This is a genomic window from Streptomyces sp. NPDC046931, assembly GCF_040644655.1.
Classification (GTDB): domain Bacteria; phylum Actinomycetota; class Actinomycetes; order Streptomycetales; family Streptomycetaceae; genus Streptomyces.
This window is the reverse complement of sequence record NZ_JBEYWX010000019.1, coordinates 112494-160211: the sequence shown is the minus strand read 5'-3', so window position 1 is coordinate 160211 and position 47718 is coordinate 112494. Positions and strand designations below refer to the sequence as shown.

Here is a 47718-nt window from a genome sequence, read left to right as displayed (position 1 = left end):
GAGGTGATCGACACCGCGGGTATGGACGCGGAGTACTGGTTCACCAACCTGCGCCAGACGGTCCGTTTCGACCGTGCGCTGGAGACGCTGCTGCGCGACGGGCACCGGGTCTTCGTCGAGACCAGCCCCCACCCCGTCCTGCTCGGAGCGGTGACGCAGAACGCCGACCACCAGGGCGTGAGCGGCCTGGTCTCGGTCGGCACCCTGCGCCGTAATGAGGGTGAAGAGGCTCAGTTGCTGCGGAACGCGGCGGAGGTGTTCGTCGCCGGTGTCGATGTCGACTGGTCGGCGTGGACGCGGGGTGGGCGTCTGGTCGACCTGCCGACCTACGCCTTCCAGCACCGGCGTTTCTGGCAGACCCCGGCCACCGGCGCGCACGTCGGCTCCGTCGGACTCGACGCCGTACGGCACCCCTTGCTGGGTGCCGCCGTGAGCCTGGCCGGTGGTGACGACGTGGTGCTGACCGGGCGGATCTCCCGGACCACCCACCCGTGGCTGGCCGACCACGCCGTCTTCGGCACCGTCATCCTTCCCGGCACCGCCTTCGTCGAGCTGGCCCTGCGGGCCGGCGAGGAGGTCGGCTGCCCCGGCGTGCGCGACCTGACCCTGCACGCGCCGCTGTCCCTGCCCGAGCACGGTGAGGTCGACCTCCAGGTGCAGGTGGGCGCCGCCGGCGCCACGGGCCGGCCGGTGGACATCCACTCCCGGCGGCACGGCACCCAGGAGTGGACCCACCATGCGAGCGGCCGGCTCGTCGACCGGGCCGAGGCGGTGCCGGAGCACACGGGGGAGCTGTACGGGACGGCCTGGCCGCCCGCCGAGGCGCGTCCGCTCGACGCGGTCGCGCACTACGACACCCTGGCCGAGGCCGGGCTGGAGTACGGCCCGGCGTTCCAGGGCCTGTCCGACGTATGGCGGTCCGGTGACGGGGTGCTCGCGCGGGTCGGCCTGCCCGGGCGGCAGGCGGAGGACGCCCCGGCGTTCGCCCTGCACCCCGCCCTGCTGGACGCGGCGCTCCAGGCGGCCGCGGCGGACGGCGAGGTGCGCGCGGCCGGACCGACGCGGCTGCCGTTCTCCTTCGGTGCCGTCACCGTGTACCGCCGTGGCGCGAGCGGCCTGCGGGTCCGGGTCACGCCGACCGGGCCGGACACCTTCACCGTGGAGGCCGCCGATCCGACCGGTACACCGGTCGCCCGCGTCGACTCCCTGCTGGTCCGCCCGGTGACCGCCGAGGACCTCGCCACCCCGGACACCCATCTGCGCACACTGCTGTCGGTGGAGTGGGCCGAGGACGACCGGCCCGAGGCCGCCGAGCACGACACGGCGGCTCCGGAGCCCACGCTGCTGAAGGTCACCGGCACCGACGCCGGTGATCCGCCGGCCCGTACCCGTGGCGTGCTCCACGAGACGCTGCGCGCGGTGCAGGAGTGGCTGGCGCGGGACCTGCCCGCCGGGGCGCGGCTGGTGGTCGTGACCCGCCGGGCCGTGCTCACGGGTGCGGAGAGGGACGGCACGCCGGTCGACCTCGCCCACGCCTCCGTGTGGGGGCTGCTGCGGTCGGCCCGCGCGGAGAACCCGGGACGCGTCGTCCTGGTCGACGCCGACACCGACGACCTCGACGACGAGGTGCTGGCGGACGCCGTCCGGTCCGGGCGTCCTGAGCTGGCGATCCGCGCCGGACGCACCTACGTTCCCGCGCTGCGCCGCCAGGCGTCGGAACCGGCAGGCGACCCCCTCGACGCGCTGGGCACGGGCACCGTGCTGATCACCGGCGGGACGAGCGGTCTCGGCGCCCAGGTGGCCCGGCACGCCGCCCGGCGCGGCGCCCGCCATCTGCTGCTGCTGTCCCGGCGCGGCCCGGACGCCGAGGGAGCCTCGGCCCTGCGCCAGGAAGTCGCCGCCGCCGGGGCCCGGGTGACCGTCCTGGCCTGCGACGTGGCCGACCGCGCGCAGCTGGAGCGGGCACTGCGGGCGGTGCCGGAGGAGCACCCGCTGACCGCCGTCATCCACTCGGCCGGCGTCCTCCACGACGGTGTGATCGAGTCGGTCGACGCCGACGGACTGGACGCGGTGCTGCGGCCCAAGGCCGACGCGGCCTGGCATCTGCACGAGCTGACGGCCGGCGCGGATCTGTCCGCTTTCGTGGTCTTCTCCTCCGTCGCGGGCGTCCTCGGCGGGGCCGGGCAGGGCACTTATGCCGCCGCCAACGCGTTCCTCGACGCCCTGATGCAGCACCGGCGGAGCACCGGACGGGCCGGCCTGTCGATGGCCTGGGGTCTGTGGGCCGAGGCCACCGGGATGACCGGGCACCTCGCTGAGGCGGACCTGGAGCGGATCAACCGCGGCGGCATCACGGCGCTCGGCACCGACGAGGGGCTCGCCCTGCTGGACGCCGCGCTGACCCGGCACACGACCGACGGGGAGGGCGGCCACGCCGTCCTGGTGGCCGCCGCCCTCAACCCGCCCGTCCTGCGCACCACCGAACCGGCTCTGCTGCCCCCGCTGCTGGCCGGTTTGTTCCCGCCCCGCCGCCGGGTCGCCGCACGCGGTTCCGTGACACGCCCCGGAGCCGGGATGCCGGCGGTGCCGGACTCCCGGGAGGCGGTCGTGGAGCGGCTGCGCCACCGGTTCGCCCGCACGATGGGCTTCGGCAGCGACGAACTCGACACCGCCGCACCCCTGGTGGGACAGGGCCTGGACTCCGTGATGGCGATGCAGATCCGCAGCCTCGTCGAGGCGGACTTCGGCCACACCCTGCCGATCGCGGCGATGTTCAACGGCGCCACGATCGAGACCATCGCCGACACCCTCCTCGCCGCGACGGCCGGCACCGCCGGCACCGGTGCGGGCCCGGCGGCGGAGGCGGCGGACACCGCCGTCGTCGCGGACGTCGAGCACTACCCCGCCACCCGGGACGTCGTACGCCTGCTGCGCGCAGAGCAGCACGGCACGCCGAGCGTCACCCACCACATCGGGCTCGCGGTACGGCTAGCGCACCCCACTACCCCCGACCGCCTCACCGAGGCGCTCGCCCGGCTCGCCGGCCGGCACGCCGCGCTGCGCACCGCGATCGTCGCGGACGCCGACGGCGGGCAGCGGCTGGAGGTCCGCCGCGACCCGGCCGGGGACCTGCTGAGCTGGTCGGAGGTGGCCGACGGCACCGACGTGGACGAACGGCTGTGCGCCCTGATGGAGCCGCCCTTCGACGTGGCCCGTTCGCCGCTGTGGCGGTTCGAGCTGCTGGCCCACCCGTCGGGCGACCAGGTGCTTGTCTTCGGCGCGCACCACGCCGTCTCGGACCTGGCCTCGCTGATGCTGGTCGCCCACGAACTCGGCGCCGAACTCGGCGGCCAGGCGTCGCCGGCGGTCGTCACCAACCGCGACATCGACCTGCTGCTGCGCGCCCAGGCGCGCGGCCCCGCCGGACCGGCCGGTTCCGGGACCGACGGCCCGTCGGCCGTGAGCGACTGGCGCGCGGACTTCGCCGGGGCCCGGCGGCTCGACCTGGAACTGGCCCGTCCGCGTCCCGCCGAGCGGTCCTTCCGGTCGGCCATGCACCTCGCGGACCTGCCGCCCGAGCTCGCGCGGCGAGTGGTGGAACGGGCCACCCAGCTGGGCGTCACCCCCGCCGCGTTCTGGCTCGGCACGCTGACGGTGCACCTCTCCCGTCTGCGTGGACGCGAGCGGTTCGTGCTGGCGGTGCCGGTGGACACCCGTATGCACGTGGGCGCGCTCGACGCCGTCGGGTACTTCGGCCTGCCCATCCCGTTCGCCGCCGAGGTCACGGCCGGCGACACCGGCGCAGAGGTGCTGCTGCGCACGGACCGCAGGCTGAGCCGGGTGCTGGAGCGGGGCGTCAGCTTCTTCGACGCCATGCCGGCCCTGGTCGAGGAGGGGCTGTACCGCAAGGACGCGCCCCTGGTCGAGGTGTACTTCAACTACATGCCGCCGCAGGCCGGCGCGGCGGAGGGACTGAGCATCGTGCCGGCGGGCACCGGCTGGTCCGACCTGGACCTGATGGTCACGGTGATGCCGGGCCTGGGGAAGGTCGGGCTCGAGTACAACGCCGACGTCCTGGACGAGGAGAGCTGCGCGGCCCTCGCGAGCGGCCTGCTCGCCCTCGCGGCCGACCTCGCCGAGGACCCGGAGGCCACGGTGGCCGCGAGGGCGGAGGGTGCCGACGGCACGGTGGCTGACGGCGCCACGGTGGCTGAAGGTGCCACGGTGGCCGAGAACGCGGCGGTGGCCGAGGACGCGGCGGTGGCCGAGGACGCGGCGGTGGCCCCGGCGCCCTCCGCCGCCGACCGGGCCGAACCGGCCGGCCGGATCGCCGTCGCCGCCACCTTCGCCCTCGGCAACCTCCCCGCCCTGCTCGAGGTCGCCGTGGAGGACGCCGACATCGACGGCGGCCCCTTCGAGGTCGTCGAGGCCCCCTACCACCAGGTCCTGGCGAGCCTGCACGACCCGGGCAGCGTCCTCGCCCGGCCGGGGACTGCGGCCGCCCTCGTCCTGCTCCGCCCCGGCGACCTCACCCGCTTCGCCCCCGCCGACGACGACCTGCTCACCCAGCTCGCCGAGGAGTACCCGGCCACGCTGCGCGCCCTCGCCGAACGCACCCGCACCCCGCTCGTGGTGGCCTTCCTCCCCGAACGGTCGCGGGACGAGCAACTGCGCGCCTGGGAGCGGCAGGTGACGGAACAACTCATGGACCAGCCCGGCATCGCCGTGCTGTCCGCCGAGTCCTGGTCCGCCGAGTACCCGGCCGACGGGCTCGACGACATCTTCGACCCGCACACCGACGACATGGCCCACCTGCCCTTCCAGGAGGAGTTCCAGGCGGTCGTCGCGCTGCGCCTGGCCGACGTGGTGTGGAAGATCCGCCGCAAGGCGCCGAAGGTCATCGTCGTCGACGGCGACGAGACGCTGTGGAGCGGCATCGCCGGTGAGGCCGGCCCGGAGAACGTCGACCTGACCGGCCCTCGGGCGCTGCTCGCCCGGCGGCTGGTGCAGTGGCGGTCCGCCGGTGTGCTGCTCGCCCTGGTCTCCAACAACGACGAGGAGACCGTGCACCGCGTCCTCGACCGGCCGGACAGCCTGCTGCATCGCGAGCACTTCGCGGCGATCTCCGCCGCCTGGGAGCCGAAGTGGACCCGGATCATGCGGATCGCCGAGGACCTGAGCCTGGGCCTGGACAGCTTCCTGTTCCTCGACGACAACCCGGTGGAGATCGCCGGGGTGCGCGCCCAGCTGCCCGAGGTGCTGTGCCTGACCTGCCCGCCCGCGGGTGAACTCGCCGATTTCGTCACCGGGTTGTGGCCGATGGTGCCGCGCGCGGCGACCACCGAGGACGCCGCCCGGGCCGACTTCTACCAGCAGGAACAGGTACGGGACGCGGCCCGGGCGCGGATGGGCTTCGAGGAGTTCCTGGAGAATCTCCGGCTCGAACTCGACATCGAGCCGGTGTCCGCCGCGACGGCCGAACGCACCGTCCAGCTGAGCCGGCGCACCAACCAGTTCAATCTGCGGCCCCGCCCACTGGACGACGGCGCGTTGCGGCAACTCCAGCAGGACGGCGAGGTGTGGACCGCGACCGCGCGCGACCGGTTCGGCGCCTACGGGCAGATCGGCGTGCTCGCCGTCCGCCGGGACGGGGACGCGCTGGAGGTCGTCGCCTGGATGATGAGCTGCCGGGTGCTGGGCCGGGGGGTGGAGGACCGGCTGCTGGCCTGGCTCGCCGACCGGGCGGACGCCCTCGGGTGCACGACGGTGCGCCTCGTCGCCGAGAACACGCCACGCAACATTCCGGCGCGGCGTCTGGTCTCCCGCCTGGGCGGCGGCGAGGTCGACGCGCCGCGGCTGGAGACGGACGTGGCACCGGCGCAACTCCGGGAGTTCCGTTCCTGGGACCTCGGATCGGAAACCGCAGCGGAGGTCAGCAATGCCTGAGGCGGGCAGCGGCACCAGCCGCAACCGCAGTGTCAACCGCCGGCCCGACGAGGAGGTGATCGAGCGGCGCGCGGCAGGGCGTAACCAGGCGGCCGACCTGCTGGCCCGCTTCCGCAAGGCGGCGGCCGGGCCCGCCGCCCCCGCCGGGGGGCAGGCGCCGGGCGGGACGCGGCCCCGCGGCGCCGACCAGCTCGCCACCGCCATCGCCGGCCTGGCCGCCCGCTTCCTGCCGGGCGGTGCGGCCGATGTCGACACGGACCTGTTTGACGCCGGTCTGTCCTCCGTCGACGCGGTCGAGCTCGTCGCGCTCATGGCGCGGGAGCTGGACGTGAGGATGAGCCTGGACGACGTCTTCGCCGACGCCCGGCCCCGGCGCCTGGCGCGGCGCGGAACGGAGGCCGGTGACGCCGCCGAGACCGGCGGCGTGACCGCCCCCGCGCCGGCGGTGCTGCCCGAGGCCCTCCCGGCCGCCGCTCCGGCGGGGGCCTCGGCGGCGGGGGACGAGGACCTGGAGATGATCCTCTCCGACCTCGCGCTCGCCGACCGGCTGCCGTTCAGCCGGCAGGCCGAACGGACCGAGCCGCGCACCATCCTGCTCACCGGGGCCACCGGGTTCCTCGGCAGCCATCTGCTGCTGGATCTGCTGCGCCGGGGTGACGCCGAGGTGGTGTGCCTGGTGCGTGCCGACGACGACGAGGCCGCCGAGCGGCGCCTGGGCGAGGCCCTGGCGAGCTTCGAGCAGCCGTGGTCCTTCGAGGTGCGGCGCCGGGTCACGGTGCTCGCGGCGGACCTGCGCCGGCCACGGCTGGGGCTGTCCGAGGAGCGCTGGGAGAAGCTGGCCCACGAGGTCGACTCGATCGTCAACGTGGCCGCCGCCGTGGACTTCCTGCGCGGCTACCCCTCGCTGCGGCAGACCAACGTCGTCGGCCCGCTGCACCTGGCCGAGCTGGCCATGGCCGGCAGGCCCAAGCCCGTGCACCACATCTCGTCCGTCGCGGTCTTCAACGAGGTCGGCATCGCCACCATGGGCGAGGACGACCCCGTCGCGCACGTCGACCAGCTGTTCGCCGGCTACGACAAGTCGAAGTGGGCGGCGGAGGCGGTCCTGCGGCGGGCCCGCGAGCACGGACTGACCGTCACCTTCCTGCGCCCGGGCGCGATCGGCGGCCACACCCGTACCGGGGTGTACAACCCGCGCGACCTGAGCACCGGTCTGATAGGGGCGATCTCCCGCTTCCGCACCGTACCGGCGTTCCGGTTCATGAACCTGGCGCCGGTGGACTGGATCAGCAAGGTCGCGGCGGCGATCGTCTTCGACCCGAAGGCATGGGGCCGCAACTACAACCTCACCGGCCGTGCCGAGACCCTGACGGAGCTGGTCAAGGACATGAAGCTGGCCGGGATGAACGTCCGGGCCACCGGCTGGCAGGAGTGGCGCGACGACCTGCTGCGTCGGCAGGAGACCGACCCGGTGCCCGAACTGGACTTCCTGGTGCGGATCCTGAGCAGCCCGACGGCCGTCAAGCTGTTCGAGGCGCTCATGTTCGGGCCCGCGGCTGGCATGGACCGCACCGAGGAGTTCCTGGCCCGGCACCGCCTGCCGCTGCCCGAACGCTACGGCGGCGAGGCCCAGTTGAAGGCGTTCGAGCGGATGGCGCGGGACGGGGTGGCCCGGCTGCCCAGCCGCGAGGACCCGCCGTACCTGTCGTTCCGGGAACGGATGAAGGGCCACGTCGGCCCGGTCGGCGCGGAGCCCGACACGGTGTGCCGGATGGCGTTCACCCTGTCCATCGCGAGCATGTACCAGGTCGTACGCCATCGCAGGGTCCACGTCCGCGGCGAGGTCCTGTGCGAGCGGCTGCACCCGCGGCCGCTGACCGTGCTGGACGGCGAGATCTGGGTCCGCCCCGACGAGGGCATTCCGCACCGGCACGGCAGCGACCACCCGCTGCTGCGCTACCGCCTGGTCCTTCAGGACCGGGACGGCGGCCGCTGGTGGCTGGAGGGCTGGAAGACGGCCCGTGCCCGGCACGACTTCTGGAAGCAGACCCGCACCCTGGACATCACCGTCGGCCGCGAGGGCGAACCGGCGAGCTTCGCCGGTGTGGTCCAGGTGCCCGGCAAGAGCTATGTGCCCGACCAGATCGACGGCATCCGCGTCGACCCCCGCCTGTCGTCGCAGGAGCAGCGGCTGGCCAAGCTGACCTGGCTGTCGTGGTTCTTCGTCCAGGTCGGCATGGGGCTGGTCGAGCCGTCGATGCGCGCCGCGGCCGAGCTGCTGGACCTGCGCCGGGACGCCATCGACCGGGACAAGGACAAGCTGCGGCGCAAGTTCAGGAAGCTGATGATCGAAAGGGAGCAGATCCGATGACGCCGAGGCCTCTCCATCATGCGCTGGCCGCCAGGGTCGAGGACATTCCGTTCACCGCTTCCGACGGCACCCGGCTCGCACTGACCCGGGTGGCGGCCGACGACGGCGCCGACCGGCCTGCGGTGCTGATCCTGCACGGCCTGACCGCGTCCTCGGACATGTTCGTGCTGCCCGAGACCCGCAACCTGGTCGACGTCCTGCTGGACGCGGGCTACGAGCCCTGGCTCCTCGACTGGCGCGGCAGCTGCCGGCTGCCGTACAACGAGGGCCGCACCCGCTACACCTTCGACGACGTCGCCCTGTACGACATCCCCGAGGCCGTCTCCCTGATCCGGCAGCGCACCGACGGCCGCCCGCTGCTGGTCGTCGCGCACTGCATCGGCGCGCTGTGCCTCTCGCTCAGCATGACGGCCGGACTGGTGCCCGGGCTGGCCGGGGTCGTCGCGCAGGGTGTGTTCCTCACCCCGAAGATGTCCTGGAAGACCCGGGCACGCCTGCACTTCGGCGGGGAGCTGCTGCGCTCCCGCTTCGTCAACATCCCCACCGACATCAAGAAGGTGGGGCTGTGGTCGAAGTACTCCCTGATCTTCGCGGAGGTGTCGCTGGGCGCCGAGTGCAAGGACCCCAACTGCCAGATCCTGCACAACGACTCCTGGGGCGTGGGCGGTTCGCTGTTCGTGCACGACAACCTCGACACCCGCACCCATGACCGCCTCGCCGACCTGTACGGCACCGTGCCGATGTGGATCCTGCCGCACCTGCGCTCCATCGAACTGGCGCACAGCGTCATGCGGTACGACGACACCGACGGCCGTTACGCGGTGCTGCCGAAGAACGCACTGGACGCGGCGGACCGTATCGAGGCGCCCCTGATGCTGCTGTCCGGGGACGACAACCGCTTCTGGTACGACTCCAACAAGCTCTGCCACGAGATCCTCACCAGCCGGCACCCGCAGCTGGACGTGCGCTATGTGGAGGTGCCCGGCTACGGCCACCTCGACGCGTTCATCGGCCGCAGCGCGGCCCTCGACGTGTTCGGGCACATCGTGGACTTCCTCGACGAGTGCCGGCCGGCCACCGAGCGACCCGCGCCCGTCGCACCGGTCGGGGAAGTGCGATGACGGCGGGCGACACCCGCCCGGGTGGCACGCCGCCGCCCGGGCTCGGCCTGGTGCTGCCCGTCATCGTCGTCGCCGTCTTCACGGTCCCGCTGTCGGTGTCGGGGACCGCCGTGTCCCTGGGCGACATCGCCGACGACCTGGGGCCGTCGTCGCTGGGGGAGCAGTGGGCCCTCAACGGGTTCACGCTGACCTTCGCCTGCTCGACGCTGGTGTGGGGCTCGCTCGCGGACATCATGGGCCGGTGGCGGTCCCTCATGGCCGGACTGGTGACCTTCGGCGCCGGCTCGGTCGTCAGCCTGGTCGCGGGGAACTACCCGGTGCTGGACTCGGCCCGGCTGCTGGCCGGTGCGGGTGCGGGCGCGGTGTTCTCGGTGGGCACGGCGATGCTGTCGTCGGTCCACACCGGCGAGCACCGCACCCGCGCCTTCGCCCTGCTGGGCTCGGTGGCCGGTCTGTCCCTCGCCTTCGGTCCCATCCTGTGCGGCCTGCTCACCGAGGCGGGCGGCTGGCGCCTCGTGTACGGCTTCCAGCTGTGCTGTCTGGCCGTCGCCTGCGCCGGCATGCCCCTGATCCGCCGGGCCACCGCGCACGAGCGGCGGCGCGCGGTCCGTATCGACACCGCGGGCGGACTGCTGTTCTGCGGGGCGACGACCCTGCTGCTCGGTGGCATGGCGCTCGGCTCGCAGACCGGCTGGACATCGCTACCGTTCCTGCTGTGCACTGCCTCCGGCCTCGGCTGCTACGGGCTCTTCGCCCGCACCGAGGCGAGGGCGCCGAGCCCCCTTCTGAGCCCGCGGACCCTGCGCGACCGGCGCTTCATCAGCATGGCGCTGGTCGTGGCGGTCTCGTCGTTCACCTTCACCAACGCGGTCGCCTACCTTCCCGTGTTCTTCCAGGGCGCGCACGGCTCCTCACCGGGTGCCAGCGGTGCGTTCCTGATGTTCCTGACCGTGCCCGTCCTCGTCGCCCCGCTGATCGCCGGCCGGCTGGTGGCCGGCGGGACGTCCGCCGACAGGATCCTCGTCTGGAGCATGGCTCTGATGGTCGCGGGCCTAGTGGTGACGGGCGTGCTCGCCCTGCAGGGCCTGGCTTGGATGGCGGTTCCCATGGCGGTCGTCGGGGTCGGGTTCGGTCTTCAGGCCGGCCTGGTCGATGGTGAGGCGCTGGCGCGGCTCCCGGAGAACGAGGCGGGCATGGGGGCCGGCTGGATCAACACCGTCCGGCTCGGCAGCGAGGCCGTCGGCGTGTCCCTGTTCGGTTCGCTGTTCGCGAGTTTCGTCGGCGACACCACGCACGGCTCCCCTCGGGGCTTCGCCGCGATCACCATCGGTTCCACGGCCCTCGCGGCACTGGTCGGCGCGGCGTCGATTGCCCTCATGCGCCGGGACCGGCTCGCCCCGAAGCCCGCGCACGAGACGACGCCACCACCGACGCGGGACACCGGCATCCTCTAGGCCGAGCGTCTCTACGCGCCGCTGCCGCCGAGCTTGACGGGCATGCGGCCGGCCGAAGTGTGCGGCCTCCTCTGGGTGGACATCGGCATGGAGGGGCGCACACTGACCATCCACGGAGGGGCGCACACTGACCATCGCAACGCCCGCACGCTCGCCCGCGACCATGCCCACCTGCTGGGCAGGCCAGAGCCGTGCGCGTCAACCACACCTACGGCCGCGGCGGCGCCCTGGCCTACCTCGCCGCCTACGACGGACTGCCCGCTCGGCGTCCCGCCGTACGCAGCGGGCGCCGCTGCGCGAAAAGGCATTCCGTCTACAGCCGACGGCCAAAAGGAATGGCAAGGAGATCCCACTCCCTGCCACTCTCAACTTATAGCGCACCGGGGGGCTTGCGGCAAGATCCGGGTTGTACCGCAGAATCAGCGGCCGAAATCCAGAGTCTGCGGAAAAGGGAGTCGCGAAGTGCGTGTGTTGTTGACGACGTGGGGTTCGCGCGGAGATGTCGAACCGCTGGCGGGACTGGCGGTGGGGTTGCGCGAACTCGGCGCGCAGGTGCGGGTGTGCGCGCCGCCGGACGAGGAGTTCGCGGCCCTGCTGGCGCGTGTCGGCGTGCCGCTGGTGCCGCTCGGACCGACGGTGCGCTCGGTGGTCGCCGGAACGAGGCCACCGACGGCGGAAGACGCATTCCGGCTCGCTCCCGAGCTGGTCGCAGCGCGGTTCGACACGCTCACAGCAGCGGCGGAGGGATGTGACGCGCTGCTCGCGACCGGCCTGATGCCGGCCGGCGCAAGGGACGTGGCCGAGAAACTGGGCATCCGCTATGTGTACGCGTGCTTCCACATCTTCGGTCTTCCGTCGCGGCACTTCCGTCCTGGGGCCCGGCCAGGCAGGCAGTCTCCGCAGGACGAATCCGACAACCGGGTGCTGTGGGAGCAGGACGCCCAGAGGGTGAACGCGTTGTACGGCGAGGCGCTCAACAGCCATCGGGCCGCGATCGGCCTGCCGCCGGTGGACAACGTCCGCGACTACGTCTTCACCGGCCGGCCGTGGCTGGCGGCAGACGCGACGCTGTGCCCGTCGCAGGGCATGACGGACCTCGACATCGTGCAGACCGGAGCGTGGGTCCTGCCCGACGAACGTCCGCTCCCAGAAGGACTGGAGGCATTCCTCGACGCCGGCGAACCGCCGGTGTACGTCGGCTTCGGCAGCATGGCCGCGCACGCCCCGAAGGACATCGCCCGGGTGGCCATTGAAGCCGGCCGCGCGCACGGCCGCCGCGTACTCCTCGCCCGCGGATGGGCCGACCTGGCCCCGATCGACGACGTCGATGACTGCTTCGTCGTCGGAGAGGTCAACCAGCAGGCACTGTTCCGCCGGGTGGCCGCCGTCGTGCACCACGGCGGCGCGGGCACCACGACCACGGCGGCCCGGGCCGGGGCGCCTCAACTGGTGGTCCCCCGGATCGCGGACCAGCCGTACTGGGCCGACCGAGTGGCCAAGCTGGGCATCGGCTCGGCTCACCTCGGTCCCACGCCGACCTTCGAATCCCTTTCCGCCGCGCTCACAACGGCCCTGACGCCCGAGACCCACGCACGAGCGAGGGCCGTGGCCGGCACAATCCGCACCGACGGGGCGACGGTGGCCGCGAAACTGCTACTCGACGCGGTCGACCAGGAAAGGCCGCCCGTGTCCGAGTGAGACGCGCGGAATCGTCGAGCCAGGGCAGGGCAACGGCGAGCCCGACCCGAGCTTGCAGCCCTCTGGAACCTGGCGGGAGCGCGTGAAGCGCCGGAGGCGGTGGCCGGCTCCGAAGGAGGGCTGTGCCGGGGGAGAGGCGGCCCGGCCGGTGTTCCCCCAGGGATGGCTCCAGCGCAAGGGCACACCAGCCGGTACGGCTACCTCTTCATCTGCGAGAGACAGAGGGTCAGCATCGTTACCTGACGCCGTGTCTCCGTGTACTTGTCCTGACCGGGCTCGCACTCTCCCTTGATGTCGCCGGTGCACTCGACGCGGTAGGCGGCCGTGCTGTCCGAGCAGCCCACCACCTCGAGTTCCTCGCTGCCGCTGCCCTTCTCCCGGCGAAGGTCGACCACCGTGCGCAGCTTGCCGCTGGACGCCGTGCGCTCGAACGCGTCCCTCGGCGCGGTCTCCACAGTGAACGAGAGCAGCTGCTCCGCCTCGGCCGACGTCAGCTCGGCCACCTCCGCTGTGAAGGCCTCCCGAGCGGCGGCGGCGTCGGACACGTACTGCTCGTCGAGACGGACCGTGAGCCGCTCGCGACCGGAGCCGGGGGAGACCAGCAACTGAAGCTCACCCCGGTAACCCAGCCTGTCCTGCGCCACCTTCGACAAGCGCCGGTAGTTGAAGAAGTAGGTGCCGACGCGCACCACATCGCCGTAGCGGCCGAGCAGTTCCAGGCGCGGTACGTGGCTGCCGCAGGGGCACGCGCCCTCCACCGCGCGTCCCAGGTCACCGATCTCGTAGCGCTCCAGCCGCTGCCCGGCACGCGCTCGCGAGGTGAACACCAGTCGGCCGGGCTCGCCCGGCACCACGGGACGGTCCTCGTGCGGGTCGAGGATCTCCAGCGTGTGCAGGTCGGTCAGCACATGATGAACCGCCCCCTGGGATGCGGCGCACTGATAGCCCAGCGGGCCCAGATCGGTGCTGCCGTACGCGGCCGAACGGATCACCTCGACGCCGAACTCCTCCGTCAGCACCCGGTGCTGCTCAGCCGTGAAGTGCTCGCCGCCGTAGAAGACCGTGCGAATGCCGCCGTAGGCACGCAGCCGGTCCGCCTCCGCGTGGAAGAGCTGCCACAGATAGGAGGGCATGCCGAACACGGTGTCCGCCTGGTGGGTGATCAGCGCTTCGGCGACCATGGCGTGGTCGGGCCCGGCGGCCATGGGTATCTGTGTGGCGTTCAGGCGTTCCAGGATGGAGAAGAAGCTGATGAAGCTGCCGTACATCCCTCCGCAGTAGAACAGGTTGGCCGCCCGGTCCCGGCCGGGATCGAACCCGGCGGCGAGCAGTCCGTCGGCGGCGGTGCGCATCTGGTTGTCGTAGTCGTCGCAGGTGAACACCGACAGGGCGGGAGCGCCCGTCGAGCCGCCACTGCGGAAGTACAGGTGCGCGTACTCGGGGGCGAGCGACGCGAGCGCCCGCTGGACGCCCTCCTTGCCCAGCAGCGGCCCGTCCGGCGGCGGCAGCACTACCGGTGGGGCCACGAGGTCCTCCAGGCAGGGCACCGTGCGGAACGACGCATCGGACGCGCGTACGCTCACCCGCCGGCTGTAACGCTGCAACGCGTAGACACCGTCGTGCGGTTCGCCCTGGTAACCCTCCAGCATGGAGCCGACCGGAGTGACACGGGTGACGCCCGCGGCGAACAGTGCCCGCGACAGCTCGGCCACGTCCGCCGGCCCGCCGCCGATCGCCGCGGTCTGCAGATAGCGGCGCATCGGCCGCAGTGTCGCGACGACCGCGTGCCGGGACAGCGGCTTCACCCAGACGCTGCGATGCAGGGGCGAGGCGCCGAGGGCCGGACGGGTGTCGGCCAGCACCCTCCAGGAGCCGTCGCCGGCGGTGATCACCCGGGTCAGGCCGAGGTGCTGTTCGAGCCGGGCGAGCTGTTCCACGGTCGTGATCTCGGCCTGCTCGGCCGCGTCGGGCAGCGGGGGCCGCCGTGTGTCGGAGATCTTCGCCAGCCGCTCGGCGAACCGTCCGGCGAACGCGAAAACCTCCTCCTCGTCCCCGGTGTCGAGATAGACCACCTGCGGACTGGAGCACGCCTGCTGCTCGAAGCGGCAGACGTCCTCGGCGAGCGCGTCGAGCGTGTCGACGTCGGCCGCGGCATCGCGGGTCAGATAGGCGAAGGAGATCCGGTGCCCCCACTCGACGAGCCGGCAGCCGGGCGGTGCCAGGTCGCTCACCGACCGCACGGCGTCCTCGCCGCCCCACACGGCGATCGCGTCGGCCTGCCCGCACAGCGCCTCGACCCACTCACGGCGCGAGGACGGGAAGTGCAGGGCCACCACCCGTTCGGTGATCAGACCGGTCGGATCGGCGGTGCCGAGCGCGGCGAGCAGCTCGATGGCCAGCGGGCTGTCGGCGCTGCTGGTCTTGAGCACGTTGAGGTTCCCCGCCAGCAGGCCCTCGACGACGCTCAGCGGCGCCACGGTGGCCGCATTGCCGGGGGCTATGTGCACCAGCAGCCCGACCGGGGCCCAGGCCTCGTACACCGTCTCACGGGCGTCCGGCCGCGTCAGCCGCTCCGGGCGCAGGCCGCCCAGCTCCCGTCGGAGCTTGCGCTCCAGGGCCTGCCGGGTGAGTGCCGCGGCCAGCTCGGCGAGGACCGGTCCGGCCTCATCCGCATGCAGGTGGCGCGCCAGCCGGACGTGCAAGGGAGAGCCGGAATCGGCCAGCTCGGCGCTCACCGCGGCGCAGGCGCCGATCACCACCTCCGTGGGCAGCGGACGCGCCAGGACGCGTCCGGTCAGCTCCGGCAGCGCGGCGAGCCTTCGTCCGGCCTCGGTGTCGTCGATGAACTTCCCCTGCCAGAGGTGAGGTGCGGAAGTGGTCACGACATTCCCTTCAGGAGTTCGGCGGCGGCGACCGCGCAGCTACGGTTACGGCTCACTCCGGCCCTGCCGTGCACGGTGAACCAGTCGCTGGACAGCGGGCAGCCGCATTCCTCACCGGGGTGCAGGGAGGCCAGATCGCCCATCACGACGCTGTGCGCCGGCACGGAGGTGATGTACGGGCTGACCAGGTGCAGGAAGCCCCGCTCCCCGTACGGCAGCGGACGCAGCGTCGCCGTGTCGCGGACCGCGGCGCGTGACCACACCGGCACGTGCAGACGGTGGTGTGCGCACTCGACGTATGGCACGCAGTGCTCGACGGAGCCGAACGTGTCGCGAATGCGGTCCCCGGGGATGCCGAGGAGTTCGGTGACCTCGGCGTAGAACTCCTCCTTGCCGATCTGCCGGTCCGCATGGCCCTTCCAGCCGCCGCCCAGCACCACCAACGACCCCTCGGGCAGCCGCAGGGGCGGCAGACCCATGGCGCTCATCCGCTCGAGGGTGAAGTGCAGGAAGGCCGGGAAGCCCAGGATGCGCACGGGAGCGTCGTCCTCGGCGTAGCGCTGGAGCGCCGCGATACAGCCGTGCACGTCGAACTCGTGACCGGTGCCGGTGTGGCGAAGCGCGTGCGCGATCTGCCGGGCCGGGGCGAAGTCGCACAGGTAGCTGTCGGTGAAGGAGGTGCCCAGCTTCAGTGACGGCGCGGGTTCGTAGCTGTACAGCAGATAGTTGACCGGCTGGTCGGGGGTGATCCAGCCGTAGTGATCGAAGATCCGGGCCACCATGCGCTGCGCCGAGCGGATGGTCCACTCGTCGAAGAACATCTGCGACTTCTGGCCGGTGGTGCCCGAGGAGGTCAGATGCAGGAAGACCTCGTCGCGGGGGATCGACAGCACCTCATGGCGCTTGAAGAAGGCGGCGGGCACCAGCGGGCTGCGCACCCGCTCGCCGACCGTCCGTGCGGGGAGCTCCGGTGGGTCCTGGAGCAGGGCGGCGAAGAACGGGGAGCGTTGCGCGTGCCAGGTGTTGGCCTCGGCCATGGCGGAGGTGAACAACTCGTCGGCCTCCGGACCGGTGGCGTACGGCGGCGCGAGGTCGCACAACCGCTGTACGTGGCTCAGTTCCGCCGGGTCGGGGACCTCGACGCGAGCGAGATGGGGGTTCATCGGGACACCTCGTGAAGGGGCAGGTAGGTGGAGGTCCAGGCGCTCAGATAGGCGCTGAGGTACGGCTGGAGCAGCGCGCTGACGGCCGTCGTCCTGAAGTCGATCTGACGGCTGGTCCGGGACAGCACCACGTAGTCGTGGAAGCGGCCGCCGATGCGGCGCATCGCCGGGTACACCGCGCTCGGCACGAACCCCGAGCAAAGGAAGACCTCCAGGGCCTCCGTGTCGGCCAGCGGCAGCAGTGTCTCGGCATAGTCCGCGCCCGCCCGGGTGACCGCCGTCATCAGCGCCTCCAGCGCGCCGGTCACGGCCACCGGATGCGGATGCACCGCGACCAGGGCGCAGTTGCCCGCCACCGGGTCCAGGTCGGCGTACGCCTCGAAGCCGCCGTCGGCTGCGACCAGCACCGCGTTCGGCGTGTGCAGGGGGAAGAAGCGGTCTCCCGCGTCGGGGAAGTGCTCCAGGAAGCGACGGCGAACGAAGGCCGGAGCCGCGATCAGCTCGATCGGCCCGGCACCCGTGACGGCGCGTGTCGCGGGACGGGTGGGGACCCGTCCGGTCCCCGCGTAGTCGATGCCGATGCCGGAGGAGGCCGCGGACAGCAGCGCCGCGAGAGGTTCCGGTACGCGCTCGACCTGGGCACGGCGCTCCAGCACGCCGTCGGCGTAGCGGGCGAACAGGGCCAGACTCTCGCATCCCTCGACCTCGACCGCGTTGGGCATCAGCCCGAGCGGCCTGAAACCGTTGCGGACCACGACGTGCTGCGGGCCCTCGGTGACGACACGGACCGTCGCATATACCGAGTCGAGCCGGCCGGTGCCGAACGCCTCGCCGCAGACCGCCCCCGTCAGCCGGGAGGCCAGTCCTCCGCCGCGGTGACCGGAGTGGACGGCGAGGCCGACGAGCTTGCCGATACGGCTGCCTGCGTCGGTCTGCACGACGGCGGAGCCGACCACATCGCCCAGGTCCGTGCGGGCGGTGAGCCAGTGCGCGGTGCCGTCGATGATCAGCCGGCGCATGACAGCCGGGTCGCTGCCGAGTGGCACCGGGTAGCCGTGCCCGTACACGTCGAAGTACAACTGCCGGAGGTCGGCGATGTCGTGGACCGTGGCGGGCGTGAGGACGACGGTCACGGCGCATCTCCCGACAACACTGCCGGCCGCACGAGCTGGGTGGGCTCCTTCGGTTCGGCGTCGTCCGCGCGGCCGCCCAGCCACCACAGGCCCACCGTGACCGGGAGCAGACCGGCACCCTGCACCAGACACAGCGTGCGGGCCGTCAGATGGTCGCCGAGGGCGCCGAAGACGAGAGAGGAGACGGGAAAGGTGGCGCCGAGCAGCGCTTGCATCACCGCGAAGAAGCCCGCCTTGTCCTCGGTGGGCACCCGCCGCTGGAACAACGCCACGAACCGGACGCCGATCACGCCGACGCACCAGCCGACGACGGCCAGCGAGCCGACCGCCACCATGTGCCCTGTCAACAGGCCCGGCAGGGCGAGCGCGGCAGCGATGGCGGCCAGGCACGCGCTGCCCACGGTGATCGGACGACCCGGAAGGCGCCCACCGGTGAACGACCCGACGAGCGTTCCGGCGCCCAGTGCGGCCTCCAGCAGAGCGACGGTCGAGCCGGTGGAGTGCAGGACGCCCCGGGTGTACAGGGGCATGACGACGTAGACGGCGGTGGTGAAGACATTGGCTGCGGCGAAGCAGACCAGGACGCGGCGGACGAACGGCAGACCGGCCAGAATCCGGCGCAGCGTCCGCGGTTGGGGTGTGCTTTCGCTCCCCGGTCCCTGCACTACCAGCGTGGCGTGCGGGAATCGGGCTGAGACGATCAGCAGAGCCGCCAGCAGATAGGCACCGGCGCATCCGGCCACCACGCCCGCCAGCCCGCCTGTGTCGACCACCAGGGGGCCGAGCAGCCCTCCGGCGAGCCCGGCCAGCGACTGGGTGGACAGTTCGAATCCGGTGGCCGCCTCGATATCGGCGTCGTCGACCAGCTCGGGCACCGAGGTCGTCAGGCAGGGGTCGAAGACAGCCTGGCAGGTCGCCAGCGCCAGCCCGCCCGCGTAGGCCGCGGCCATGGGCAGCGCGACCGTGTACGCCCACACAGCCGTGGCCGCGGCGACGAGGCCCGCGGCGGCCGTGGCCGCGGCCAGCACCGTGCGGTGGGCGCGGCGCTCGATGATGCGCGCCACGACAGGGGCGAGTACGACCGCAGGCAGGGTGCTAACCGTCAGGAACAGGCCCGATTCCAGTCCCCGGTGGTCGCCGCCCGCAAAGCCGACGAGCCACCAGACCGCACCGACCTGGAACATCCTGCCCGCCGCCTGGCTGAGGACCTGCCCCACCCAGACCCTGCCGAAGGACGGATTGCGCAGCACCACGGGCAGACGCCGTGCGTGCGAAACGGGTGCGCTCATGAGTGCGGCCGTTCGTCGACCACACGAATCAGCTTGCCGGTACGGTTGTTGACCGCCAGGTCGCGGAGCCGTACCCACTCGACCGCCAGGGGGTTGACGTGCCCCGCGGTAGTGGCGTTCGCGTAGAGGGGACGCTGCTCCAGAACCGCCTTGGTGATGGACTCGCCCAAGGCGGCGTGGCGGCCGGCCGGTTCGCCCGTCGCCAGACGCAGTGCCAGGCCGTCACGGCCGTCCTGACGGCGCACCACGAGTTGCAGACCGCTGACCTCGCCGGTCGCGTCCGTCGCCGTGACGATGTCGTGCACGTCCTGCGTGTACAACGAGACGGGGCCGACGCGAACACCCTCCTCGGCCCGGCCCAGGATACGGAACACCCCCGCGTCCCGGTCCACCCATGCGGCACGGTCGCCGGCCGGATAGCGCAGCACGGGCATCAGCCGTCTGCGGAGGTCGGTCACGACCAGCCGTCCCGGGGCGCCTTCGGCCTCGACCGGCAGGTCGGCCTCGTCGAGGATCTCGACCAGCGTGTACGGGGTGAAGGCGCGGTGGACTCTGGGATCACTGCCCGGCACGGCCTCGCCGAGCAGTCCGGCGTCCACACTCGCGTAGCCCAGCGACCGCGCGTCGGCGTGAGGGAACGCGGCTTCGAGAAGAGGAAGTTGGTCGGCGAACAGGCACTCACCGCCGAAGAAGAGGAGTTCCACGTCCGGCAGCGTGCGACCGGCCGCGGTGAGGCGCTCGGCGAGAGAGCACAGCGTGGTCGGCGTGCCGGCGACGACCTGCGCCCCGAACTCCTCCAAGGTGGCCGCGGTGGATTCCCAGGGCGCCGCGCCACCGAGGGGAAGCCGTACATTGGCCACCGGAGAGCGGTGCAGCGAATCGAGAAGGAAGTTGAAACTGGCGTAGAGGTCACCGGCATAGAACAGGTCGGCCACCCGGTGGCCCGGACGCAGCCCTGCGGTGACGAGCCCGGCACCGAACGCGGCGGTGAATTCCCGCCATTCCGTGCGGGTGTAGTAGGAGAACTTCGGGGAGCCTGTCGTACCGCCGCTGCGGAAGACGACCGCTTCGTCCAGCGGCGCGGTCAGCAGCCTGTTGTGCCGGGGCGAGTTGGCTCGCCAGAAGTCCGCCTGCGGCACCACCGGAAGTTCCGTGAGGTGCGTCACTCGGTCGGGAAGCCGAGCGTAAAGCTCCTGGTAGAAGGGCGAGTTGTGGCGCGCGAAGCGTATCAGCTCCGCGAGAGGTTGAACGGGCATCAATTCCTGCTCGATGGCGGTGCTCGGCGAACCCGTCGACAACCGCAAAGTCCGACGCGGTTCGGCGGAAGCGGATGTGCGGAAGTGGTTTCACTCCGAAACGATGGAGAACCTGTCACTGATGGTGTGGTTCAGCGGAGCGCCCAGGGGAATTCAAGGCGCTGCACACTATGAGGGTATCTCACCATTCGAAACGCGCTTGCGTCAACTCGCCCAGCTGCTAGTGGCCTTGGACTCGTGCGCACGGAGACGGGGATCGGTGGTGGCCGGTTCCATCCGCGATCGAGACGGTCGTCACAGAAGGCGGCTGGTTCATAAGGAAAAGTTGAGCGTTCCCAAAATAGAGTTTATGGAACCTGCGGTAAGCGCTTCGGCTTTCTCGGTTGGCCGAATCCGAGGGCTCCGGCGCGCCGTGGCGACCTGGTCCGTAAGGGACTGCCCGTGGAACCGCTCGGAGGTGCAGGCCCGGTCTTGATCGTCGCGTTGCCGTACGGCCAGAAGCATGCCGACGTCGACCATCTCGTGCCTCCCGTGCGCGCGCCGGTGCACCGGCGCCGGGAGCCGAAGTACTGAACGCCTTGACCACTCCGATGCCCGGATCACCACGGTCCCGCGCCTGCATGGGTGGGCCCGGAGGGGGGTGCGACCGGCCCGGCCATCGTCTGACGAGCCCGGCGCCGGATCGGCGACCGCCGGGGCTCGCGCAGGTACGGTTGGCGCGGCTGCCACGGCGGACCCCATGGAAGTCATCGTTCCGGAGGCGGAGGAGCCGTGGCAGACGTGTCCTGGCCGCCGTCCTCGCCCTCTCGGCCGCGGGGTTGAGCCGGATCCTCGACCGGCTCGTCGTCCCCGGCAGGGGCGCACAGGTTGGCAGTGTGGGGCCGACCGTGCGGCCAGAGGAGGCGTGTACCCGGCCACGACCGGCCTCTGTCCGGCGGCGGCCCACGCGCGGTGTGCCCGGGCGAGATGGCGGTGGCCAGCAATCGATCGGGGGCCCATTCGTCGATCGGGGCCCATTCGTCGGCACGGCCGACTTGGCAGTCGCCGCAGAAGCCCTCGGCGAGGTCGACCAAAGCTGGTCTACCGTTCTGGTCTCCATTTCCGGCCGCCCGGCAGCGGGCTTACCGCCGACGGGGCGCCGTGTTTCTCATACTGCCGACGGAGCCGAAATTCAGCCATCACCTCCGGAGACAGGCCCGTGATCCGCCGACTCCGAGTGATCGCGGCGAACTCGGTTTCTCACCACAATGGCCCAACGCCCTCCGCACGCGACGATCACCTCTCCAGCACAAAGCCGCTGGAGAACCGGTCCGGCGTCGTCACCGAAACTCCCCGGCCGCTTCCGCCGATTCCGGCCCCGGAGATCCCTCGGCTTGCGACTCGGTGACACCGACTTCAGGCCATCGCCACGCGCTGATCGTTTCCACAGGTGCAGTGGCGAGATGAGAATACGGCTCATTCCATTGTGCCTGAACCGGTTTGTCAGTAGCTTGCGGGGCCCACTGGTACCTGAAAGGGGGTCACGCTATGCGCAGGAGAAGCCTTTTCCTGGTATTCCTGTCGGCCGTTGTATGGCTTGCCGCACTGCCGGCCATCGCGTCGGCAGAACATCCCCGCTTACCCGCCCTACCCATACCCGGCGATCCCCGTGCCGCACACCTCGAGCCGTTCACCGGTCACGCCGTTGCAGCAAACTCGGTGGAGGCGCCGGCCGTGCCCCGGCATCCCTTCATGGCTCCCAACGGCAGAAGCAATCTGCACGACGACGCGTATCAGACGGACACCTACACCCGATCAGGCCCCGCTGGACACGAGCCGACCGTCCGAACCCGCCTGCAGGGCGGGCTGTGCGGCTCGGTCACGTTCGATTCGAGGGGCCGGTTGGTCACCGTCTGCATGGCCCCGGGGCGCGCCCCACGACTGATGCTGCTGGACCCCGACAACCTCGGCGCGATCGCGGGCCTGACACTCCCGGGAACCGCCGGCACAAGCAATACGGACGTGACGGGCGGCGGTTACTTCTACCTGGACGACAAGGACCGCGTGGTCGTGCCGACCAAGGCCGGTGGCGTCCAGGTCATAGCGATTCAGGGCAACGCCTTCGTGGCCCAGCGCAGTTACGACCTGAAACCGGTCATCGGCGACGCGGGTATCGTCTCCGCCCTCCCCGACTGGTCGGGGCTGCTGTGGTTCGTGACCAGGAGCGGTGTCGTCGGTACCGTCAACCTGACCAACGGCGTAATACGGTCCCAGGCACTGCGCGGCGAGCAGATCGCCAACAGCATTGCGGTCGACGAGTCGGGCGGAGTGTTTGTCGTCAGTGACCATGCGCTGTACCGGTTCGACGCGGGACCGGGTGGAACGCCCCACGCAACCTGGCGCGCGGTGTACGACCGGGGCACCCGGCAAAAGCCTGGCCAGCTCAGTCAAGGCAGCGGCACCACCCCCACTCTCATCGGCTCTGCATCCGGGCCGGGTGGTGGCTATGTGGCGATCACGGACAACGCCGACCCGAGGATGCACGTGCTGGTGATGGCCCGCGGAAAGGCCGGACCGATGAGAGTGTGCGCCGAGCCGGTCTTCCCGGCGTGGAAAGGAGCCGACGAGAACAGTCTGATAGCCGTGAACGGCGACCTGATAGCCGAGAACAACTACGGGTACGTCGTCGGCAGCGACGCGCTGCTCGAGGGGTTTCTCGGTCACAGGGCGCCCGACACGGCCCCAGGCGTAGTCCGGGTGCACGTCGACTATGCGCGCAGGAGCTGCACGACCGCCTGGTCCAACACCACCGAGCGCGTCCCCAGCGTGGTCAGCAAGGCGGCACTGGGCAACGGGCTGCTGTACACCTACACCCATCCGTCCGCCGCGGAACTGGCCTTCAGGCCCGGAGAGCACTCCATCGGGGTCCCGGACGCCTGGTACCTCACGGCGTTGGACGTGCGGACGGGCAAGCGGGCATGGAGCATGCTGGCAGGCGCCGGACCACTGTTCAACAACCACTACGCCCCCGTGTCGATCGGGGCCGACGGTGCGGCCTACGTGGGCTGTGTCGGTGGACTGATCCGCATCGCCGACTCCTGAAACGCACCAGTCGTACGCCGTCGCCGGGCGACGTGGACCGCTCTTCCCCTGCCCTGCAGGCTGCGGGCACCGGCACGGGCGGGCGGCCCGTGTCCCATGGCGTGTACCGCAGCGCGGAACACGGAGCCGGAAGCAGTGACGGCAGACCGGCGGGCCACCGGCGGCGCAAGGGCGGCCAGGGCGGACGCCCACCCGGCTTCGGCTGAGAGGCGTATCCGCACAACCCTCTCGGGGGGCACTGCTCCGAGCCCGGAGTGCCCCCCGTGTCAGTGGCCGCTGGCAGGATGCGCTGCATGGCCTCAGCTACCGCAGCCGATTACGGCTGGATACGTTCGTCATCCTCGCCCTTCAGGTACGCGCTGGAGGTCGGGTACACCCTGACCTTGGTGCGGGGAGTGTCGCCTGCGCAGTTGCTCGGCATGGCGGGGGCCGAGCAGGGGGTGTGTGCCAGGGGTTCAACGAACTGATCGAGCAGCACCAGGAGCTCATCTACGAGTCCGACGGCGGGGAGGAGTTCATCCTCGCGGGAGCGTGCACCGTTGGGGGCCGAGGAGGGGACTGGACCCTCGCCCTGGTGCTCGGCGGTGATCTCGGTTCGCTTCGCTTGATGGAAGCCCTGTCCTCCGGGACCCGTGCCGTCTCTCATTCGAGTAACGGGGGGAAGCCCATGGACTTCTTCCACCTTGCTTTTGGGCAGGGTGCCTGGTCCTTTGGGGCCGGGGTGAATGCCCGCTCCCGTGTGGCGGTGCGGGGGAAGCCGAATCGCCGTCAGGGCGATTCGGCGTTGCGGAAGTGTGGTGCTGAGGCCCACTTCAAGCAGTTGGTGGTGACGGCGGGTGGAGGGCTCTGTGGCCCGGGGTTGCCCTGGAAGGCAGGGTGTGTCGGTCACTCTCACAGGTGATGTTGATCGAAGGCGCGCGCGGGAGAGGAACGGGGTGGCCAAAGGTTGTCCCGCAATTGATCCCGGGCCCCTCAGTGTCGGTGGAGTGGTTGGGCGTTGGCGTCCGCCCTTCGGACCAGGGGTGGCCTGCGGGAACGCATTCTTGCCATGATCGCCTGGTGGACGATGACCAGCGCATACACCCCTCGAAGGTGGCCGACGACCGTGCGTCGCTCACCTCGTTCCTCGACTACCAGCGGGCCACCCTGGCCATGAAGTGCGCGGGTCTGACCGGCGAACAGCTGAAGCAGAAGGCGATCCCGACCTCAGGACTCACGCTCCTGGGCCTGGTGCGCCACGCGGCCTCCGTCGAGCGGAGCTGGTTCCGCTTCATCGTGAACGCGGAGGAGGTCAAGACGCCTTGGCCCGGCGAGGTCGACGGCACGTTCGCCGAGTTCCATGTGGAGGACGCCGACGTTGGCGAGGCGTTCGGAGTCTGGCGCGAGGAGTGCGCCCGTGCCCGCGCCGTCGCTTCTTCCTTCGATTCCCTCGACGACACCGTCAACTTCCGCGGCGAGACCATCTCACTCCGCTACGTCCTCACCCACATGATCGAGGAGTATGCGCGTCACAACGGCCACGCCGACCTACTGCGCGAAGCGATCGACGGAGCCGTCGGCGAGTAGATAGGGGAGCGATACGGCTCGGCGAGCACCACGAGATGATCACATCATGGTTGCTGTGATCACTGCGTCGGAGCCCTCTTGGATAGCCCCGTTCACTGGGGTGAGCCCGCGCTGCTTCTCCAAGTTGGTGACTGCACTGCGGCGCGAGGGAGCCGACTCGGTGCGGCGGGGCCGGCCCTGGAGCCTGCCGCTGGAGGACCGGGTGCTGCTGGTCGCGGCGTACCGGCGCACGAACTTGACGCTGCGCCAGCTCGCTCCGCTGTTCGGTATCTCGAAGTCGGCGGCCGACCGGATCATCGACCAGCTTGGGCCCGTCGTTCACCGACGACACTTCAGTGTCACCCGGCGTGCCGCGTCTGGCCGCTGGTACGGCGGCTCGTGCCGGCCGTCCCGGAAGAACCCGGGACGGTCCGGTGGCGTGTGCCGTGCCGCCGGTGTCGACGGCGCTGTCACCCGATGGGGCCTGCCGACGGCGTTCACAGTGCCGGTGCCGGTGCCGGTGCCGCGGCCGAGCGGAGGGGCGGCCGAGCGGAGAGGCGGCCGACTGCTGCGGCGGGTCGGGGCGCTCGGGTTACCTGTCGGCGGGCGCCGGCAGCAGACCGTCGGCGACGAGTCCGCTGAAGACCGCCTCGCCCAGGGCATGGACGGCGGACTGCGGCCGGACCATGACGGTGAATTCCTTGATCCGGCCGTCGTCGTCGAAGTGCAGCAGGTCGATGCCGTGTATCTCCCTGCCGTTGACGGTGGCCCGGAAGACCAGGACCGCCGAGGAGGCGGTGGTGCCGTCGGTGCTCGTCTCGGCGGTGCCCGCGTAGTTGCCGACGTAGCGGAAGTCCTCGAAGGTGCGCAGGAGAACCCCGAAGAGGCCCAGGACCATCGGCTTGCCCTCGAAGGGCCTGAACTTAACCGGGCTGTAGAAGCGGATGTCATCGGTGAACAGACCGTCCAGGGCCGCGAGGTCGCGGCTTTCGACGGCGCTGCGGAAGCTGTCGGCCGGGGTCACGATTCCTCCTGATACTCATGAATATGAATAGTCAGAACGATGAGTATCATGGGGAGCGAGCCCATGGGTAGAGGGAGGAGGCGATCCGATGGCGCTGCGGCACGCCGTACTGGCCGCCCTGCTGGACGAGGAGCTCAGTGGGTACCAGCTGGCCAAGGCGTTCGACCTCGGGGTGGCGAACTTCTGGCACGCCCAGCCGCAGCAGCTGTACGCAGAGCTGACCCGGCTGGAGAAGAACGGGCTGATCGCGGGCCGAGAGGTGGTCCAGGACACCCGCCCCAACAAGCGCCTCTTCACGGTCACCGAGGTCGGACTGGCGGAACTGGAGCACTTCACCACCACAGAGGCCAAGCCCACCTTCGTGCGCGACGATCTGCTCGTGAAGGTCCAGGCCGCCGACCACATCGACACGGCGACACTGATCGGGCAGCTCACCGAGCGCGCCGCCTTCGCCAAGGCCAAGATCGACCTGTTCGCCAAGCTGCTGCAGAGCATGCGCGGAGAGCGCACGGAAGAGGACTTCCTGCGCCATGGCGAGCGCATCGGCCCCTACCTGACCTGCTTGCGTGGCCTGGCCTTCGAACAAGGCAACCATGACTGGTGCCAGCGCACGATTGCCGTCCTGCGCGAGAGGCAAGGCGCCCACCCTCAGGGCTGACGCACGCTCTCCAGCCGTCGTCGGGAAGTCGCCCACGGCGGGGAGAGGCGCGTCCCCGCTCCGGTATTCCGCTATTCCGACATGCCGGTGACCCGCCCGGCACGGCAGCCGGGCGTCGCTCTGCAACCCGCATACGATCACATCCATGGGCGAGAATCGGCGGCTGACGTCCTCGCGCTTCATGCCTGCGGTGGTGATCTCGCTCATCGTCGCGGTCCTGGCCGGGCTCTTCGTCGGCGCCTACTCCTGGGCGATGGCAAATCCCGTACCGCATCGCATCCCTGTTGCGGTGACGGGAGGGTCGGTCAAGGGCGAACGGTTCGTCGGCGCGCTGGAGAACACGCTCCGCACATCGCTGGCCCTCCACCCGTACCCCGATTACGCCACAGCGCGCGCCGCGGTCGACGCGCAACGGGAGTTCGCGATTCTTCAGCGCCGTCCGGCCGGGGTGGACGTCGACGTGGCGAGCGCGGCGGGTGCGTCGGTCGCCCGGGTCCTGGCCCAGGGCGCCGCGGCGGTCGGCCGGACGCTCGGCATTCCCGTGCAGGTCAGGGATGTCAAGCCCCTTCCCGAAACGGACCCCCAGGGGCTCGCGGTCTTCTACATCACCCTGGGGGCGACCATCCTCGGTTTCGTCGGCGCCATCCAGCTCGGTGTGCATGCCCTGGCGCTGCGCCCCGCCGAACGGATCGCCGTCACCGCGGGCTATGCCATGCTGGGCGGCCTGTCCATCTGCGCCATGACCGACTGGGTGCTCGGCGTGGTGCGGCTGCCCTTCCCCCAGTCGTGGGGAATCTGCGCGTTCACCATGTTCACCGCCGGCATGATCTTCACCGCGTTCCACACCTTGCTGGGCCGCTGGGCGCTGGTGCCGACGTGGGTGCTGCTGGTCCTCCTCGGCAACCCCTCCTCGGGGGGCGCGGTCGCCTGGCCGCTGCTCCCTCCGGCTCTGGGCTTTGTGGGGCGGTTCCTGCCGCCGGGCGCGTCGGTGAGTGCCCAGCGCAACGCCATCTATTTCCCTGACCACCAGCACATCGAGCCCTATGTGGTGCTCGCCGCGTGGTGCCTGGCCGCCACGTCGGTCTTCCTCGGGTGGCGTGCACGACACCCGAGCGGCCGCGAGACGGCACCGGCCTCCGCGCCCGGTGCGGGGTAAGGGCCGACCGACGGAGCGCCGTCACCGTCCGAAGATCCCCGGCGCCGACATGGACGGAAGCCGGTCCAAGGGGGGCGTCCAGCGCCTTGCTCGCTTCATCCGCGAAACGGTTGACCGAGCGAGAGAGCACCGCAGCCTTCACGGGTGTGGCGCTCGATGTACTCGGCCAGGGGACTCGGGGCCGATCCACGAGCGAGGTTCCAGGTCACCGGGTTGTTGTCGACTACTTGCAGCTACTTGCAGCGCGCTGAGCACCGCGTCCGCCGGCCGCCCTTTGGACCCGTCGAGGACCGGTTCCATCCCGAATTCGAACTCGCGGCTCCGATCAGGGGCAGCAGTCGCGCGCCCGACGGCGAAGGCGCCTACGGGCCCTTCGTGGGGCCCCCACCACGACCACGTAAGCCCGGGGAGCCGGCGTGCCTGGGCACCCTCGTGAACCATCGGGCCGGGTGCCGCGTCATCCTGGTACGCGGCCCGTGCCGGGTGGCGCTGGGCGAGGGAGAGCAGGTGGACAGATGACGGCACGTGACGTGTTCTGAAGGCCGTGATCAGGGCGTCTTCCTTGTGTTGTGCACGGGAAGACCGCCGCCGACCGGCGGGGCGGCAGAAGAGGGGCACTGGGGCTGACGACGAGGCGATCTATGAAGCAGGACTCGTGCTCGTCCCCGGCGACGGAGGGGCCTCGATCACAGACTTCCTGCTCCGCGTTTCAGGGGAGACCGCATGCTTTCGGTCCTTGGGGCCTGTCCGGCGTCTTGTCGCGGTCGAGGGGTCCGGGACGCCCGTCTGCGACCAGCGGTGTCGGGGCTGGTGGCATCAGGCGCTGGGTAGCCGCAGGGCCGGGTTGCAGTCGACAGCTGCCCGTTCGAGCAGCCGGTGCTGCCCGGGAGTACCTGGCGGCGGGGGGAGTGCGTCGTGTAGGAAGTTGATGATTCCATGTCATCGGAGGAGCTTCCTTGTACAGCCATGAACGGGCCAAGACAAGCGGGGCCGAGAGGCCCGGGCGTTCACCCCACCGGTCCGGGCCGGCCTTTCCCGGACAGCTGCAGGGCCTGCTCGGCCTTCAGCGGGCGGTCGGCAACGCGGCGGTCGTACAGCTGCTCCGTCAGTCAGGGCACTCATGGGCTCAGCCCGAGCAGCACCAGCACTCCGCCGGCTGCGGTCACCGGGGGGAGCCGCCCGCCGTGCGGCGCTCCGCCGTCCACGACGTGCTGAGCACCAGCGGCAGCCCGCTCGACCAGGCCACCCGCACGGACATGGAGGCCCGGCTCGGCGCGGACTTCTCCGACGTCCGGATTCACCAGGGCGGCGCGGCCCGCGCCTCCGCCGCCGAGGTCGGCGCTCGCGCCTACACCAGCGGGAACCATGTGGTCATCGGTGAGGGCGGCAGCGACAAGCACACCTTGGCCCATGAACTCACCCACGTCATTCAGCAACGTCAGGGCCCGGTCGCAGGGACCGACAACGGCCGGGGGCTTTCCGTCAGCAGCCCCAGCGACCGTTTCGAACGCGAAGCAGAAGCCAATGCGACGCGGGTGATGCGGAGCAGTGCGTCGCTTCCGAAGCAGACTGCGGCACCCGCCGAAAGCGGCGGCGGCCCGGTTGAGGGCGCGATCCAGCGCCGGGTGAGCCTCAGGGATGCGCAGAATCCGCAGAACACTCGGGAGTTGAGCGACGAGCAGAGCGTTCGGGAATTCCTCGAACAGCACGGTGTCTCGATACTCGAATCCACCAAAACCCGTATGGGCGCGTCCCTCGGTGTCACGGCGGCGGTTCGCGTGGAGTTGAAAGCTGGTGGTGTGATCCGAGACTTCATAGCCGCTGAAAAGGATCTTGTCTACGAGGACAGCAAGGCTGGCGCGGAGGAGCTGGTCGACGCCATCTGCGATCGAGTCATCAGATCCTTCGCGGAGTCACACGGGCAGTCCGCTCCCTCCATTCCGAGCGCGATGCTGCGGCAGATGAACCAGCAGCAGTCGGGTGGCGGCAATCCCGGACCGTCCCCGGGCGGTCCGGGGCACAGGCCCCTCGCCAACATGCTGTCGCAGTGGGCCCGGCAGGGGATGGCCGAACACGCGGCGGAGAGTTCGTTCTTGACCGGGCTGAGGAAGGGAGCCGAGTCGGCTGTCACCGGTCGTACCGACGCGCTCACCATGCCTGTGCCGAGCTCGGAGAGCGTATCGGAAGGGACACGTTGGGCTGCCTGGGTCGCGCTCGAAGGTGAAGAGAAGGTGCGCCGGACAGTGGAGCAGGCCGCACAGCAGGTGAGTCCGGAGGAGGGCCAGAGGCTTCTGGCTCAATTCGATGAAACGCTGAAGGAGAAGAAGAAGGAAATGGCAGGGACCGTCGTCGGCTCTGCGGTGACGAGTGGGCTGATCGGCCAGGCTGCGAATGCCATCCCGAACCCTGGCATCAAGCTGGCGGCCAAGCTTACTTCGACGATCCTCGGAGGTCTGGCGACGGCCAAGCAAGTCGGCGACGGCGCGGACGCCGTCAAGAAGATCGAAGAGGTCAGCCCCCAGACCTACAAGACACTCCTGAATGCTCGTGACGAGGCTCTGAGCCGGGCCGCCGATGAGTACTTGGTGAAGAGCAGGGAGAATACGATGGAGCAGCTGATGAACTCCGGCAACTTCCAGTGATCCCCTGTACCCATGGCAGGCACCGCCCCCGCTCGTTCGCGGGGGCGGTGCCTGCTTCATCGTGTGCGGAGGCGAGCTGAGATCCGTGCTGAGGGCTGTCCCGTAATCCCCAGACGTCGGCGCTGGCCATCGCGCCAGTGCAGCCAGAACGGTTGCGACGCGATCCCCATCACCTGCGGATCAGAGTCCAGCAGGATCAGCCGGTCCCGCTCCAGCCACGACCCGTACCCGACGTGCTCACCCGTCGTCGCGCAGAAGTACCAGCCCGCGAAGCTCTCCCCGTCCTTGGGCCAGCGGAAACGGCCGCACCGGCTCCACCCGCTCGAAACGAACACCCCAGCACGAGGTGAGAGACCGCCGAACCTGTACCCCGCCCTCCAGAAACCCCAGGTCAAACGCCCCGAGAGCCGGATTCGCGTACGCATCCGCGAGCTGCCCCCACCGCCACCCCTGCCAACCAGCGCGTCGCGCCACTCAAACTTCGGTGGCACTAAACGCTCACATCGCCTCGCTGGAAGGGTGGCCTGGGCTGCGGCACCGCCGACTGGCTGGACGACCACGGTCGGCGCACCGAGTTCCATCCACTCGACGCCGTCGCAGCCCACTACGGCCGGCCCACGGACAACCCGTCCGGCACCGGCTTCGTCACGGCAGTGCGCGCCCCGCACGCTAGGTGTGTTGATCACGAGCGTTGTCAACACCAGCCGGGCTTGATCATGGCGAAGACCTCCGGTGCGGTGAAGGCGTCGAGTCTTCACCGCACCGGAGGTCTTCGTGTCCCACCGTCATGCCCGGCTGACCGTGCACGGCAGGCGACTGCTCGTCGAACGTGTCTGCGCTGGCCGTCCGGTCGCGCATGTGGCGGCGAGACGGGCGTCTCGCGCGCCACGGCCCATCAGTGGATCCGCCGCTGGCGGGCAGAAGGCGGGCAAGGGCTGCACGGCCGGCTCAGTCGCCCCGGACGACACCACGCCACACCGCACTGCTGCCGCCCGCTGTCCATCATCCTCACCCCGGGCAGGCCGCGGACGGCCCGCGCTTCATCCCGGTCCTCGAGAAGATCAAGGTCGTGTCGCGGTCGGTCGATCCCCGCGTCCTAACGAACGAGCCGGCGTCCACCGCACGGCGGTCGCGTAGGCGTTCCTTCCGCACCGCGGCACGCGGCCCCGGACGTTTCGTCTCCGGGTACCCGTCCCGCAGTCGGCACGGCGAGGTCCGGGTCAGTGGTCGTCGGTGATGGTGGTGGCGATGCCGTTCACCACGACCACCTTCGCGGACACACCGCCTCCCTTGGCGGCCGCCTCCAGTTCCTCTTCGGTGCACTGGGTGCCACCCTGGCCGCCCTCCTCGCCGTTGGCGTCGCCGCAGATGTCGCCCCAGCCCCAGATCTTGGTGTCCTCGGCGAGGAGGAACTGCTGCTCGGTGCCCTTCAGGTCCGACACCGTGTACTTGCCCGGCGCCAGGTAGGTCACGGTGCCCAACCAGGTGCCGGAAACGCCCTTGCCCTTGTTGATGCCGTCGATGGTCGAGTTCGAGCTGTTGGCGTCCCTGTCCTTGGCAGAGGTGCTCTCATCCGGTGCCGGGCGCTCGGTGACCTTGACGGCAGCGCCGTATTTCATGATCACGTCTGCGGCGATGGATCCCTTCTTCAGCGCCTTGTCCAAGTCGTCAGCCGTGCAGGGTGTGTTGGCCGCGGGGTTGTACTTGCCGCAGATGGTGCCCGCGCCGTAGATCTTGGTGTCCTCGGCGACGAAGAACTGCTGCTCCTTGCCGCCTGCCTTGACGATGTGCTTGCCGGGTGCGAGGTATTCCACCGTGCCGCCCGTGAAGGTCCCGCTGACCCCCTTGGGCTTGTTCGACGTGGACTTCGCCGCTGCCGCCGTCGCCTCCGCCGACGCCGCGGGAGCATCGGTCTTCGCCGAGGAGCGGACGCCCGTGGCGTTGTCCTGGCAGGCGGTCAGCAGCGTGGTGCCGGCGAGGAACGCGGCGGCGACGAGTAAGGACCTCGTGTGGAGGGTGGAAGCCATGGTCGGATGTCCCCGTTTCTTGGAATTCGTGCATGAGTTCATGGAAAGGGCCGGTGGCGGATGCCCGGTGCCCTGTGGTGCTCGGTTGTTGTGACCACGATGCAGGAGGGGAGCGGGCCGAGGGGAGGAAGAACGTCGACCCGTGATGGCCCTGTCACCGTCCCCGGACACTGCAACGCCTGTTCACCAGTCGGCCTGTGGAGCGCAACCGACGTCCCCGATCACCATCAGGGGCATCGGTGCGGATGGCCGCGGGCTCACCGCTGGGCGGGCCGGTAGGCGTCGTTGACGTCCACCGGGCTGCCACCGCCCGCGGTGCCGCCGCCGGGGATGTGGATCGTGCCGCCTACGGCCACGGCCGCCGTACCGTGGCGCGGCACCGGCATCGGGGTGAGTCGTCGCCAGCGGTCGTGGACGGTGTCGTACGCCTCGGTCTCGGCGAAGACTGCGTCCGCGCCGGCACCGTCGTGTTTGCCCTCGCCGCCGAAAGTGTAGATCTTCGTGCCCACGGCCGCGGTGGCGATGCCGCCGCGGGCGGTCGGCATCGAGGCGCGTTCGAACCACCGGTGGGAGCGCAGGTCGAGGGCGTAGACGGTGTCGCGCACGTTGGTCTGCCCCCGGTCCCGGCCGCCGAGTACGTAGAGCGTCGTGCCGACGACGGCCCCGCCGACGTGGTCGCGGGCTTGCGGCAGGCTCGGCAGCGCCTCCCACCGGCCGGTTGTGACGTCATACGACGACACCGTGTCCATGGTGTCCTGGAGGCCGCCGGGGCCCGGCACCAAGGTGCGCATGCCGCCCGCGAGGTAGATCCTCGATCCGTGCACGCCCATCGCGGCGCTGCCCCGCGCGATGCCGGCGGGCATCGACGGCAGCCGTGCCCACCGGTCGGTACGCGGGTCGTAGACGAAGCTGTCGCGCAGGGACTGCCATGAGGCCCCGCCGGACAGCCCGCCGAGGACGTAGATCCTGCCGCCGACTGCCGCCACGTTGGCGTGATTCATGGCCACGGGCAGCGGTGCCGCGTCCGACCAGGTGTCACGTCGCGTGTCGTAGACCTCCACCCGGCCGGTGGTGACGAACCCGACGGCCGGGTCGGTGATGATGCCGCCGATGACGTAGACCTTGGCGCCGACCGCGGCCACGCCGTGTTCCTGCCGGGGCCCGCCCGCGATCGGGGCCAGCGGCCGCCATCCCGTGCCGTACGACGGCTCGGCCGCGGTCGGTACCGCGCCGGGCGGCGCCGGGTGGTCCTGGTGAGCATGCGCCCGCCCGGTCGGGGCCGCCGCCAGGACGGCACCCAGGAACAGCACGGTCCGCCGTTTCATGGCGGCTCCTTCCAGACCCGGACGATCGATTGCGGCCGTCATCAGGGCACCAGGACGAGCTTGCCGGTGACCGCGCCCGCCGCGACGATCTCGTGGGCCTTGACCGCCTCGGCCAGCGGCAGCACCTGGTCGACGTGGACGGTGAGCCGTCCGGCTTGGACGAGGGCCGTCAGCCGCGCCAGGTCGGGCGCGGACGGGTACACGAAGGTGACGGCGTGCCGGATGCCCAGCTCGGTGATCAGTTCCGGGGTGACCCCGGTGTCCTGGGGATAGGCACTGACCAACACACCGCCAGGGGCGACGATGCGGGCGGAGCGTGCACCGTACTCGCCTCCGACCAGGTCGAACACCGCATCGACGTTGCCGACCTCGGTGAAGTCCCGGGTGCGGTAGTCGACCGGCTCGTCCGCCCCCAGGCGGCGCAGCAGGTCGTGCTTGCCCGCGCTGGCCGTGGCGATCACATGGGCGCCCAGGGCCTTGGCGATCTGCACGGCGAGATGGCCGACCCCGCCGGCGGCGCGGTGCACCAGCACCCGCTGTCCGGGCTGGAGGTGCGCTAGGCCGACGAGACTCTGCCAGGCGGTCAGTCCGGCCATCGGCAGACCTGCCGCCTGCTCGACGGTGAGACCGGCGGGCTTGCTGACGATCTCGTTGACCGAGGCGAGGACGTAGTCGGCATAGGTGTTGCCCGCCCCCGGAAGGGCCAGCATGCCCATGACCTCGTCACCAGCGACGAAGGCGGACACGCCGGGACCGGCGGTCTCCACGGTGCCGGCGATGTCCCAGCCGACGGTGAACGGCGGCTCGCCGAGCATCGGCAGGGCACCGGAGCGCACATGGGCGTCGACCGGATTGACACCGACCGCTCCGGTCCTGATCAGCACCTGTCCGTAGCCCGGTTCCGGGCAGGCGGCCTCGACGAGTTCCAACACGGCCGGGTCGCCGACGGCGTGCTGGGTGACGACACGCATAACTGTCTCCTGACGAAGAAGGGGGTTGTAACTTTTTTGCCATTGATCAATGACTGTCTGTGACTGACGCTGTAAACCCCGGGCGGTCTGCAGGTGTTGCGCGACGGCACGGTGGACGCCGGGAGGAACGGACCGACCAGGGGCCGGTGGTCTGGCGCGGCGGCGCGCCGCGGTACGGGTTACTTACCGCGTGGTGGGCTCATGCGTCAGGAAAGCTCCGAGTTCAGGCAGATTCACCCGTTCAGTATTTCGGTGCCCGGCAGAGGCAGCCAGGGGGACATGCCCCCTGGCTGCGCACAGCGGCGAGCGCCCGGCCCGATGAGGGAGCTGAGCCGCTGCTGTGCCGAACCCGCGTTCTCGTCGAGTCGTATGCCGTTCGGCCCAGATGCAGCGGGTTCCGGAAGTACTGCACGTACAAGTCCGGCGTGAAAGTGCTGAGCACGATGGCCGGTTGGTCGGTCATGCCGGCGAAGGTGTGCGGGGCTCCGGGCGGATCATCACGAGCGTGCCCGCGGTCGTGTCGTAAGGTCCTCTGTCCGACCGTGAACCGCACCGCGCCCGAGATGACATGGAAACTCTCGGCGTGCTGGGCGTGCCGGTGCTGCGGTGGTCCGTCCGTATGCGGGGCGAGGATCGTCTCGCCGATCCCGAGACGGTGCCCGGTGGGCTGCCGTCCTCGAGAACGCGCAACTGCGTGGTCCCCGGGAGGATCGTCTCACCCTCACCCGGACCGACCACCGATACGGCGGGGTCGGCCACCGGTTCACCGGTCATCGGTTCGTTTGTCATGCTCCGATTCCACCGCCCGGCAACTCGGCTGTCCAAGACCGAGTGGGTGGTGCCGATACCGCACCGGTATCGTGGCCGGTCATGGAACTGCGCACGCTGCGCTATTTCGTAGCCGTCGCCGAGGAACTCCACTTCGGCCGGGCCGCCGCCCGGCTGCACATGAGCCAGCCGCCGCTGAGCCGGGCGATCAAGCGGCTGGAGACCGAAGTCGGCGCCGCGTTGTTTCACCGCTCTGCCGCCGGCGTCACGCTCACCCGGGTCGGGGCGGTACTGCTCGAGGAGGCGCGTACCCTGCTCGCTCAGGCAGACCGGGTACGCGTACGCGTGGCCGCGGCGGCCGGCGCGGCCACTCTCACCGTCGGCATCCTGGTCGACAGCACCGACCCGGGCGCGACGCGGCTGGCCGCCGCCTACCGCCGGCGGCACCCGGGCGTCGAGGTCCGCATCCGCGAGACCGACCTGACCGATCCGACCTGCGGGCTGCGCGCCGGACTGGTCGACGTGGCCCTGACCCGCGGGCCGTTCGACGAGACAGGCCTGGCGGTGCTCGAGTTGCGGGCCGACCCGGTGGGTGCGGTGCTGCGCGCCGACGATCCGCTGGCCCGTCGCGACCGCCTGAGGCTGGCCGACCTGGCCGGCCGACGCTGGTTCCGGTTCCCGGAGGACACCGACCCGATCTGGCAGTCGTACTGGAACGGCGGCGAGACCCGCGAGGGTCCGGTGGTGCGCGCTGTCCAGGAGTGCCTGCAGGCCGTGCTCTGGAACGGCACGGTCGGGATGACCCCGCTGGGACACGACCAACCCGGGGAGCTGGTCGTGGTACCGCTGAGCGACATGGCGCCGAGCCGCGTGGTGGCGGCGTGGAACGAGGGCGACGCGAACCCGCTGATCCGGTCGTTCGTCCGGATTGCGACGGCCGCCTACCGCGTCTGAGTGCCTCCGGCCGGCACCGAGGACCACACGCCCGTGTCACAGCCGTACACGCACTCCTTGGGGGTGACGGGCCCGGGCACAAGAGGGTGCGCCGGGTTCGTCGGGTTCAGGTTCGGCGGGGTGACCGAACCGGCATCCGGGTGAGCGGGTCCCGGCAGCGGCCGCCGTCCCCGCCGGATCCGACGGGGACGGAGCTGCCGGCAAGGGCGTACCACCGTCGGCTCCGGCGGACGCGTGTCACAGGACTGTGACAACGCAACCCGACTGGCGGTTCCCCTCTCTTGCAGTGCGGGCTGACAGCCCCCGTCGCCCGTCACACCTGTCGAGAAGACAATCGCTGTGCCCGAGACGTCCACTTCTGTGATCCGGCGCCTTCACCCCGAGCGTGCGCCTGGCGGAACATCCCGGGCATGGGCAGCGTTGCGTGGCCTCGCCCTCATCCCGGCGACCAGGACTGGCAACGACATGCGGTGCGTGGGGTGGCATGCGGAACGCGTGCCGTGGGTCAGCGGACCGGGCGTTCAAGACCGGCGGGCGGTGGCGTCGGATGCCATGTGGTGGATGTCCGTTGATCTCGCCGCACATCGCCGGCTGACGGACACCGGCCCACGGATGCCGGGCGTGGGCCGGTGTCCCTGTCCTGTGGCTCAGCTCGCGTTCGACGGGCCGAAGAACTCGATCTCGGCGATGGCCACCTGCTTGCTCGCGGAGGTCTGGTAGGCGGACTCGAGGGTGAAGCGGATTGCGGTCACATCGCCGACGCGGAAGGCACGACGCTGGCCGCCCGCGCCCTGGTCGAGGGTGAGTTCACGCGTCGTGGTCTTGCCGTCGGCCGTCGTGACGCGGGCCTCGACGCGGTGCGGGAGGGCCGACTGGGAGAGCTGGTCGGGACGGGTCGACATCCCCGGCGTGATGATCAGGTCGAGGAGCCGGGTGGGCTGGTCGAAGCGGGTCTCGATCCACTGGCCCTGACCGGACTGGGAAACCCCCGGACCCCACCAGGTGTTGTTGAGCTTGTCGAAGGCCAGCTCGGGCTTGTGGCCCGGGTAGGAGCGCGACGCGGTGACCTTGTCCGGGGCAACCGGGGCCCGCTTGGCGAAGTGGTCGCGGGTCGCCTGGACGCCCTTGGGGATGTTGACGGCCAGCACGATCAGCAGGGTCAGCACGATCGCCGCGCCGAGCCAGGCCAGGACGCGGTCGAAGGTGCGGCGCAGCCGCGGGCGGTCGCCGGCCCACGGGGCCTCGCGGTTGCCGGATCCCCACAGCCGACGCCACCACGGCAGGCGCGAGGGGGAGCGACCCTCTCCGGCCATGGGCATCGCGCACCGGGCGCAGTAGTGCCGCTCGGGCCGGTTCCGCGTGGCACACCAGGGGCACGGGATCCCGCCGTCCGCGCCGAGTTCCTCACCCGGGACCCGGACGACCTGCGGGCGCTGAGGAGCCGGGCGGCCGGGCAGCACCGGGGCGACGGAGGGGGATGCCGCCGGGCGGGGATCCGGGTCGGAGACGGGCACGAGGAGTTGGCGGGCACGGTCGGTCAGTCCGTCCGGGTCTTGGGGAGCCGACGCAGGGCCCGGGGCCGGGAGGGGTTCGGTAGCGGCGGTCTCGTCGACGCCTACGGATGCGGCGGGACGGGAGACAGCGGGCGGCACGGCCGTGTCGGGAACCTCGGGTGAAGCGGCGACGCCGACGGCCCTCCCGCTGTGGTCGTCCGCGTCGGCGGGCGCGGCCGGGGCCCGTTCCGGGCCGTCGCCGGAGGCAGCCGGGGCCGCCCCGGACTCCCCGGTCGACGTGGCCGAACCCGGCAGGCCCCGCGGCGTGCGCGCCAGGCCCGCACCGTTGTCCCGGCGGGAGGACGCGTCCCGGCCGGGGTCCGAGTCGGCCGGAGCGCCGGAGCCGGCAGCGGTGGCCGCGGGGTCGGCGGACGAGCCGCCGGAGGAGACGGCCGGGGCGGCGGATGCCGAGGCACGAACGGGGGCGGCCGGTCCGGCCGATGACGCGGCGGGGGACGTCTGCCCCGAACCCTCGTCGGCGGATGCGCCGGGCCGAGTCGCCACGGCGTTTCCCGAGCCGCCCGCCGGTGCCTCACCGGAACGCACCCCGGACCCGCCGGCCGGTGCCCCGGCCGTCGCCCGGTCCGTCCAGCCGAGCACCGCCCCGCAGGCGTCGCAGAACGACTGTCCCGGTTCCGCGCGGGCGCCGCACTCGGCGCAGCTGTGGGTGGTCGTCATTTCTCCGGGGTCCTTTCGGCGGGTCGGGCGGGCTCCGCGGCGGTCACCTGGACCGTGTACGGCATGTGGGCGGGACGTGCGGCGGCCACCAGGGTGTCCAGGCGATGCCGGTCGGCGGGGGTCGGGTCGGGCAGCCGCAGATGGACGTGCAGCCGGGGGCGCGGTTCGCCGGGGACCGCGCCGAGCGGACGGGTACTCCAGGCGGCGCCCCCGCTCTCGCTGATCTCCGGTTCCACGCCGAAGGCCAGCCGCACCGCCTCCGCCAGCCCGCGCCGGGTGCCGCGGATGCGGTGCAGATGCGCCGCGGTGGCCACGGCGGCGCGCAGCAGCGGTTCGGGTTCGCTGCCGTCCAGCTCCGCGCCGACCCAACCCCCCAGCCACCGGGCGAAGTCGAGCGGGGCGAGGGACGGCCGGAAGTAGGTGTCGAGGCAGTCCAGCACATTGTGGATCGGCGCGATCACCTCGTCGAGCCCGGCGACGAACCGCTGGGCCAGATCGTCGTCGGCGAACACGGCCGGCAGCATCATGCCGATCGGCGCGGAGGAGCCGAGACCGTCGATGGAACCTCTCATCAGGAGCCGTCCCCGATCACCCGGACACGATGGTCGAACGAGAACACCAGCGACGGCGGCGACAGGTCGATGCGGTCGGTCCCCTCTCCCCGCTTCCCGGTCAGCGGGTCGGCGGGATGCAGGACCACGTGGTCGACCAGCTCCACTCCCGGCACGCGCTGCAGCACCGCGAACACCTCACCGGCCTGCACGGGCCGTCCGAACGGCCAGCCGGTGCCGTCCGCCCCGCCGGTCAGCGGATCGAGGTGCCGGTAGAGCGCGTCGTGCGCCTGCCGCCGCACCCGGTCGGTGTCGGCACCCCGGAAGGCGTGCACCGTGGCCACCACCGTCACGCCCTGGTAGTACGGCGGCCCGACCGCCAGCCGCGTCCCGATCAGCCGGCGTTCGCCCAGGTGCCGCGTGATGCGGTCCAACAGGGTGTTGCCGGGGACCAGTTGCTCGAAGCGCAGCCGCCCGCCCGGGTCCGGGACCGCCTGCGGGACGACCAGGACCCGTACCGCGTACGCCCCGTGCTCGCCCTCCTCGCCCTCCAGACAGGTGATGCGCGCCGTCTCGGGGGCGGCGCGGCGGGCCAGTTCCTCGTAGTCGCGCAGGGTCACCGCCCGCTCCTGGGCGCGCAGGGTGATCGGCGCCCGGACCTTCGCCTCCTCCACCGTCTCCCCGTCGACCCCGCCGCGTGCGGCCTCCCGGTTGGCGACCTCGGAGACGTACGGGAGGGAGGTGCGCAGGATCTGCACGGCACCCCGGGCCACATTGCCCGCGCGGCCGCCGCCGGTGCGATAGCGGCGGGCGCGGATCGGGGCACCCTTGGGAGCGACCGCCCCGTACTGGCGCAGGGAGCCGTCGGGTTCGCGCACGGCCGGGCCGAAGGCGATCTCGCCGGTCGTGGCGTCGACGGTGATGTGCCGGTCGTGCGGACCGGAGGCCGCGAAGTGCGGCACGACCTGCCAGTCCACCCACCCGTCGTGCTCGGCGGTCTGCAGCAGCACCGGCGGGTCGTCGCCGACCACGGGCGCGTGCGCGAGCCGCAGCCGTTGCCCGGGCAGCCCGGTGGACTCGCCGAGCGCCTCGTCGTACACCGTCTCCGCGTGGACGGCGGAGGTGGTGCCTCCGACGGTGAAGGCCTCCGCGGCCCGGACGGTGGGGGAGGTGGTGTAGAAGGGCTGGCCGGGGAGGGGTTCGGTGACCCGGCAGCGGATCCAGCCCGCCTCCTGGCCGGCGTTGCGGGACAGGACGTGCCCGCCGGGGACGTGCAGGACCACCTCGCCCGGGCGGTTCAGGCCGCCCGTGCCGTCCCGGTCGACCTCGCAGCGCTGCCAGCCGTCCGCGGTCCATGCCTCCCACACCAGCGGCGGCTGCCGCGGGTCCACACCGACACCGTCCACCCGGCTGTCCAGGTCCACAGCGAGTGCGCAGTGCGGCACGGCCGCGCTCAGGCCGAGCAGCATGCAGTCGCCGGGGGCGGGGGACTCCGAGAAGCACAGCAGATCCTTGTCCTCCTCGGCGAGGTCGTGCGTCCGCTCCACCGCCGCCTCGCCCCGGTGCTGCACCAGCAGATGACGCAACTCGCACGGCACCACCGTCAGTTCACGCTCGGTGGCGAAGACGACCGCCTCCTCGCTCTCGGTGCGCATGGTGGCGACCTCGGTGCCGACCGGCACGGATATCGGCTCCTCCTGCGGCGCTGACAGCCAGAACGTCACGTCCGTGCGGGCGGCGGACGGCGGGAACAGGGTGATCCCCACCAGGTCCAGGAAGGCCAGGTGGTTCTTCTCCGGCACCCGGTTGAGCCGGTAGACGATCTGGTCGGCCATGTGGGCGACCGTCTCGACGAGGGTCACGCCGGGGTCGGAGACGTTGTGGTCGGTCCACTCCGGGGCGCGCTGCTGGATGTAGCGCTTGGCGTCGTCGACGAACTGCTGGAAGCGGCGATCGTCGAGGTTGGGGGAGGGCAGGGCCATCAGCGGTCGCTTTCCGGAGCCGGGGAGGTGCCGTCCGGCTCGTCGTGGGACGGAATGACATAGAACGGGAAGACCAGGCTGCGTGGGTTGTTGGTGCCGCGGATCGAGTAGCGGACGTCGATGTACAGCACGCTCTGGCCGGCGCCGGCCGTGACCTCGACGTCGTCGACCTCGATGCGCGGCTCCCAGCGGTCCAGGCTGGCGTACACCTCGTGCTGGATGCGGCCCGCGGTCTGCTCGTTGACCGGCGCGAACACCAGGTCGTGGATCGCGCAGCCGAAGTCCGGTCGCATCGGTCGCTCGCCCGGCGCGGTGGACAGCACCAGCCGGATCGCCTCCTCGACCTCCCGCTCCCCGCTGACCAGGGCGATCCCGCCGGTCGGCCCGATGCGCAGCGGAAACGACCAGCCGGAGCCGACGAACTGCTCGGCCATCAGAACCACACCCCGCCTTCCTGGGAAACGGTCACGGAATCACCATCGGCACCGGGATGGTGGTGACCCCGAACGTCGGGGAGCCGACCAGGGTGGTCGGCGCCTTGATCGTCGTGTTGACGGCCGCCGTGATCTGCACGGTGGCCCCGCCGGTGAGGCTCGCGGCGCCCAGCGCGCTCAGGTTCAGGGCGCCCGCCGCCTTCACCCCGATCTCGCCCGCGGACTTCAGGTTGACCATGCCGCCGCCCTCGATGCTGAGCGGGCCGCCGCTCGTGATGGTCAGCTTGCGCCGGGCGCTGAGCGTCAGATCGGTGCCCGCCTCGACCGACACCGACCGGCTCCCCTTGATCGTGACCGAGCCCTTGCTGTCCACGACGATCTGGGTCTTCGTCCGGTCCAGGTTGATGACCAGCTGCTTGTCACCGGAGATCAGCCGGACGCCCTGTTTGCGGGCGCCGGTCTTCTGGCTGAGCAGGTCCACACGGTTGCCGTCCCGGTCGGAGACGGTGTGCCGGCTCGCCTTCTTGCGCACGGTGTCGTGCAGGGGCACGTCGCCGACGGCGGTCGGTCTGTCCTTGCCGTTGTACAACCCGCCGATCACGAACGGATGGTCGAGGGCACCCCGGTCGAACGCGACCAGCACCTCGTCGTTGACGTCCATCGGGAAGATGCCGCCGCCGCCGAGGCCGCCCATCTGCACCGTCCGCGTCCAGTCGCTGACGTAGGTGTCGTCCAGCCACGGGAACTGCAGCCTGACCCGCCCCTGCTTGAGCGGGTCGTTCACGTCGGTGACCAGGGCGTTGGCCACACTGGGCAGCCGGGGCGCGCTCTCCGCGCCACCGGAGCCGAGCCCGTACAGCGAACGCCACTGCCGCCCGCTGACCGTCACCCAGGCCTCGTAGTGGCTGCCGTCGCCGAAAACGTGCCGCACGGAGGTGACGGTGTACTTGCCCTCGAACGGCTTGCCCACGTCCGCGAGCGCCACCGGAACTCCCGGCCGCAGCTTGGGATTTCCACGCATGACGGCCTCCAGTTCGGCGAACGAGCCGGTGACGTCGTCGGCGACGGCGTCGGCTGCGAACTTCACCTCTTTCTGCTTGTCGTACGGCGTGCCGGTGTCGACCAGCTTCGCCGCCTTGAACCTGCCGGCCGCCGCGCCCGGGGTGGTGCCGATGCCGATGCCCGGGTTGGCGGTGGCGGGCGAGGTGGCGGTGAGCTTCTTCTTCGTTGTCACGTCCCATCCCCGTGACTCGACCTTGCCGACCTGGTCGGCGGCGGTCACGGCGGCCCGCAGCCGCAGGATGTCGTGCCCGGCCTGGAGTACGAACGGGCTCTTGTCGCCGTCGGTGCCGGGTGAGGGCGCGCCGGAGGCCGACTTGGGTTTCACGAACTGGAACTTCCCGTCCGCGTCCACCGACATCACCATCTCGTTCTCGTCGGCGAGCCGCGCGAGGAAGTCCCAGTCGGTGACGTTGGACTGGCTGATGAACTCGTAGACCGTCTTCGTCCGCTCGATCCGTCCGACCGGCACGCCGTCCTGCTTGGCCAGCTTCCGGGCGATGTCGGAGGCGCTCTGGTTGCGGTAGGCGGCCACCCGGCGCTGGCGCAGCAGACGGTGCCCGAAGTCGTAGCCGCGGATGACGGTGAAGGTTCCGGTGCCGTCGTAGTCGGCCTCCAAAGCGGTGACCTCCCCCGTCAGCAGGGGATTGGAAGCACCCAGTCCGTCGGCCACCGGCGCCAGGACCACCGGAGTTCCGAACGTGACCCCCAGCTTCCCCAGGAGCAGCCGGTAGGGGTCCCGGAAGGTCAGCCGGAACGCGGCCGGCACGCCGAAACCCTGGTCGACGTAACTGTCGACGAGGGCACGGGCGAACTCGGAAGGCAGCTTGCGGCCGCCGATCTTCACATCAATGACGTTCGAGAACGCGGACCGCACCATCAGGCACGCACCTCCTCGGCGGCGGGGAGCACCAGCTCGATGCCCGTCGGCAGATCCCCGGGGTCGTCGATGCCGTTCGCCTCGGCGATCGCCCGCCAGGCTGCCGCGCTGCCGTACTCCCGCCAGGCCAGCGACTGCAACGAGTCGCCCGCCACGACCCGGTGCACCCGCTGTGCGGTGAGCGCTCCCGACGTCGGGTTCTGGCCCCTGGTCCTGCTCGGGATCTCATGCAACCGCAGCTGGCAGGTGGCGCGGATCGGCACGCCGGTCGTTCCGAAGAGCGTGTAGGTCGCCTCCACGGAACTGATGTAGGCCGTGAACCGAGCGGTGGAGAAGGACCCCCACTGGAGCACCACCCAGGGCGGCGAAGGCTGTTTGGCGGCGATGCTCCTGGTCGTCACCTCACAGCAGTCGAGCAGCGACTCGACCTTCTTGAGCACGGTGCTGCTGGTCGGCTCGTCGGAGGAGTCGAGGAAGATCTCCACGCTCATCTCACGTGGCCGGGATCCCATGAACTCCGGCAGGGAGCCGTCCCGTTCGATCTGTGCGGGGGTGGACTTCCACTCGGCGTGCCGGGTCAGCGACAGCTGCGCCGGGTTGAAGTCGAAGCCGAACGTCTTGATGATCCTGCCCGGGGTCGTACGGCCGCCGACCGGGGGCTCGTGGATCGCGAGCGTGGCGCGTACGAGGCTCTTGCCTGCGCCGCCCTTACTGCCCTTGGCCATGCTGGTCCGCCTCCTTCAGTCCGTGAACCCGTGGTGGGCGATCTCCAGGACCTCGGTCGCCACGGCCGGACTGCCGGGGTCGAGGGTGGGACCGGTCCAGCTCACCGGCAGTACGTCGATCAACCCCCAGCGAGCCACTTCGGAACCGTCCGCGCGCAGCGCCGCGATCTGGGCGGTGGGTCGCTTGATCCCCGTTTGTACGGACGAGATCCACTTGGCGACCTTGGTGGTCTCCGGGGTGAGCGGGCGGGTCAGCCGGACGGTGGAGAACGTGACACGGGTCGGCAGCTGCCAGACGAAGCCGTTGTTGCCGCCCTCCTGGCGGTGCTCGACCTCCACCTGCGACGACAGCCCCTCGCATCCGTTGAAGTAGCCGAGGCTCTCGCCGTCGATGCTGAGGCTGAACCAGATGGTGGAGCCCGGGTCCTGGCGGGACATCGCGGGTGGGCCTTTCTGTCGTTCCTGGCCGGTGGGTGCCGGTCAGCGGCGGGGGTCGCGGAGCTTGCCGATCCGTTCGCGGTCCAGGCGGAGTTCGGTGCGGATCAGACGGGTGATGCGACCGATGATCCGGTGCGCGAGTTCGTCCAGCTGGAAGTCGGTCAACTCCCTCGGGTCGAAAGCGCCCGGTCCGATCGCCGCGTATTCGGGCGGGGGTGGTCTGTCGGAAGACGGGGGGTACGAGGGCGGAGAGCCGCCCTGGGCCGGGTACCGGGGCGGCGGTGCTTCGGCCCGGCGGGTGAGGGGCGGCCTGGACAGCGTGTCGGCGACGGTCGCCGCCGCGGCGGCTGCCAGGGCGCCGGTGGCCGAGACCTCGGCAGGCTTCTTCGCCTTCCTCCCGAAACGCTGGACGACGGGGAGAGGGGAGGCCGGGGCAGTGGGCGTGGCGAGGCCCGGGGACGGGGGTGGCGCGAGAGGCGCCACCGGCAGGGGAGCACGGCCGGTGGAGGTGGCGGCGCCTGCGGGGCGGTCCAGGGCGGTGGGCCGAGCGGGGACGGCCGAGCGCTGCACGGCGGTCGGAAGGGGCGTCGACTGTGGCTGCGGTTCGGCGGGGGGAGGCGGCGGGAGGACGGTCGGGGGCTGGGCGGGGGCCGGCGCTGCCGGTGTGGGCGCGTCGACGCCGGGCGTCGTGAACGGGGCCTGGACCGGGGAGGTGGGCCCGGCCAGGGGCGCCGCGTCGGCGGGCGGGGTGGTCACCGGAACGCCGAGGGGGAAGGGGCGGGGGTGGGGAGCCGTGGCCGTGTCGGACGCGATGGCCCGGGTGACACGCTGCACCACCGGCGTGGGCACGCCGGTGGGGGCGGCAGCAGGCGTCGAGGCGGCCGGGAGCGTGGGCGAAACGGGAAGCGCGGCGGGGGTGTTGGGGGCGTTCGTCGGTGCGGACGTGCTCGGCTGGGCCGACGGATCGTGCCACGTGGGCGCGGTTGGCCGGCCCTCGGGGCTCGGCGGGACGGGTGGGTCCGCAGGGGCGGCGGGCAGCGAGGAGATCGGCGCGCCCAGGCCGAGTCGGGCCGTGCGGCGCGTCGCGCTTCGCTGGACGGAGGGTGTCGCGCCGGGCGAACCGCCGACCGGTGCGGCGCTGAGGCGCGCGGGGGCGGCCCCGGGGGTGACGGTCGGGAGCGCCTGGGAGCCGGCCGCAGGCCGAACCGGCTCGGCGGCGGGTCGCGCGGACTGCTCCGCCGGTCGCCGAGCGGGGGCACTGCCCGATGGCGCCGTCGCCCGCTGAACGGGGGACGATTCCACGGCTTGCGCAGGTGCAGCGCCGGGCGCGGCCGGTGCGGTGGACGGTGTATTCGGGGGCGGCGCGACCCGCTGTGCGTTCGCCGCCGGCCTTGGCTGGGCAGCGGCCGTGTCGGCGGAAGGCGTGGGACGGGCGCCCGGGGGACGCGGTCCGGCCGGTCCGACGGTAGCCGCAGGCGTGGGCCGGGCAGCAATGGGCCGCCCCAGGCCGCCCGAGACATGAGCGGGATCGGCCGACACGGGACGCGGGCGGCCGGCGCCGGTGGGCGGCTGTCGCCGGGGGATGGGCAGGGTTGCGTCGGGGTGGGCGGTTGTCGGTGGTGGCATTGAGGGGGCTCGGGTGACGGTTGTGGGGGAGAGGTCTGCTTGGGTGCGCGGGGGGTTGGAGTGGGGGCTGTGAGCCGATGTGGTGCGGGGCAGGGGGGTGTTGGTGGCCGGCTGTCGTTGGACGATGGGCAGGGTTGCGTCGGGGTGGGCGGTTGTCGGGGGCGGAGCCGAGGATGCGGCGACGGTGGAGGACAGGCTTCCGTGGGCATGCTCGGCGCTGGAGTTCCCACTCCGGAGCGGCTCTGCCGGTGTGGTGTGGTCGTTGTCCGCGGCGCCGGCCCTGGGGGCCGAGGTGGGTGCGGGGGCGGGGCCGCCGGTCAGGTATCGCTGTACGGGGATGCCTTCGGCCGCCGTACCGCTGGACTGCCTGACGCCACTGGACGACGTCGCCGTCCGCCGGAGGGTGGACGCGGGTTGGGCGTGGTGGGTCGCGCCGTGCCGGCCGCCGGGCGGCGGTGTCGCGGATAAAACGTTCGTGGGTGCGGGGAGCCGTCGCTGGACGGCGGGGGCGGGTACGGCGGGGTCGGCTGCGCTGTCCCGGTCGTTGTACGGCGACGGGGCGGGTGACCCGCCCCTGTCCTCCGACGTCGGCGGCCCCGAGGGCGCGCCGCCCGTAGGCGTGGGGAGCCGTCGTGCCACCGGCAGTGTCCGCCGCTGAACCGCCGTCGCCCCGGTGCGCGCCCGCGTGAGGGACTTCGGCCGGGGTGAAGAGCCGACGGGGACAGGTGTCACCCGGAGACCGGAGACAGGGAGCGGCCCGTTCACCGCCGGGGCGGACGGCGGCTCGGGCGATACCACCGGAACGTCCGGACCGGCGACCGTGGCAGCCCGTGCCGGTGCGGAGGACACCGAGCCGCCGGCGCTCGCCCGCTGGACCGAGGACGCCTGCCCGCCCGTCCGCGGGGCTCCGCCGGACGGGGCCGAGGCGAACGCGGAGGCGGACGTAGCGGGCCCGTTCGGTGGGATGACGCCGGTGGGATCCGAGGCGAACGCGGAGGCGGACGCAGCAGGCCCGCCCGGAGCGTTCACCCCGGCAGGAGCCGACGCGAGCATGGCGGTGGGTCCACCGGGAACGACCGGTCCGCTCGGTGCGGACACCTCTGCGGGGGCCGACGTGAACGTGGAAGCAACCGCAACCGGCCCCCTCGGCGCGGTCACTCCAGCAGGCGAGGCCGGTCCACCCGCCGCACCGGTCGCACCCGGCCCCGCGCCCACCTCACCCGGCACCCGCGGCCGGATCAGCCGCAGCGGTACCGCCGGAGCCCGCTGCACCGTCGGCTGCCTGGCAGGGCCGACCAACGGCAGGGCGTCGACCGGCTGTTCAAGGC

The 47718-nt window shown here is 71.4% G+C and carries 28 protein-coding genes and 5 pseudogenes; 14 read left to right on the top strand and 19 right to left on the bottom strand.

All coding sequences use genetic code 11. The features are described 5' to 3' along the window. Nucleotides 1-21: 21 nt before the first annotated feature. From ABZ876_RS28375 to ABZ876_RS28355, 5 genes are all read left to right on the top strand, one after another. Nucleotides 22-5946 carry an HAD-IIIC family phosphatase gene (locus ABZ876_RS28375; protein ID WP_361787066.1) on the top strand — a complete coding sequence of 1975 codons (5925 nt, stop codon included), beginning with the start codon at nucleotides 22-24 and terminating at the stop codon, nucleotides 5944-5946. Beyond that, a complete protein-coding gene (locus tag ABZ876_RS28370; RefSeq protein WP_361787063.1) occupies nucleotides 5939-8317 on the top strand; it encodes a thioester reductase domain-containing protein in 2379 nt (792 codons plus the stop codon). Before ABZ876_RS28375 ends, ABZ876_RS28370 begins: the two co-directional genes overlap by 8 nt. Continuing rightward, nucleotides 8314-9438 (top strand): alpha/beta fold hydrolase, encoded by a 1125-nt coding sequence (locus ABZ876_RS28365; RefSeq protein ID WP_361787061.1) that lies wholly within the window; start codon nucleotides 8314-8316, stop codon nucleotides 9436-9438. The genes ABZ876_RS28370 and ABZ876_RS28365 overlap by 4 nt, the downstream gene beginning before the upstream one ends. Next, nucleotides 9435-10892, top strand: coding sequence for an MFS transporter (locus tag ABZ876_RS28360; protein ID WP_361787058.1), 1458 nt, complete (start codon nucleotides 9435-9437; stop codon nucleotides 10890-10892). Before ABZ876_RS28365 ends, ABZ876_RS28360 begins: the two co-directional genes overlap by 4 nt. A gap of 462 nt (nucleotides 10893-11354) precedes the next feature. After that, nucleotides 11355-12590 carry a glycosyltransferase gene (locus ABZ876_RS28355; RefSeq protein WP_361787055.1) on the top strand — a complete coding sequence of 412 codons (1236 nt, stop codon included), beginning with the start codon at nucleotides 11355-11357 and terminating at the stop codon, nucleotides 12588-12590. Nucleotides 12591-12787: 197 nt separating this feature from the next. Here the strand turns inward: ABZ876_RS28355 and ABZ876_RS28350 are convergent, their stop codons facing one another. Genes ABZ876_RS28350 through ABZ876_RS28330 form a run of 5 tightly spaced genes read right to left on the bottom strand, consistent with a single transcriptional unit; the run spans nucleotide 12788 to nucleotide 20313 of the window. Further along, nucleotides 12788-15472, bottom strand: a complete 2685-nt coding sequence (locus ABZ876_RS28350; protein ID WP_361787052.1) for an acyl-CoA reductase — start codon at nucleotides 15470-15472, stop codon at nucleotides 12788-12790. Beyond that, nucleotides 15469-16635, bottom strand: coding sequence for an acyl-protein synthase (locus ABZ876_RS28345; protein ID WP_361787049.1), 1167 nt, complete (start codon nucleotides 16633-16635; stop codon nucleotides 15469-15471). Before ABZ876_RS28345 ends, ABZ876_RS28350 begins: the two co-directional genes overlap by 4 nt. Continuing rightward, nucleotides 16632-17768 carry a GNAT family N-acetyltransferase gene (locus ABZ876_RS28340; protein ID WP_361787046.1) on the bottom strand — a complete coding sequence of 379 codons (1137 nt, stop codon included), beginning with the start codon at nucleotides 17766-17768 and terminating at the stop codon, nucleotides 16632-16634. The genes ABZ876_RS28345 and ABZ876_RS28340 overlap by 4 nt, the downstream gene beginning before the upstream one ends. Next, complete coding sequence (locus tag ABZ876_RS28335; protein ID WP_361787043.1) at nucleotides 17765-19057, bottom strand: MFS transporter; 1293 nt, start codon at nucleotides 19055-19057, stop codon at nucleotides 17765-17767. Before ABZ876_RS28335 ends, ABZ876_RS28340 begins: the two co-directional genes overlap by 4 nt. Then, nucleotides 19054-20313, bottom strand: coding sequence for a phenylacetate--CoA ligase family protein (locus ABZ876_RS28330; RefSeq protein WP_361787040.1), 1260 nt, complete (start codon nucleotides 20311-20313; stop codon nucleotides 19054-19056). The genes ABZ876_RS28335 and ABZ876_RS28330 overlap by 4 nt, the downstream gene beginning before the upstream one ends. Nucleotides 20314-22026: 1713 nt before the next feature. On the opposite strand from ABZ876_RS28330, the gene ABZ876_RS28325 reads away from it, so the two are divergent. The 4 genes and pseudogenes from ABZ876_RS28325 to ABZ876_RS28310 form a co-directional block, all read left to right on the top strand. Continuing rightward, nucleotides 22027-23394: a hypothetical protein gene (locus ABZ876_RS28325; RefSeq protein WP_361787037.1), complete on the top strand. Its 1368-nt coding sequence runs from the start codon at nucleotides 22027-22029 to the stop codon at nucleotides 23392-23394. Between the two features lie 284 nt (nucleotides 23395-23678). Continuing rightward, nucleotides 23679-24295 (top strand): annotated as a pseudogene (locus ABZ876_RS28320) (DUF6461 domain-containing protein). A 158-nt stretch (nucleotides 24296-24453) separates the two neighbouring features. Then, nucleotides 24454-24960, top strand: a complete 507-nt coding sequence (locus ABZ876_RS28315) for a DinB family protein (RefSeq protein ID WP_361787034.1) — start codon at nucleotides 24454-24456, stop codon at nucleotides 24958-24960. 46 nt (nucleotides 24961-25006) lie between these two features. Continuing rightward, a pseudogene (locus ABZ876_RS28310) lies at nucleotides 25007-25279 on the top strand (transposase family protein); the annotation flags it as partial. 252 nt (nucleotides 25280-25531) lie between these two features. Here ABZ876_RS28310 and ABZ876_RS28305 read toward each other — a convergent pair. Next, nucleotides 25532-25963: a nuclear transport factor 2 family protein gene (locus ABZ876_RS28305; protein WP_361787031.1), complete on the bottom strand. Its 432-nt coding sequence runs from the start codon at nucleotides 25961-25963 to the stop codon at nucleotides 25532-25534. An 88-nt stretch (nucleotides 25964-26051) separates the two neighbouring features. Between ABZ876_RS28305 and ABZ876_RS28300 the strand changes: the two genes are divergently transcribed. From ABZ876_RS28300 to ABZ876_RS28290, 3 genes are all read left to right on the top strand, one after another. Next, nucleotides 26052-26621, top strand: coding sequence for a PadR family transcriptional regulator (locus tag ABZ876_RS28300; RefSeq protein WP_361787028.1), 570 nt, complete (start codon nucleotides 26052-26054; stop codon nucleotides 26619-26621). A 145-nt stretch (nucleotides 26622-26766) separates the two neighbouring features. Beyond that, on the top strand, nucleotides 26767-27777 hold the full coding sequence (locus ABZ876_RS28295; RefSeq protein WP_361787025.1) for an ABC transporter permease: 1011 nt from the start codon (nucleotides 26767-26769) through the stop codon (nucleotides 27775-27777). A 1184-nt stretch (nucleotides 27778-28961) separates the two neighbouring features. Then, a complete protein-coding gene (locus ABZ876_RS28290) occupies nucleotides 28962-30419 on the top strand; it encodes a DUF4157 domain-containing protein (RefSeq protein WP_361787022.1) in 1458 nt (485 codons plus the stop codon). Between the two features lie 113 nt (nucleotides 30420-30532). Here ABZ876_RS28290 and ABZ876_RS28285 read toward each other — a convergent pair. Then, nucleotides 30533-30809, bottom strand: a pseudogene (locus ABZ876_RS28285) (TnsA-like heteromeric transposase endonuclease subunit); the annotation flags it as partial. Nucleotides 30810-31193: 384 nt separating this feature from the next. Here ABZ876_RS28285 and ABZ876_RS28280 point away from each other — a divergent pair. Continuing rightward, nucleotides 31194-31378, top strand: a pseudogene (locus ABZ876_RS28280) (leucine zipper domain-containing protein); the annotation flags it as partial. A gap of 261 nt (nucleotides 31379-31639) precedes the next feature. Here ABZ876_RS28280 and ABZ876_RS28275 read toward each other — a convergent pair. The 4 genes and pseudogenes from ABZ876_RS28275 to ABZ876_RS28260 form a co-directional block, all read right to left on the bottom strand. After that, the gene (locus ABZ876_RS28275) at nucleotides 31640-32446 is read right to left on the bottom strand and encodes a hypothetical protein (protein WP_361787019.1); all 807 of its coding nucleotides are present in this window, start codon (nucleotides 32444-32446) and stop codon (nucleotides 31640-31642) included. Between the two features lie 257 nt (nucleotides 32447-32703). Further along, nucleotides 32704-33771: a kelch repeat-containing protein gene (locus tag ABZ876_RS28270; protein WP_361787016.1), complete on the bottom strand. Its 1068-nt coding sequence runs from the start codon at nucleotides 33769-33771 to the stop codon at nucleotides 32704-32706. 41 nt (nucleotides 33772-33812) lie between these two features. Beyond that, nucleotides 33813-34742 (bottom strand): NADP-dependent oxidoreductase, encoded by a 930-nt coding sequence (locus ABZ876_RS28265; RefSeq protein ID WP_361787013.1) that lies wholly within the window; start codon nucleotides 34740-34742, stop codon nucleotides 33813-33815. Between the two features lie 394 nt (nucleotides 34743-35136). After that, nucleotides 35137-35531 (bottom strand): annotated as a pseudogene (locus ABZ876_RS28260) (cupin domain-containing protein); the annotation flags it as partial. A gap of 81 nt (nucleotides 35532-35612) precedes the next feature. Here ABZ876_RS28260 and ABZ876_RS28255 point away from each other — a divergent pair. Beyond that, nucleotides 35613-36464, top strand: coding sequence for a LysR substrate-binding domain-containing protein (locus ABZ876_RS28255; RefSeq protein WP_361787010.1), 852 nt, complete (start codon nucleotides 35613-35615; stop codon nucleotides 36462-36464). A 647-nt stretch (nucleotides 36465-37111) separates the two neighbouring features. On the opposite strand, the gene ABZ876_RS28250 is transcribed toward ABZ876_RS28255, so the two are convergent. Genes ABZ876_RS28250 through ABZ876_RS28215 form a run of 8 tightly spaced genes read right to left on the bottom strand, consistent with a single transcriptional unit; the run spans nucleotide 37112 to nucleotide 45613 of the window. After that, nucleotides 37112-38695 carry a zinc ribbon domain-containing protein gene (locus tag ABZ876_RS28250; protein WP_361787007.1) on the bottom strand — a complete coding sequence of 528 codons (1584 nt, stop codon included), beginning with the start codon at nucleotides 38693-38695 and terminating at the stop codon, nucleotides 37112-37114. Then, complete coding sequence (locus ABZ876_RS28245; RefSeq protein WP_361787004.1) at nucleotides 38692-39267, bottom strand: phage tail protein; 576 nt, start codon at nucleotides 39265-39267, stop codon at nucleotides 38692-38694. The genes ABZ876_RS28250 and ABZ876_RS28245 overlap by 4 nt, the downstream gene beginning before the upstream one ends. Beyond that, a complete protein-coding gene (locus tag ABZ876_RS28240) occupies nucleotides 39267-41228 on the bottom strand; it encodes a putative baseplate assembly protein (protein WP_361787001.1) in 1962 nt (653 codons plus the stop codon). The genes ABZ876_RS28245 and ABZ876_RS28240 overlap by 1 nt, the downstream gene beginning before the upstream one ends. Next, nucleotides 41228-41662 (bottom strand): GPW/gp25 family protein, encoded by a 435-nt coding sequence (locus ABZ876_RS28235; RefSeq protein WP_361786998.1) that lies wholly within the window; start codon nucleotides 41660-41662, stop codon nucleotides 41228-41230. Before ABZ876_RS28235 ends, ABZ876_RS28240 begins: the two co-directional genes overlap by 1 nt. Nucleotides 41663-41693: 31 nt before the next feature. Continuing rightward, nucleotides 41694-43601, bottom strand: coding sequence for a VgrG-related protein (locus tag ABZ876_RS28230; protein ID WP_361786995.1), 1908 nt, complete (start codon nucleotides 43599-43601; stop codon nucleotides 41694-41696). After that, the gene (locus ABZ876_RS28225; RefSeq protein ID WP_361786992.1) at nucleotides 43601-44326 is read right to left on the bottom strand and encodes a tail protein X; all 726 of its coding nucleotides are present in this window, start codon (nucleotides 44324-44326) and stop codon (nucleotides 43601-43603) included. The genes ABZ876_RS28230 and ABZ876_RS28225 overlap by 1 nt, the downstream gene beginning before the upstream one ends. Before the next feature lie 15 nt (nucleotides 44327-44341). Then, nucleotides 44342-44764, bottom strand: a complete 423-nt coding sequence (locus ABZ876_RS28220) for a phage tail protein (protein ID WP_361786989.1) — start codon at nucleotides 44762-44764, stop codon at nucleotides 44342-44344. Between the two features lie 42 nt (nucleotides 44765-44806). Next, the gene (locus ABZ876_RS28215) at nucleotides 44807-45613 is read right to left on the bottom strand and encodes a hypothetical protein (protein WP_361786986.1); all 807 of its coding nucleotides are present in this window, start codon (nucleotides 45611-45613) and stop codon (nucleotides 44807-44809) included. Nucleotides 45614-47718 lie beyond the last annotated feature (2105 nt).

Bases quoted from the DNA above. Each gene is read 5' to 3' on its own strand.
- ABZ876_RS28375 (WP_361787066.1), top strand. From the start codon at position 22: ATGGACGCGGAGTACTGGTTCACCAACCTGCGCCAGACGGTCCGTTTC.
- ABZ876_RS28370 (WP_361787063.1), top strand. From the start codon at position 5,939: ATGCCTGAGGCGGGCAGCGGCACCAGCCGCAACCGCAGTGTCAACCGC.
- ABZ876_RS28365 (WP_361787061.1), top strand. From the start codon at position 8,314: ATGACGCCGAGGCCTCTCCATCATGCGCTGGCCGCCAGGGTCGAGGAC.
- ABZ876_RS28360 (WP_361787058.1), top strand. From the start codon at position 9,435: ATGACGGCGGGCGACACCCGCCCGGGTGGCACGCCGCCGCCCGGGCTC.
- ABZ876_RS28345 (WP_361787049.1), bottom strand. From the start codon at position 16,635: ATGAACCCCCATCTCGCTCGCGTCGAGGTCCCCGACCCGGCGGAACTG.
- ABZ876_RS28335 (WP_361787043.1), bottom strand. From the start codon at position 19,057: ATGAGCGCACCCGTTTCGCACGCACGGCGTCTGCCCGTGGTGCTGCGC.
- ABZ876_RS28330 (WP_361787040.1), bottom strand. From the start codon at position 20,313: ATGCCCGTTCAACCTCTCGCGGAGCTGATACGCTTCGCGCGCCACAAC.
- ABZ876_RS28300 (WP_361787028.1), top strand. From the start codon at position 26,052: ATGGCGCTGCGGCACGCCGTACTGGCCGCCCTGCTGGACGAGGAGCTC.
- ABZ876_RS28295 (WP_361787025.1), top strand. From the start codon at position 26,767: ATGGGCGAGAATCGGCGGCTGACGTCCTCGCGCTTCATGCCTGCGGTG.
- ABZ876_RS28275 (WP_361787019.1), bottom strand. From the start codon at position 32,446: ATGGCTTCCACCCTCCACACGAGGTCCTTACTCGTCGCCGCCGCGTTC.
- ABZ876_RS28270 (WP_361787016.1), bottom strand. From the start codon at position 33,771: ATGAAACGGCGGACCGTGCTGTTCCTGGGTGCCGTCCTGGCGGCGGCC.
- ABZ876_RS28265 (WP_361787013.1), bottom strand. From the start codon at position 34,742: ATGCGTGTCGTCACCCAGCACGCCGTCGGCGACCCGGCCGTGTTGGAA.
- ABZ876_RS28255 (WP_361787010.1), top strand. From the start codon at position 35,613: ATGGAACTGCGCACGCTGCGCTATTTCGTAGCCGTCGCCGAGGAACTC.
- ABZ876_RS28250 (WP_361787007.1), bottom strand. From the start codon at position 38,695: ATGACGACCACCCACAGCTGCGCCGAGTGCGGCGCCCGCGCGGAACCG.
- ABZ876_RS28245 (WP_361787004.1), bottom strand. From the start codon at position 39,267: ATGAGAGGTTCCATCGACGGTCTCGGCTCCTCCGCGCCGATCGGCATG.
- ABZ876_RS28240 (WP_361787001.1), bottom strand. From the start codon at position 41,228: ATGGCCCTGCCCTCCCCCAACCTCGACGATCGCCGCTTCCAGCAGTTC.
- ABZ876_RS28235 (WP_361786998.1), bottom strand. From the start codon at position 41,662: ATGGCCGAGCAGTTCGTCGGCTCCGGCTGGTCGTTTCCGCTGCGCATC.
- ABZ876_RS28230 (WP_361786995.1), bottom strand. From the start codon at position 43,601: ATGGTGCGGTCCGCGTTCTCGAACGTCATTGATGTGAAGATCGGCGGC.
- ABZ876_RS28225 (WP_361786992.1), bottom strand. From the start codon at position 44,326: ATGGCCAAGGGCAGTAAGGGCGGCGCAGGCAAGAGCCTCGTACGCGCC.
- ABZ876_RS28220 (WP_361786989.1), bottom strand. From the start codon at position 44,764: ATGTCCCGCCAGGACCCGGGCTCCACCATCTGGTTCAGCCTCAGCATC.